This is a genomic window from Rhodococcus sp. UNC23MFCrub1.1, assembly GCF_000686025.1.
GTDB lineage: Bacteria > Actinomycetota > Actinomycetes > Mycobacteriales > Mycobacteriaceae > Rhodococcoides.
In genome coordinates, this window is record NZ_JMLQ01000002.1 from 461374 (window position 1) to 519044 (window position 57671).

Annotated in this window: 48 protein-coding genes and 1 pseudogene (2 of these 49 only partly in view); 25 read left to right on the forward strand and 24 right to left on the reverse strand. The window is 64.7% G+C overall.

The window, feature by feature from the left end:
• From BR07_RS0107050 to BR07_RS26200, 3 genes are all read left to right on the forward strand, one after another.
• A protein-coding gene (locus BR07_RS0107050; RefSeq protein WP_027504827.1) for a DUF262 domain-containing protein crosses the window boundary here: on the forward strand, positions 1 to 735 show its 3' portion. 1134 nt of this gene lie to the left of the window's left edge; 735 of the gene's 1869 nt are visible here — the last part of the coding sequence; its start codon lies off the left edge, out of view; its stop codon occupies positions 733 to 735.
• A 336-nt stretch (positions 736 to 1071) separates the two neighbouring features.
• Positions 1072 to 5856, forward strand: coding sequence for a DEAD/DEAH box helicase (locus BR07_RS0107055; protein WP_027504828.1), 4785 nt, complete (start codon positions 1072 to 1074; stop codon positions 5854 to 5856).
• Between the two features lie 60 nt (positions 5857 to 5916).
• Positions 5917 to 6873, forward strand: a complete 957-nt coding sequence (locus tag BR07_RS26200) for a hypothetical protein (protein ID WP_027504829.1) — start codon at positions 5917 to 5919, stop codon at positions 6871 to 6873.
• Positions 6874 to 7594: 721 nt separating this feature from the next.
• Here the strand turns inward: BR07_RS26200 and BR07_RS26540 are convergent.
• From BR07_RS26540 to BR07_RS0107110, 6 genes are all read right to left on the reverse strand, one after another.
• A complete protein-coding gene (locus tag BR07_RS26540; RefSeq protein ID WP_231476231.1) occupies positions 7595 to 8314 on the reverse strand; it encodes an ATP-binding cassette domain-containing protein in 720 nt (239 codons plus the stop codon).
• A gap of 219 nt (positions 8315 to 8533) precedes the next feature.
• The gene (locus tag BR07_RS23700) at positions 8534 to 10435 is read right to left on the reverse strand and encodes a DUF2075 domain-containing protein (protein ID WP_037184834.1); all 1902 of its coding nucleotides are present in this window, start codon (positions 10433 to 10435) and stop codon (positions 8534 to 8536) included.
• 317 nt (positions 10436 to 10752) lie between these two features.
• Complete coding sequence (locus tag BR07_RS0107095; RefSeq protein ID WP_027504833.1) at positions 10753 to 11562, reverse strand: ABC transporter ATP-binding protein; 810 nt, start codon at positions 11560 to 11562, stop codon at positions 10753 to 10755.
• A gap of 8 nt (positions 11563 to 11570) precedes the next feature.
• Positions 11571 to 12596: an ABC transporter substrate-binding protein gene (locus tag BR07_RS0107100; RefSeq protein WP_027504834.1), complete on the reverse strand. Its 1026-nt coding sequence runs from the start codon at positions 12594 to 12596 to the stop codon at positions 11571 to 11573.
• 41 nt (positions 12597 to 12637) lie between these two features.
• Complete coding sequence (locus tag BR07_RS0107105) at positions 12638 to 13507, reverse strand: ABC transporter permease (protein WP_027504835.1); 870 nt, start codon at positions 13505 to 13507, stop codon at positions 12638 to 12640.
• A gap of 116 nt (positions 13508 to 13623) precedes the next feature.
• The gene (locus tag BR07_RS0107110) at positions 13624 to 14655 is read right to left on the reverse strand and encodes a LacI family DNA-binding transcriptional regulator (protein WP_027504836.1); all 1032 of its coding nucleotides are present in this window, start codon (positions 14653 to 14655) and stop codon (positions 13624 to 13626) included.
• Positions 14656 to 14869: 214 nt separating this feature from the next.
• On the opposite strand from BR07_RS0107110, the gene BR07_RS0107115 reads away from it, so the two are divergent.
• The 3 genes from BR07_RS0107115 to BR07_RS0107125 are packed head-to-tail and all read left to right on the forward strand — an operon-like array spanning position 14870 to position 18017.
• Positions 14870 to 16027, forward strand: a complete 1158-nt coding sequence (locus BR07_RS0107115; RefSeq protein ID WP_027504837.1) for a Gfo/Idh/MocA family protein — start codon at positions 14870 to 14872, stop codon at positions 16025 to 16027.
• Positions 16024 to 17205, forward strand: coding sequence for a dihydrodipicolinate synthase family protein (locus tag BR07_RS0107120; protein ID WP_027504838.1), 1182 nt, complete (start codon positions 16024 to 16026; stop codon positions 17203 to 17205). Before BR07_RS0107115 ends, BR07_RS0107120 begins: the two co-directional genes overlap by 4 nt.
• The gene (locus tag BR07_RS0107125; RefSeq protein ID WP_027504839.1) at positions 17202 to 18017 is read left to right on the forward strand and encodes a sugar phosphate isomerase/epimerase family protein; all 816 of its coding nucleotides are present in this window, start codon (positions 17202 to 17204) and stop codon (positions 18015 to 18017) included. Before BR07_RS0107120 ends, BR07_RS0107125 begins: the two co-directional genes overlap by 4 nt.
• 373 nt (positions 18018 to 18390) lie before the next feature.
• Here the strand turns inward: BR07_RS0107125 and BR07_RS23705 are convergent, their stop codons facing one another.
• Together BR07_RS23705 and BR07_RS0107135 are read right to left on the reverse strand one after the other, a co-directional pair.
• Positions 18391 to 18636 (reverse strand): DUF2834 domain-containing protein, encoded by a 246-nt coding sequence (locus BR07_RS23705; RefSeq protein WP_331280444.1) that lies wholly within the window; start codon positions 18634 to 18636, stop codon positions 18391 to 18393.
• 22 nt (positions 18637 to 18658) lie between these two features.
• On the reverse strand, positions 18659 to 19255 hold the full coding sequence (locus BR07_RS0107135; protein WP_051613136.1) for a TetR family transcriptional regulator: 597 nt from the start codon (positions 19253 to 19255) through the stop codon (positions 18659 to 18661).
• 118 nt (positions 19256 to 19373) lie between these two features.
• Here BR07_RS0107135 and BR07_RS0107140 point away from each other — a divergent pair, with 118 nt between their 5' ends.
• Together BR07_RS0107140 and BR07_RS0107145 are read left to right on the forward strand one after the other, a co-directional pair.
• Entirely contained in the window at positions 19374 to 20963 is a 1590-nt protein-coding gene (locus tag BR07_RS0107140) for an MFS transporter (protein WP_027504841.1), read from the forward strand.
• Positions 20964 to 21044: 81 nt separating this feature from the next.
• Positions 21045 to 21353 (forward strand): hypothetical protein, encoded by a 309-nt coding sequence (locus BR07_RS0107145; RefSeq protein WP_027504842.1) that lies wholly within the window; start codon positions 21045 to 21047, stop codon positions 21351 to 21353.
• Positions 21354 to 21415: 62 nt separating this feature from the next.
• On the opposite strand, the gene BR07_RS27845 is transcribed toward BR07_RS0107145, so the two are convergent.
• From BR07_RS27845 to BR07_RS0107180, 7 genes are read right to left on the reverse strand one after another with little or no spacing between them, the layout of a single operon-like run.
• Positions 21416 to 22114, reverse strand: coding sequence for a hypothetical protein (locus BR07_RS27845; RefSeq protein ID WP_331280445.1), 699 nt, complete (start codon positions 22112 to 22114; stop codon positions 21416 to 21418).
• 7 nt (positions 22115 to 22121) lie between these two features.
• Positions 22122 to 23402 carry a competence/damage-inducible protein A gene (locus tag BR07_RS0107155; RefSeq protein ID WP_027504844.1) on the reverse strand — a complete coding sequence of 427 codons (1281 nt, stop codon included), beginning with the start codon at positions 23400 to 23402 and terminating at the stop codon, positions 22122 to 22124.
• Between the two features lie 9 nt (positions 23403 to 23411).
• Positions 23412 to 24719 carry an MFS transporter gene (locus BR07_RS0107160; protein WP_081821142.1) on the reverse strand — a complete coding sequence of 436 codons (1308 nt, stop codon included), beginning with the start codon at positions 24717 to 24719 and terminating at the stop codon, positions 23412 to 23414.
• 55 nt (positions 24720 to 24774) lie between these two features.
• Positions 24775 to 26169, reverse strand: a complete 1395-nt coding sequence (gene hydA, locus BR07_RS0107165) for a dihydropyrimidinase (RefSeq protein ID WP_027504846.1) — start codon at positions 26167 to 26169, stop codon at positions 24775 to 24777.
• Positions 26166 to 26552 carry an allophanate hydrolase-related protein gene (locus BR07_RS0107170; RefSeq protein ID WP_027504847.1) on the reverse strand — a complete coding sequence of 129 codons (387 nt, stop codon included), beginning with the start codon at positions 26550 to 26552 and terminating at the stop codon, positions 26166 to 26168. The genes hydA and BR07_RS0107170 overlap by 4 nt, the downstream gene beginning before the upstream one ends.
• Before the next feature lie 6 nt (positions 26553 to 26558).
• A complete protein-coding gene (locus tag BR07_RS0107175) occupies positions 26559 to 27713 on the reverse strand; it encodes an NAD(P)/FAD-dependent oxidoreductase (RefSeq protein WP_231476232.1) in 1155 nt (384 codons plus the stop codon).
• Positions 27703 to 28665 carry a dihydrodipicolinate synthase family protein gene (locus tag BR07_RS0107180; protein WP_027504849.1) on the reverse strand — a complete coding sequence of 321 codons (963 nt, stop codon included), beginning with the start codon at positions 28663 to 28665 and terminating at the stop codon, positions 27703 to 27705. Before BR07_RS0107180 ends, BR07_RS0107175 begins: the two co-directional genes overlap by 11 nt.
• Before the next feature lie 169 nt (positions 28666 to 28834).
• On the opposite strand from BR07_RS0107180, the gene BR07_RS0107185 reads away from it, so the two are divergent.
• The 5 genes from BR07_RS0107185 to BR07_RS0107205 all read left to right on the forward strand — a co-directional run bounded on the left by BR07_RS0107185 (position 28835) and on the right by BR07_RS0107205 (position 34863).
• On the forward strand, positions 28835 to 29848 hold the full coding sequence (locus tag BR07_RS0107185; RefSeq protein ID WP_027504850.1) for a LacI family DNA-binding transcriptional regulator: 1014 nt from the start codon (positions 28835 to 28837) through the stop codon (positions 29846 to 29848).
• Positions 29849 to 30017: 169 nt separating this feature from the next.
• Positions 30018 to 30878, forward strand: coding sequence for an ABC transporter substrate-binding protein (locus tag BR07_RS0107190; protein ID WP_027504851.1), 861 nt, complete (start codon positions 30018 to 30020; stop codon positions 30876 to 30878).
• 11 nt (positions 30879 to 30889) lie between these two features.
• Complete coding sequence (locus tag BR07_RS0107195; RefSeq protein WP_027504852.1) at positions 30890 to 31630, forward strand: amino acid ABC transporter permease; 741 nt, start codon at positions 30890 to 30892, stop codon at positions 31628 to 31630.
• Between the two features lie 26 nt (positions 31631 to 31656).
• Positions 31657 to 32406, forward strand: coding sequence for an amino acid ABC transporter ATP-binding protein (locus BR07_RS0107200; protein WP_037185131.1), 750 nt, complete (start codon positions 31657 to 31659; stop codon positions 32404 to 32406).
• Between the two features lie 222 nt (positions 32407 to 32628).
• A complete protein-coding gene (locus BR07_RS0107205; protein WP_027504854.1) occupies positions 32629 to 34863 on the forward strand; it encodes an NADP-dependent isocitrate dehydrogenase in 2235 nt (744 codons plus the stop codon).
• Between the two features lie 93 nt (positions 34864 to 34956).
• Here the strand turns inward: BR07_RS0107205 and BR07_RS0107210 are convergent, their stop codons facing one another.
• A complete protein-coding gene (locus tag BR07_RS0107210) occupies positions 34957 to 36123 on the reverse strand; it encodes a hypothetical protein (protein ID WP_155956959.1) in 1167 nt (388 codons plus the stop codon).
• A gap of 12 nt (positions 36124 to 36135) precedes the next feature.
• Between BR07_RS0107210 and BR07_RS23710 the strand changes: the two genes are divergently transcribed.
• Positions 36136 to 36525, forward strand: a complete 390-nt coding sequence (locus BR07_RS23710; RefSeq protein ID WP_197027745.1) for a nuclear transport factor 2 family protein — start codon at positions 36136 to 36138, stop codon at positions 36523 to 36525.
• A 378-nt stretch (positions 36526 to 36903) separates the two neighbouring features.
• On the opposite strand, the gene BR07_RS0107220 is transcribed toward BR07_RS23710, so the two are convergent.
• The gene (locus tag BR07_RS0107220) at positions 36904 to 37845 is read right to left on the reverse strand and encodes a GlxA family transcriptional regulator (RefSeq protein ID WP_027504856.1); all 942 of its coding nucleotides are present in this window, start codon (positions 37843 to 37845) and stop codon (positions 36904 to 36906) included.
• 107 nt (positions 37846 to 37952) lie between these two features.
• Between BR07_RS0107220 and BR07_RS0107225 the strand changes: the two genes are divergently transcribed.
• The 4 genes and pseudogenes from BR07_RS0107225 to BR07_RS0107240 all read left to right on the forward strand — a co-directional run bounded on the left by BR07_RS0107225 (position 37953) and on the right by BR07_RS0107240 (position 41020).
• A complete protein-coding gene (locus tag BR07_RS0107225) occupies positions 37953 to 38264 on the forward strand; it encodes a putative quinol monooxygenase (protein ID WP_006247389.1) in 312 nt (103 codons plus the stop codon).
• A gap of 94 nt (positions 38265 to 38358) precedes the next feature.
• Positions 38359 to 38958 (forward strand): annotated as a pseudogene (locus tag BR07_RS23715) (transposase); the annotation flags it as partial.
• Positions 38959 to 39028: 70 nt separating this feature from the next.
• Positions 39029 to 39538, forward strand: coding sequence for a hypothetical protein (locus BR07_RS0107235; RefSeq protein ID WP_051613178.1), 510 nt, complete (start codon positions 39029 to 39031; stop codon positions 39536 to 39538).
• Positions 39539 to 39649: 111 nt separating this feature from the next.
• Positions 39650 to 41020, forward strand: a complete 1371-nt coding sequence (locus BR07_RS0107240) for a cytochrome P450 (RefSeq protein WP_027504858.1) — start codon at positions 39650 to 39652, stop codon at positions 41018 to 41020.
• A gap of 4 nt (positions 41021 to 41024) precedes the next feature.
• On the opposite strand, the gene BR07_RS0107245 is transcribed toward BR07_RS0107240, so the two are convergent.
• The 5 genes from BR07_RS0107245 to BR07_RS23720 form a co-directional block, all read right to left on the reverse strand.
• The gene (locus BR07_RS0107245; protein WP_027504859.1) at positions 41025 to 41600 is read right to left on the reverse strand and encodes a zeta toxin family protein; all 576 of its coding nucleotides are present in this window, start codon (positions 41598 to 41600) and stop codon (positions 41025 to 41027) included.
• Positions 41601 to 41604: 4 nt separating this feature from the next.
• A complete protein-coding gene (locus BR07_RS26550) occupies positions 41605 to 41955 on the reverse strand; it encodes a TA system antitoxin ParD family protein (RefSeq protein WP_052493090.1) in 351 nt (116 codons plus the stop codon).
• Between the two features lie 69 nt (positions 41956 to 42024).
• The gene (locus BR07_RS0107255) at positions 42025 to 43914 is read right to left on the reverse strand and encodes a helicase-related protein (protein WP_231476233.1); all 1890 of its coding nucleotides are present in this window, start codon (positions 43912 to 43914) and stop codon (positions 42025 to 42027) included.
• Positions 43915 to 44113: 199 nt separating this feature from the next.
• A complete protein-coding gene (locus BR07_RS0107260; RefSeq protein WP_155956960.1) occupies positions 44114 to 45184 on the reverse strand; it encodes an outer membrane protein assembly factor BamB family protein in 1071 nt (356 codons plus the stop codon).
• A 299-nt stretch (positions 45185 to 45483) separates the two neighbouring features.
• A complete protein-coding gene (locus tag BR07_RS23720) occupies positions 45484 to 46692 on the reverse strand; it encodes a hypothetical protein (RefSeq protein ID WP_051613137.1) in 1209 nt (402 codons plus the stop codon).
• Between the two features lie 256 nt (positions 46693 to 46948).
• Between BR07_RS23720 and BR07_RS0107270 the strand changes: the two genes are divergently transcribed.
• Together BR07_RS0107270 and BR07_RS27330 are read left to right on the forward strand one after the other, a co-directional pair.
• Positions 46949 to 47419: a 5' nucleotidase, NT5C type gene (locus BR07_RS0107270; protein WP_027504862.1), complete on the forward strand. Its 471-nt coding sequence runs from the start codon at positions 46949 to 46951 to the stop codon at positions 47417 to 47419.
• Between the two features lie 86 nt (positions 47420 to 47505).
• The gene (locus BR07_RS27330; protein ID WP_197027746.1) at positions 47506 to 48156 is read left to right on the forward strand and encodes a hypothetical protein; all 651 of its coding nucleotides are present in this window, start codon (positions 47506 to 47508) and stop codon (positions 48154 to 48156) included.
• An 8-nt stretch (positions 48157 to 48164) separates the two neighbouring features.
• Here BR07_RS27330 and BR07_RS0107280 read toward each other — a convergent pair whose 3' ends face one another.
• A complete protein-coding gene (locus tag BR07_RS0107280; RefSeq protein WP_027504863.1) occupies positions 48165 to 49790 on the reverse strand; it encodes a long-chain fatty acid--CoA ligase in 1626 nt (541 codons plus the stop codon).
• An 87-nt stretch (positions 49791 to 49877) separates the two neighbouring features.
• Positions 49878 to 50684, reverse strand: a complete 807-nt coding sequence (locus BR07_RS0107285) for an acyl-CoA thioesterase (RefSeq protein ID WP_027504864.1) — start codon at positions 50682 to 50684, stop codon at positions 49878 to 49880.
• A gap of 258 nt (positions 50685 to 50942) precedes the next feature.
• On the opposite strand from BR07_RS0107285, the gene chvE reads away from it, so the two are divergent.
• The 5 genes from chvE to BR07_RS0107310 form a co-directional block, all read left to right on the forward strand.
• A complete protein-coding gene (gene chvE, locus BR07_RS0107290; protein WP_027504865.1) occupies positions 50943 to 52079 on the forward strand; it encodes a multiple monosaccharide ABC transporter substrate-binding protein in 1137 nt (378 codons plus the stop codon).
• Between the two features lie 8 nt (positions 52080 to 52087).
• Positions 52088 to 53626: a multiple monosaccharide ABC transporter ATP-binding protein gene (gene mmsA, locus BR07_RS0107295; protein ID WP_027504866.1), complete on the forward strand. Its 1539-nt coding sequence runs from the start codon at positions 52088 to 52090 to the stop codon at positions 53624 to 53626.
• The gene (gene mmsB / locus BR07_RS0107300) at positions 53623 to 54957 is read left to right on the forward strand and encodes a multiple monosaccharide ABC transporter permease (RefSeq protein WP_027504867.1); all 1335 of its coding nucleotides are present in this window, start codon (positions 53623 to 53625) and stop codon (positions 54955 to 54957) included. The genes mmsA and mmsB overlap by 4 nt, the downstream gene beginning before the upstream one ends.
• Before the next feature lie 61 nt (positions 54958 to 55018).
• Complete coding sequence (locus BR07_RS0107305) at positions 55019 to 56029, forward strand: LacI family DNA-binding transcriptional regulator (RefSeq protein WP_197027747.1); 1011 nt, start codon at positions 55019 to 55021, stop codon at positions 56027 to 56029.
• A 61-nt stretch (positions 56030 to 56090) separates the two neighbouring features.
• Positions 56091 to 57671: the 5' portion of a TerD family protein gene (locus BR07_RS0107310; protein WP_027504869.1), read on the forward strand. 165 nt of this gene lie beyond the right edge of the window; 1581 of the gene's 1746 nt are visible here — the first part of the coding sequence; it begins with the start codon at positions 56091 to 56093; the stop codon falls past the right edge of the window.

Consider the following 57671-nt stretch of genomic DNA (forward strand, 5'->3'; position numbering starts at 1 on the left):
CTCAAGAAGCTCGACGCAGTAGCAACGTATATCGACATATGGTTGATGCGGCGAACAGTTAACTATATTCGCGTGGGCTATTCAAGCGTCAGCTATTCAATGTGGCGCTTATGTTCCGATATAAGAAATATGTCTATTGACGATTTGATAGATACACTCAAGCAGAAGCTTGCGGACGACGATGTGAGTTTTGATGGTGCGAAGTCGCGGGGCAGACTGGGCGTAACCGATCTCAGATTGAACCAGTTCAGCCGGCGCTACATATTTCACTTCCTTGCGCGCGTGACTTCCTTCGTGGACGTGCAGTCGGGGCGACCAGACATCTTCGATAGGTACACCGACCGAAGCACTCGGAACCCGTTCGATATCGAACACATTTGGGCCGACAAGTATCGGCGCTATTCTTCCGATTTCTCATCGGAGGCTGACTTCGATTCGGCGCGTGACAACGTAGGGGGGTTGCTCCTGCTGCCGGCCGACGTCAACAGGAGCTACCAAGATCGTCCGTTCGACGAAAAATCGCCACACTACGCAAAGCAGAATCTGTTGGCATCCAGCCTCACATCGGCGGCGTATCGCCATCAGCCACAATTTTCCCAGTTCATGGAGCGGGAGGGTCTGAAGTTCAGGCCCTACGACGTTTTCGGTCGGAGTGAGCAGCTCGAGCGTCGAGAACTGATGTCGCAGCTAGCGCAACGGGTGTGGGATCCGCAGCGGTTGGAACGGTACCGGTAGGTGAGTTGACTGGTCGACAGGCAAGCATCCCAATTTCTGCGCGACACGCACTGATTTGCCGAGCCTGCGGGAGACACTGGCACCGACGCAATCGTTCAACAGAGTCAAGAAGGTGGGTGACCCCACCGGATCGTGCGGTTCGGACCTCCGGTTCAGAGTCGGCAGTTGCCCATGCACTGTTCGCAAGTCGGTGTCTTGCGCGGTTGCGGAAGCTGAATTCATGGGTTCGAACCACAATTTTGCGTCGGGCACAGCTGTCGCCTAGTAGACATGAGGTGTAAGCCAGGTTTGGACGGTGGTCGGGATCGTCTTTCCTTGATCTCGGGAGGTTGACTCTTGTCTGACACACCATCGAGCGAAGTGCTCGCCGCCGTGGTTCGACTGTCCGAACTCGCACTGGGTACATACGCCTACAACCCTGGCCGGGTCGAAGAGGACGCGAACGGGGAGCGTCGTATCCACCAAGGTGGATATGGCGACAGGCAGGTCTTCGAACTGGTCCAGAATGCCGCCGACGAGCTGCGTGAACCGAACCATTCCGGCGGTCGCATTCAGGTGGTGCTCACCGACACCGCGCTGTACTGCGCCAATGAAGGAGCTGCGATCACCGCTGATGGAGCCGACACCATCTTGCGAATGGGGGTGTCGAAAAAGCGATCGGGACAGATCGGCAGGTTCGGCGTGGGAGTGAAGTCGGTGCTCTCCATCAGCACCGCGCCGCAGTTCTTCAGCGTGACCGGGTCGTTCGGTTTCGATGGTGAGTGGGCACGCGATGAGATCAACCTCGCGGTGAAAAAAGGTCAACAAGAGCGCGGAGAGCAGCCTGTCGGCATTGTCGGCGACACCCCGGTGCTGCGTCTGGCTCGGCCGCTGGACTGGACGCGAGAGTGCGCCCGTGATGCGGTGCTGTCCGACCTCGCAAAGTGGGCGACCACCGTTGTTCGACTGCCTTTGAAAGAAAACTCGGCAGACGTGTTGGCCGGTGACATCGACAGGTCTGGCACGCCGTCGAGTTCGAACCGCGAATTCCCATATCTCTTCTTGCTGTTCTCACCTCATGTCGGTCAGGTGGTCCTCGAGGACCGCAGGCTCATGCCCGTAATGCGGCGAACGATGACGAGCGAAGTGCGCGGTCGTGGCGAGGTCGTCGTTCATCAGACGCGAACTGGAGACCGCGCAGCTGAAGACGCCTATCGCGTGTTCGTTCGAGCGCACGAGGTGTCTGACCGAGTCCGATCGCTAGCAGGTGAACTGCACGACCGGGCCACTATCGACGTGTCGTGGGGCGTGCCGTCATACTCGATCGACAAATCGACCGGTCGCGACGTTTACACGGTCCCTGTCGGGCGAGGCACCTTCTGGTCGTACTTCCCGACGAAGTACCCCACGACACTCAGTGGAGTCGTCAACGCAGCATGGAAGACCAACGAGGACCGACAGAACCTACTCGACAGCAGTGAACTCAACCGTGAATTGCTATCTGTCGCAGCAGAACTTGTCGTAGCGTCGCTTACAGATCTCGTTGCGGACGATGATCCCGCAGCGTACTTGCAGCTCTTACCGGGCCGGACGCAAGAGTCGCCCAACTGGGCATGCAAAGAACTGACGGGCTCGATTTGGAGGTTGATGGCCGACGCTCCGTCGCTGCCTGACCAGAGTGGGACCCTGCGGCGACCATCAGATCTTCGTATCCGGCCGGACGGCTTGCCATACTCAGCGCTCGAGATGTGGTCGGCTTTCGATGGTGCACCGATCGATTGGGTTCACCGGAGCGTTGATCTGACGAAGCTTCGTCGCGGCAAGATGTCGCACATCCTCGATGCCAGTCCAAACCGCGAGCCCGAGACCGTCACCACCTGGCTGGAAGCGCTGGTGACGGGAAGGACAGCAGAATCTTCCCGTGCTGCGCTGGCGCTATTGTCTCACCTGCTCAAAGGCGCTGCTCTGGATGACAAACAGAGGTCGGCGGCACTGCAAGCCCGGGTTGTCATGGTGGAGGGCGGGGCGTTCGTGTCAGCCACGCCGGGGCAAGTTTACCGACGATCCTCCAACGACGGCCTCGTTGACGACCTCATCTACGTCCATGGTTTGCTCTCCGGCGACAGCGCGACGGTTCAGTTGCTTGAGGGCTTGGGAATCCGCGAGGCTGACGCGGAGGGACGTTTCAGAGGCGTACTGGATCAAGGTTTCGACGACTACACGCCCGAGTCATGGGCACGCTTTTGGGAGCTGCTGCGTGCGTCCGGAGGGGCCGTTCAAACCTCGTTGATACAACGCGCGGTGCCGGACTATGCTTCGATGCTGCGGTTGAGGTCGGTACAAGGATCCTGGGTCACCTTCACTGGCGGCCTTCTGCCCGGCCCTGTTGTCCCCGCCGACGGGTCTCGAGATCCCGGGATTGCAGTCGACACTGTCTTCCACGCTGACGACCTGTCTGTGCTGAGGGCGCTTGGTGTATCGGACCGGCCAGAGAAGAACACCAAGCCCGTGCGGGATCAGTGGTTCGTCGACTATCAGACAGCGATGTACGAGGACTACTGCGCCGGACTGGACCGGACGGAGCGGCGAGTCAATTTCGGAACTCTTAAGTACGATGGTGCTCCCATGGCGGGGAGACTCGACGTGTTCGTCCGCCTGAGCCCGGAGGGCCGAGCCGGGTTCCTGGACACGTTGGGCCCGGATGACGTTCCGAGGTCCTGGACTCGACAAATCGGCAGCCAGGGAAACACCAGGGTTCACGTTCAGTCGCCGATTTGCTGGCTGATCCGAGATCGTGGCGCAGTAAGAACATCTCGTGGCGTACTGCCGGTCGCCGATGCGGTAGGCCCGCAACTGGGCGAATTCGCGGACTACCTGCCTGTTGCACAGCTATCGAATCCATTGGCTGTGCGACTTGAGATTCCGGGGGCAATTGGGGACGTGCCGGCCGCCAAGTGGGCCGATCTTTTGTCCGCCGTCGAGGCGAGCGAGGATGACTCGTTCGTGGGCCGAACGTACGCCCTGCTCATCAGAGTTGCGGCCGACATCGTGAATGTCGCGGACACCGTTCGGTGCCGTGTCGGTGGAGTTTGGGAAATGAGACCGGACAGCGACATCGCGATAGCACGCACCATGGCCGATTACGAGGAGCTCATTCGAGAGAAGCATCCGGCGCTGCTCGTGGATCGCGCCGAGGATCAGCAACAGGCGGACTACATGGTCACCGAATGGGGGATGTACGAAAAGGCAGATGTCATTGCCCGCGAGCTGCGCCACGTACCAGCGGGCTCGCCCGCCGACCTGCTGTCCTTGCATCCAGAACTCCGAGTGAGGTTCGGTGCAACCGTCAGCGGATACCAGGTGCAGCGGTGTCAGCAGATCGACGAAGTGTCCCGAACGCCCAACGGCACGAGCGCCGAGTCATTGCACAGTGCCTGTGACGGGTCTCTCCTGCTGGTGCCGGAGGGGTTGGACAATCTCGCGGAACTAATCCTGGTGGACTACGAGCTCGGACTCGACCTGGGTAAGTCGGGATGCGAGCGCGTGGTGGCGGAGCACCGTCAACAAATGGTGGATCGTGAGGTTCGCGGCCGGATGGACAGTGTGCGCCAAGCTGATTCAGTGACCAGGAAGTTGGCACGCCTGATCGGCCGTACCGAATTGATGCATGGGTTACCTCCCGGGTTGAACGGCCATGATACCGACTCGTCGGACGACGTCTCTGCCGAACGGGCCGCCGAGATGGCGTACAACTCATACGACGACCGAGTGTTGCGCGAGTATTTGACAGTCATCAGATCCGTCGTACCCGATGCGCCCCAGCGATTAGATGGAAGCCACGCTGCCCTCCGTTTCGTGACGCGTATGGGGTTCCCTGACACGTTCGCCGGTGCACGGGTAAAGGCGCCCCCTGCACGTATTGCAGTTTCCGGACCAACCGACTATCCCGCATTGCATTCGTACCAGGAGTCGATCGCTGAGCGATTCGTCAATTTGTTGCAAGAACGGCCTGCTGGACGTGCCATGCTGAGTTTGCCCACGGGCGCTGGAAAGACACGGGTTGCTGCGGAGGGCGTGATCCGTTGGGTCAGGCAGAACGGCTCCCCGCGCGGGCCGATCGTATGGATCGCACAGACTGCCGAATTGTGTGAACAGGCCGTACAGTCTTGGAAATTCGTGTGGGAGAAAGTCGGAGCCGAAGAGGATCTCGTAATCGACCGATTGTGGTCGTCGAACAGAGCAACGCCCTCTGCCGGACGAAACCAATTGGTCGTGGCAACCGATGCGAAGCTCGCTTCGTGTCTGGGCTCGGAGGAGTACGAGTGGCTTCGCGACGCGTCTCTCGTAATCGTGGACGAAGCGCACGTCGCTATCTCGAAGGAGTACACCGGGATTCTGGAGCTGTTCGGATTGACACACCGGGTCACAGGTCGACCTTTGATCGGGCTTACGGCGACGCCGTTTCGGAACGATTCCGAGCTGACGCGCAGATTGGTGCAGCGCTTCGGAGATCGCCGGCTCGACAAGGGCCTCCTCGGTGACGATCCGATCGAGTCGTTGCAGGCCATGGGCGTTCTTTCGCGCGTCGAGCACAGGCAGATGAGCGGCACGCGCATGTCGTTGTATCCCGATGAGCTCAGACAGGCCGAGCAGATGAACGGAATGCTGCCACGGAGTGCTGAGCAGCGACTGGCGCGTGACGAAGGGCGAAACTCAGATCTCCTGAAAGAAATTGAGGCTTTGGATCCGAGCTGGCCGGTGCTCGTGTTCGCGACGTCTGTCGATCACGCCAAGGTCCTCGCGGCTCGCCTGAACGAACGACGCATACGGTCAGTGGCGATCGATTCCGGTACCACCGCGGGGGATCGACGCCAAAGCATCGAGAAGTTCCGGCGCGGCGAGGTGCGGGTGATCACGAATTACGGTGTGTTGTCGCAGGGATTTGATGCTCCCGCGACTCGTGTTGTGATCGTTGCCCGTCCCGTGTACAGCGCAAACATATACCAGCAAATGGTCGGTCGAGGACTCCGTGGCACTCGAAACGGAGGCAAAGAAACATGCCTCATCCTCGACGTTGCCGACAACATCACCAACTTCGATCAGAAGCTGGCATTCACCAAATTCGAGCATCTGTGGGGTTGATACGCCGTTTGAGCGCGTTCTGCCGCAACACAGGCTTTCAACTACGATGATTGGATTGCGGTGACGACTGCAGATCACAGGAGCTTCTTCGTTCTGTGGAACGGTAGCGAAGAGGGTATGCCGAGGACCGACCGCTTGTCTCTGATTGCATCCACCGCGGCAGGCTTGGTGGAACCGGGGCGATGGAGTTTCGGCGGAGGATACGGCGATCCGGTGCGAGGCGACCGCATCTACCTTCTCCGCACTGGTAGCAACCGGGGACTCATTGGCAGTGCGACCATCGCGGAGGACGGTGTCCACGCCGACAATCATTGGGTGGGTGAAGGCACCGCGTACTACATCGATGTGATTTGGGATGTGATGCTCGATGACGATGATCGTATCCCGACAGAAGCGCTAGATGCCTCCTTGCCTGATCAGCACTTCCCGGTTCAGGCGTCCGGGACGAGAATCAAGGAACCGTCCGCGTCCGAGCTCGCAGAACTGTGGGCCAAGCACTTGGCGGACTTGGCGCAACGAGAAGGAAACCCATGGATCGGTGGTCGCAGTACGTCGGCTGAACGGCGATCAGGTCCGATTCCGCTCCAGCGGGATCATGTGCGTCATTACGACGTGAGCAGTTTCGCCGGGAAAACGGCTACGCGCGCTGAGGCCGAACTGGTTGGTCAGCTGGCGCGGTACCTGACGAAACGCGGTTCCGAGGTGAGTAGCTACCGGATGGTGCCTGGGCCGAGTAGCGCGCCCATTCTGGCAGATCTTTACGACCGGACAAACAACGTCCTCTACGAAGCAAAGGCGGCGGCGTCCCGCGAGGCAGTGCGAATGGCTCTAGGACAGCTGCAGGATTACCGGCGTTTCGTCGTCGAGGAGCCCGAGCTGGCGGTTCTACTTCCGGCTCCCCCAGTTGCTGATTTAATCAGATTGCTTGCGGACTTCGGAGTGCGGTGCGTCGTACCTGATGAATCCGACGGCTTCACAGTCGCCGAGGCATCGCCACCGACGGCTCGAATCTTATGAGCTCCGCGTACGCAAGCCATGCATGCGACGGACAGAACGTCACACCGGAAAAGCTGCAGGCTGGTGTCGCGGCTGCCGTGCAATGCGTGCGAGCGCCGCTCTCTTACAACACGCGATCTTGCGCCGTGCGTCGGGTCACGCCGTGGTAGACCACACAGCATGGGGGCGGCACGAGTGAGGACTGATGGCCGGAGGACGGCACGTTGCCGGTGACAAGTTCAACAGACGCCGACATGATCCAGGCGGGACGTCTGCTGAGTGCGTACGCCTCGCGGGGTCGCATCGACGGCGCACCTCGGCTCGAAGACGCCCTTTCGCTGCTGGTTCGCCGCAGTGTCCGGCATCTTGAGTCGAAGGTCGCCGGCGACTCGACTACCTCTCCCGTCACCGAACGAGCTGTGGTCCTCAACGGTGGGCGGGCGTTCGCATCCACCCGGCTGTATCTGCACATAGCGCACGCACGTCACATGGTTGGCGCATTCTCGCGTGACCCTTCTGGCGGGAACATCCGTTTGTACGTTTACGGGGCGAACGGTCAATCCCACGAATCGGAGTTCGTTTTCAGGCACCTCCAAGCCGCCATGTTCGAATTTGCGGAGTCGGAGTTCAAGAAGAACAGTCATGGCATCTCGAGTTTTCGCCGGTACATGCGTCATTACGCGACAGGATTCGGCGGCGAGATTGCGCAGCGGATTCGTTCAGTCGAGGCGCAGGTCATCGATCAGTCTGTTGCAAGCGACGAGCTGAGAACGCGGCTGCACGAAGACGAGCGACGAGCCCTGTCGGGGCTCAGAAGTCGTTGGCCTCGCGCTGCGGACAGGTGGTACCACGTCGAACAACGAGCACTTGTCGAGACAACGACTGACGGTGCCACAGCCGTAGACAGATAAAGGTGGATCACAAAGAGAACGGGTCGTGGTCGCAACAGCCTCCTCAGATCAACGCCGATTCTCGTACAAAGCAGCCTGACACGTGCGGTATAGCATACAAGCGCGTTCCTTCGGTCCGCTCCTAACCAGGCAGCGCGAGTATGGGATGTCCTCCAACGACTAGATCTCAATCCGTCCCCCCTCGGAACCCCGCGCATATCCCTGACCGTGTTGACCACGCTGATGAACTCCGGCCTGGGGCTCATGCCCACCACGCGGTTGGCGAGGTAGACGGCCTCGGCGACGGAGTGGGTGTCCAGCATGACCGTCGTTCCGGTCTCTTTCCAGATGCGGTGCAGTTCGACGTTCATCTTTTCGCGGGTGAGGGCGTCGAGGGCGCCGAAGGGCTTGTCCATCAGCAGCACCTCGGGCCCGTGCAGTAGCGCCCGGCACAGGGAGACGCGTTGCTGTATGCCGCCGGACAGCTCGTGGGGGAGTGCGCCCTCGATGCCCGTCAGGCCGGTCATCTCGATCAGATGGTCGGCCTTCGCCGCGGCAGCTTTCTTGTTCATCCCGCGCATCTCACCTTGGAGCAGGATGTTCTTGCGGAAGGTGTGCTACTACAGCATCGAGGCGCTTTGGAAGCCCTAGCCGATTTTGCGCTGGGGTCTACTCACCCCGCGACCGGCCAGTTTCACGCATCAATACAAATCTTTATCTATCCGTGTACCGACGAGGGTAGCTAACGGGCTGGTGCATTCTGCACTGTTCTCAGCATGAGGTGCGCTCGATCACTCAATTCCAGCCGCTGGCTTTCTCGCCTCGCCGACGATGTCGCGCAGCATGCGTCTGGTCTCCTCGTCTGTCGAGTAGATAATCGTGCCCACCATTCCACGCGTCATCAAGACCTTGTAGACGTTTCTCACCAGTAGGTCGAAGCGGGCATCTGTAATTCTAGTCCGGTTCTTGAAATCTGGATCACGGTTTGCGTCGCGATTAGTACGGAAGGCGCCGTCTCTCCACACGAGATCCTGGCCAAGTATGACCCCATTCCAGTCGTATTCGAAGCCCTGCGCAGTGTAGACGCACCCCACCTGCTCGAAACCGCCGTCTTCGGTTGCCCACAATGGCGCTGGTGGTATGTCTCCGATTCGACGATCACTTTTGCTATTCCAGGGACGCGACCAGCTTGCGATCTCCACATCATCTACGAGGGTTCCGTCCGCCCGTGCGTTGCTCCAGGGCCAGCAATAACCCGCTGTCATTCTTGCCCCGTAGCCGTCCTCAAGCCGGCGGCGCAGCAGGTCTTCCATCTCTTCTGGGCTGTCCGCAACGCGCACATCGAACTGAGGGTCGGGTACCCACTTGATCGGCCCGCCCTCGTCGAGTCCGAGCAGTCGTTTGACCCAGAGAACATACCTCTCGCTACCGCCGCATCGAAATTGTTCGTCGAGTTGTACGTGCTGTACCTCGAATCCGAGTCCAGCGACATGGCGCTCGATCTGTTCGAGAGATCCCATCTCCCCTGGGCGCACAATCTGGTTCTCGTCGAGAAGGAAGACCGGAACGCGGGCTGCCGCTATCAATTCGTCGATCTGGGGACGTTCCGAACGGAGTTCTGCTCTGGTGTACCGGTCGACTGAAGTTTCGCGGATGCGGTGTGCTTCGTCGAGAATCAGCACGTCGAGACTGTTCCGCTCAGCGGTCATGAATTGATTGAAGTACTTGAACATTTTCTGCACCCGCGGGGCGCGATGTCCCGCCACTTTGCGGAGTGTCTGCGTAAACGATCTTGAGCCTGTGGCGTGAAGGACGGTCCGTCCGCGGCGTGCGAGTTCGCCAAGAAGTGAGAGCGCGATTACGCTTTTGCCGCTACCGGGGCCTCCGCTGACAACAACGACTTTCTTGGTGTCACCCGCCCGGGCTTGTTCGACGCTATGCAGCACCAGGTCGACGGCAAGCTGCTGGTTCCCGAGGAGATGGAATTGTGGTCTGTCGCGGACCTCGTTTGCCGCAACTTTGAGTAGTTGTTGCGACGGTGCTACCGCAGTGCGCATCAGGGTGTCTGCGGCTGCTCCACTTCGAATCGATGGAGAGAGCCGGGAGCGAAGAAATGCGACCATTTCGGCATGGTCAGCCGCGGTGAAAAGCCGACTGGTCATGGACACGGGGTAGGCACGGAGGTCGCTCACGCTGGACGGATCGCTAGCATTATGGAGGTAGGCCATTCCAGCGAGCGCGTCGGGCTGATGCTCGATCGCTTTGGCGAAGTCTGCCAAGTACTCGCAATAATTCCGTACCTGGGCGGCGGGATGGAGCTTCGGTCCACCCGGCATTCCGGGCACTTCGAATAGGTCGTGAGAACCCTCGTACTTGTGAGCGGACGACCATTGCTTCAACTCGACAACCACGTAGGACGGGTGCCCTGACTGCGGATGCACACCGGCAAGGACGACATCGGCACGCTGCGACGTCAGAGGCAAGTGGTACTCGACGAGCATGTCGACCTCACCGAGACCCGCCCCGACTAGATCGCGCGCCAAGACGGGCAGACTTCGCCCCCACGATCGTTGTTCTGCCGCACTTGCGCGGCGCCCGGTCGCGAACAGCATCTGTTCGAGCAGCTTTTCGATGAGTGAGTCGGAATCCGCGTCACTTAAGATGCGGGCGGCAGTAGTCCGTAGCAGTGTCACGTTGAAGTCCCCAAGGCAGCACGAATAAACGTGCGGGTGGGGGCATATCCTGGGCTGCCAAGTGCAGCGGAAGTCCGTCGGGCCGCGGATCGACAGTATCCGACCATTGGGTCCTCGAACGGGACCTAGCTAGCGCGTCGCAGGCGTGCCAACTATCACGTCATCGTTCATCGGGGGCTAGCGATATAGGGGGGCTCTCGTCCAAGGATCGCATCACGGAGGACGTTGCATCCTCGGCGGGGCCGCCTGTGTCCGATGCGCTGGCTCTACGTCAGTAGGCCCGATGATCCTGTCATCGGGCCTTCTGGCGGCCTGTTTCAGTCCGCCCCCGTCGTAGCCCCCAACAGGTCCCTCACCGTGTTGGCCACGGAGATGAACTCCGGCTCCTCCATTGTCGCGCTGTACTCCCGGTGCGCCGGCAGGTCCACGTCGAGGATGTCCACTATCCGTCCCGGCCTCGGGCTCATGACGACCACTCGGTTGGCGAGGTAGACGGCCTCGGCGACGGAGTGGGTGACCAGCATGACCGTCGTCCCGGTCTCCCGCCAGATGCGGTGGAGTTCGACGTTCATCTTCTCGCGGGTGAGGGCGTCGAGAGCGCCGAAGGGCTCGTCCATCAGCAGTACCTCGGGCTCGTGCAGCAGAGCCCGGCACAGGGAGACGCGTTGCTGCATGCCGCCGGACAGCTCGTGGGGGAGTGCTCCCTCGAAGCCCGTCAGGCCCGTCATCTCGATCAGTTGGTCGGCCTTCGCCGCGGCGGCCTTCTTGTTCATGCCGCGCATCTCGCCCTGGAGCAGGATGTTCTTGCGGACCGTGCGCCATTCCAGCAACGCGGCGCGCTGGAAGACGTAGCCGATATTGCGCTGCGGTCCCTTCACTTCGCGACCGGCGAGTTCGACAGAGCCGCGGGAGGCGCCGGTCAGACCGGCGACCACCTTGAGCAATGTGGACTTGCCGCAACCCGACGGGCCGGCGATGGAGACGAACTCGCCCTTACCGACCTTGAGGTCGACGTCGGACAACGCGGTGACGTCGCCACGCTTGGAGGAGAACTGGACGGTGAGGTTGTCGACCGAGACGGCGGTGTCGGTGACGGTGGTGGGCCGTTCGTGGGTGATGGCGCTCATGTCGTCGCTCATTCCTTGCTGGAGGTGAAGGAGGAGTCCCAGTACTTCGACGGCTCGGCCCCGACCTCCGTCAGCCCGGCGTCACCGAGGATGGAGATGGTGTTGGTCCAGTCCTCCTCGGCGTTGACGCCCGGTGCCTGGCCCTCGGTGTTGGCGGTGGTGAGCAGCGGGATGGTCTCCTGCCACTGCTGCAGCAGCACCGACTCCGGCGGGGTCTGCGGGTCCTTGCCCACCATGGCCTTCACGGCTTCTTCGGGGTTGGCGATGGCGGCCTCGAAGGACTCGGTGGTGGCGTCGACCATGGCCTGCACCAGTTCCGGGGAGCTCTCGATGGTGGAGGTGTTGGCGATCAGGCCGTTGCTGAAGAAGTTCAGGCCCTCGTCGGAGTAGCGGAGGTAGCGCATCTCGCGGCCCGACTTGTTCGCGATGTTGGGTCCCTGGTCGTGTGCGAAGCCGATGAGGCCGTCGACCTGACCGGACAGCATCGCGGCGATCTTGCCCGCGGAGTCGAGGCTCTGCTGCTGCACCTGGTCCTCGGGGACGCCGGCGCGGTCGAGGAAGATCGGGAACGTCGTGGTGGGTGCGTCACCGGCGGAGACCGCGATGGTCTTGCCGGCGAGGTCCGCGGTGGTCTGGATGGGACCGTCCGCGTAGACCTGGACGGCCGACGGCGTCGTCTGTAGGAATACGCCCAGGCTCTTCACCTTCACGCCCTTGTCGATGTTCGACATGACGGCGGCGGAGTCGGCCCAGCCGAAGTCGGTCTGGTTGGAGCCTGCGGCCTGCGCGGTCTTGGTCGAGCCCTGGCCGGCGGTGATGGTGAGGTCGATGCCGTGCTTGGCGAAGATCCCTTCCTGCACGCCGTAGTAGAACGGTGCGTGCTCGCCGTAGGGGTACCAGTTGAGCATCAGCGACGTCGCGGTGGTCTCGCCGTCGGCGCCGGGAGCCTTCTCCGCACCGCCACCGCCGCCGCCACATCCGGCGAGAGCGAGCGACGCGGCTACCGCAGCCACGAGGGCAGTCTTGAGCTTCATGGAAGTCTTCTTTCGAGGAGGTGGAGGGTGAGGCAGCGGGGTCACACTGCGCCGACGGACGCAGTGGAGCGGCGCGATGCGTGCCAGGGGATGAGGAACTTCTCGGCGATCTCGATGACGAGAAACAGCAGGATGCCGAGCAGAGACATGATGATGAGGGCGGCGAACAGCATTGCGGTGTCGATGTTTCCGTTCGCCTGGAGGATCACGTAGCCGAGTCCTTCGTTGGCGCCGACGAACTCACCGACCACCGCACCTGTCACCGCGAGCGTCGCCGCGATCTTGAGGCCGGACATGAGCTGCGGGAGAGAGGCGGGAAAGCGCACCTTGCAGAACGTCTTCCACTTGCTCGCACCCATCGTGGACGTCAGTTCGAGGATCTCCGGGTCGACGGACCGCAGGCCAGCCATGCCGGCGATGACGATGGGGAAGAAGGCCATGAGGACAGCGACCAGAATCTTGGGGCTGGCGCCGAAACCGAGCCACACGACGAACAGTGGCGCGATGGCGATCTTCGGGATGACCTGAGCGAAGAGGATCAGCGGGTACATCGTCTTCTCGATCGACGATGAGTAGATCATCACCACTGCGACGGCGATGCCGACCAGGCCGGCGATGACGAAGCCCGCGATGGTCTCGTAGGTGGTCACCCAGGTGTGGCCGGCGAGGTAGGACGCGTTGTCCACCATCGTCGACCAGGTGTCACCGGGGGACGGAAGGATGTAGGGCGCAACCAGTTCGGTGGTCGTGACCGCCCACCACGCGACGACGAGCGCAGCCACGAGAGCAAGGGGCCGCCACAAGCCGGACCAGGTGTTGCGGAACGAGGGAAACCGTCGACGACGCGTCGGCGCGGGATGCGGTGCCGACGGTGCAGCGAGTGGGGCCTCGACCGACGTTGTTACCGCCATGAGGAGTCCTAAGGCTAGTAGTGGTGCGGGTCCGACTACTCCCGCTGGAATGCGCTTTCCGAAGCTGCGGCCGAATCTAATGTGATCGCGCCCACAGTGTCAAGGAAAACGGACAACTACCTGCTCAGGGCGCTGCTCGCGCGCAGGACGACCGTTCCCGGCGCGTACTCGTGCGCGTCGAGGGCGCGGTCCGATGGGTCGAGCGCTAGCTGGACGGCACGCTCGCCGATGTCGACGAGAGACAGCGCGACCGTCGACAAGCTCGGGACATGGTCTCGCAGGGTGGGAATGTCGTCGAAACCCGCGACGCAGACGTCGGCAGGAACGCTCAGGCCCAGCTCACGCAACGCGGCGATGGCTCCGATGGCCATGACGTCGGTGACGGCGAAGACGCACGGGGGAGTGCCGTGTCCGGGCGTGAGTTCCAAGGCTGCCGCGAGGCGTCGGGCTGCGCTGTATCCACCGTCGCGGGAGAAGTCGCCGGCCACCTCGATCTCCGGGGTGATGCCGTGGCAGCACAGCGCTTCGACGAATCCGTTGCGACGGTCTGCAGACGTGCGGATGTTGCCCGGGCCGCCGATGATCGCGAACCGCCGGTGGCCGTGCTCGTACAGTGCTTCGGCCAATGCGGCTGATGCAGAATGGTTCTCGGGTTCGACGGCCGCTCCGAACGGCATGGGCTGGCCGATGACGACGACGCGTCCACCGTTGTCCCGATACGCTTCGAACTCGCGTTCCAGGGCGCGATCGAGGTCGCCGCTCTGCCGCGATCCGGCCAGGATGATGGCGTCGGCACGGTGGGAGATGAACGTGCTCACCGACTGCCGCTCGATGGCGAAGTCGCGCTCGGTGCTTGCGAGCAGCACGAGTTTGCCGGCGTCGCGTGCCTCGTTCTGCACGCCGCGGACGATGGAGGAGAAGTACGGGTCGGCGACGTCGTGCACGACGAGGCCGATCAGCCCCGTCGACGAACGCGCCAAAGCCTGGGCCTGGGCATTCGCGATGTAGCCGAGATCGGCTGCGGCAGCGCGGACTCGGTCGGCGACGCCCTCGCCGGGTACCCGCGACGATCCGTTGAGTACCCGTGATGCCGTGGCCTGGGAGACGCCGGCCGCTGCTGCCACGTCACGCAATCGCACTGCCGCCATGCTCGCCACCCCCACGAAATCGTTGCGGTCTGCCGGTGCCTGTTGACCGATCGACTTCGACAGCATAGCTTGGAAAGCGCATTCCGAAGCTGACTTGCCCCTCGACGCGTGCAGGACTTTCCGCCGCACCGTCTCCCGAGGCCCTCGCGCGCCTCGACTCCCTCGGTCGTGCACTCTTCAGACCTGGCTGCCGAGCAGTCAGAAAGGCCATTCGATGTCTCACCCCACCCGAACCCTGCGCATCGCCATGAACGGCGTCACCGGTCGCATGGGCTACCGTCAGCATCTTCTGCGCTCCATCCTCCCGATCCGCGACGCCGGCGGGTTGCTCCTCGCGGACGGTTCGCGCGTCCAGGTCGAGCCGGTGCTCGTCGGTCGCAACGAGGCGAAGCTGCAGGAACTTTGCGCTCAGCACGGCATCGCCGAGTACACCACCGACGCCCAGTCGGTCATCGACGATGCGTCGATCGACATCTACTTCGACGCCCAGGTGACCTCGCGTCGCGCGGACGCACTGTCGTCAGCGATGAAGGCCGGCAAGCACATCTTCACCGAGAAGCCGACGGCCGAGACGCTGACGCAGGCCATCGAACTGGCGCGCATCGGACAGAACGCGGGCGTCACGGCCGGCGTCGTCCACGACAAGCTCTACCTGCCCGGACTGGTGAAGCTGAAGCGACTAGTCGACGAGGGCTTCTTCGGACGCATCCTCTCCCTGCGTGGCGAGTTCGGCTACTGGGTCTTCGAGGGCGACGGCCAGCCCGCGCAGCGGCCCAGCTGGAACTACCGCGCCGAGGACGGCGGCGGCATCGTCGTCGATATGTTCTGTCACTGGAATTACGTGCTCGAGGGCATCCTCGGCAAGGTCGAGACCGTCACCGCCAAGGCCACCACCCACATCCCGACGCGGTGGGACGAGCAGGGCAACGAGTACGCCGCCACCGCCGACGACGCCGCGTACGGCATCTTCGAGATGCAGAACGGTGTTGTTGCGCAGATCAACTCGTCGTGGGCCGTGCGGGTGTTCCGCGACGAACTGGTCGAGTTCCAGGTGGACGGCACCCACGGCTCCGCGGTGGCGGGTCTGCGCAACTGCGTCGCCCAGCACCGCTCGCACACCCCCAAGCCGGTGTGGAACCCCGACCTGCCCGTCACCGAACCCTTCCGCGACCAGTGGCTCGACGTCCCGGCCAACGCCGATCTGGACAACGGTTTCAAGCTGCAGTGGGAGGAGTTCCTGCGCGACGTGATCGCCGAGCGCCCCCACCGCTACGGCCTGTTGTCCGCCGCGCGCGGTGTCCAGCTGGCCGAACTCGGCCTGCGTAGTTCCGCCGAGGGTCGCCGCCTCGACGTGCCGGAGATCTCGCTGTGACCGCCGTCGACTCGCGCCTGACTATCGCGCTGCCGGGCCACGGCGCGTATCAGCTGGGGGAGCCCGGTGAGTGGACGAAGCCCACCTCCCCAATCGCCTCGCGCATCGCCTACGCAGCGGCACATGTCATTCCGCGTGCGACGGGCGACAACACGCCGGGCGCACCGGCCGACATCGACTGGGACGCCACCCTCGCCTATCGGCACGAGCTGTGGTCCTACGGCCTCGGTGTCGCCGATGCGATGGACACCGCGCAGCGCGGCATGGGCCTCGACTGGGCCGCGACCGCGGAGTTGATCCGACGATCGGGAGCCGAGGCCGCACGGGTCGGCGGCCTGCTTGCCTGCGGGGCCGGGACGGACCAGCTCGACCTGACGACGCTGCCGTCGGGTCGGGAGGGTCTCGCCCGTGTCCTTGACGCCTACCGCGAGCAGATCGCCGTAGTGCGGGAGTCGGGCGCGAAGGTCATCATCATGGCCTCGCGTGCGCTGGCGCGGGTGGCGTCGTCACCCGACGACTACCTGTCCGTCTACTCGACGCTGCTCGACGAAGTCGACGAGCCCGTCGTGTTGCACTGGCTCGGAACGATGTTCGACCCTGCGCTCGAGGGCTATTGGGGGAGCGCGTCCGCGGACGAGGCGACCGCAACGTTCCGTGGACTGATCGACGCACACGCTGCGAAGGTCGACGGTGTGAAGGTGTCGCTGCTGGACGCTCAGCACGAGATCGCCCTGCGCGCAGCCCTGCCCGACGGAGTGCGTCTGTACACGGGGGACGACTTCAACTACCCGGAGCTCATCATGGGCGACGGTGAGCACCACTCCGATGCGCTGCTCGGTATCTTCGCCGGTATCTACCCCGCGGCGTCCACGGCGTTGCAGGAGCTCGATCATGGCAACACGGCTCGGGCAGAGGAGATCCTGCGGTCGACGCAGGAACTGGGCCGACACATCTTCGCGGCACCCACCTACTACTACAAGACGGGCATCGCGTTCCTGTCGTGGTTGAACGGGAAGCAACCCGGCTTCTCGATGGTCGGCGGGTTGGCGTCGGGCCGCAGTGTGGAGCATCTGACGCAGTTGTTCGTCTTGGCGGATCGTGCTGGGCTGCTGGCAGACCCGGCCTTGGCCGTGCACCGGATGGGCGTGTACCTGGAGCTGAACGGGGTGTCGGCATGAGTCTCGAGCGCCTGTCTCTCAACACTAAGACGGTGAACAACTGGACCTTGAAGGAGGCCGTCGAGGGTGCTGCGCGGGCGGGACTCGGTGCTATCGGGCCGTGGCGTGACCGCGTGCAGGAAGCCGGGGTCACGAAGTCGGCGAAGATGATCTCCGATGCCGGACTGCGGGTGTCGACCCTCTGCCGCGGTGGATTTCTCACGGCCATCGACGACGACGGGCTCGACGACAACCGTCGCGCACTCGACGAGGCGGCCGAGCTCGGGGCTCCCGAGCTTGTGATGGTGATGGGCGGGATCCCGGATCGCGACCTCATCGGTGCGCGGGCACGGGTGTCCGAGCGGCTCGCCGCGTTGGTGCCCTACGCGTTGGAGCTAGGTGTGCGGATCGCGTTGGAGCCGTTGCACCCGATGTTCGTTGCCGATCGAGCGGTGATCTCGACGCTGGGTCAGGCACTGGCCATGGCGCAGCCGCATCCGGTGGAGGCGGTGGGCGTTGTCGTCGACACGTTCCATGTGTGGTGGGACCCCGACCTCGAGGCGCAGATCAAGACGGCGGGGGAGCGAGGACGCATTAGCTCGTACCAGGTATGCGACTGGTTGGTGCCGATGGAAGCCGACCCCCTCCTGTCCCGCGGGATGATGGGCGACGGGGTGATCGACTTCGCCACCATCGGGCGGTGGGTCGAAGAGGCCGGCTACCGCGGTGACGTGGAGGTGGAGATCTTCAACGCGGCGATCTGGGCGGCAGATGGGGATCAGGTGATCGGGATGATGGTGGAGAGGTACCGGGATCTCGTGGCGATGGGGTGAACGTGGTTGTGCAGCAAGGAGTCGACCACCCGTCACTGCCTGCTCTCGTGCGGAGTCGCGGGCGCGCGACGGGGACAACCTGCAGCAGCTTGCCCAGTCGGATGTAGTCGTCGGGGTTGGTTATGTACAGCGGCAACCCCGCGGCAAGGGCGGTCGAGGCGATCATCAGGCACCCGTCGGTGCAGTCGTCGATACGCGCGTCGTTGGTGTCGTCTGTCGAGAACAAGTTTCTACGCGGAATGCTGTGCAGCGGGGCACGGCTACCTGCGCGGGAACCCCGTCAGGTCGCCAGTCGCAACGCCCGAGCCCGTGCAGCGAGGAAGAAGGGGATCGCGGTGCCTATCCCCACGGTGAAGGTCATGAATAGCGTTGCTCACCACCATCGGCGGATCCCGAGTCGACCCGACTCGGGCAGCGCCCACGCGTGGAACGCGACGACGACGAGAATCAGATCGACCATCGCGAACTTTCCGGGCACCGTCGAATAGATCTTGCCGACGAAGAAGTCTGCCACCGAGCGAGTGCCGTGCTCTCGGACGTAGGGGATCGCGATGGCGTTTTGAGCGACGCCGGCCACTGCGGCAATAGCTATCAGGCGGCGTTCCTCGGACACGGTCACGGGGCTCCTTCGATCGGGGTGATCACCGTTCTACCCGCGGCTCGGCCAATCGCCTGACCGCCTCGCCGACGACGAGACGATGCCGCGCGATCTCGTCGTCGTCCCACCGCCGATGGGCTCGCTGGTCGAGGTCCGGTGTGGTGAACCAGCTGAACAGCACACCGAAAATCAACGTCATCAGATCGGCTGCACTCCAATGGGAGTCGACGTATCCGTCGCGCTGAGCCTGCTCGACCTCGCGAACACGCTCACTCATCACCTCGGCGTGTTCGCTCGCGGGGAGATGGCCCTGCAACTGCGCCCAGAGCAGCATCCGGTGCTCGTCCTTCTCACTCGCGAGGCGGGTGAAGGCATCCATGGAGTACCCGGGTAGATCGCGTGGGGTGAAGTGCACGGACTCGACGAACCGCCGGAAACCAAGGTCCAGTACCGCGCCGAACAGCCGCTCCTTGTCGCCGTAGTACGCGTACAGGCGCTCTTTGCTGGAGCGAGACGCCAGTGCGATCCGGTCGACGCGAGCGCCGGCGAGGCCGTGCTCGGCGAACTCGCGGCGTGCGGCATCGAGGATTCGTTCACGCGTGTCAGGGGCGGCGGGGGAGATGGGGGTGTCCGACTTCACAGGCCGAATCCTACGCCAACCAACTAGTTCGTTTGACCGTGTCGGACCGCGACGGTACATTTTCGAATCGTCGAACAGACATTCCACCGCTTACCTTTCCCAGGACCGAGGCACGCCCGTGACCAGCACGCCCGACATCGTGTCGTCAGAGAACGACGCCAATCCGAACTACGAGCGTCGTTGGCTCGTGCTGTGCATCGTCGCCATCACTCAGCTGACGATCGTGCTGGACGCGACCATCGTCAACATCGCTCTGCCGCAGGCGCAGGAAGACCTGGGCATCAGCGACAGCAGCCGCGCGTGGGTCATCACCGCCTACGCGCTCGCGTTCGGTGCGTTGCTGTTGCTCGGTGGCCGCATCGCTGACTACTGGGGCCGCAAGCGGTCCTTCCTTGTCGGCATGGCGGGATTCGCGATCGCCTCGGCCATCGGTGGCCTGGCGCAGGAGGGCTACCAGCTCTTCATCGCCCGTGCCGGCCAGGGCGTCTTCGCCGCCCTGCTCGCCCCCGCTGCGCTGGCCATCCTGACCACCACGTTCACCGACGAGAAGGAACGAGCCAAGGCGTTCGGTGTCTTCGGTGCCATCGCCGGTGGTGGCGCTGCCGTAGGCCTGCTGCTCGGCGGCGTGCTCACAGAGTACGCCAACTGGCGCTGGTGCCTGCTGGTCAATGTTCCCGTCGCGATCTTCGCGGCCGCCGCCGCCATCCCGTTGGTCAAGGAGAGCAAGGCTGAGGGCGACACGCGGTACGACGTTCCCGGCGCGATCCTGGTCGCCCTCGGGCTCGGCTCACTGGTTTACGGGTTCACCGAGGCTGAAGACGGCTGGTCCAACGTCTCAACTCTCAGCTTCATCGCGCTGGGCATCGTTCTACTGGCCGCGTTCGTCGTCGTCGAGTCCCGCTCGGCCAATCCGCTTCTGCCGCTTGGCGTCCTGCTGGATCGAGACCGTGGGTCCGCCTACCTCGGTTCGGCCATCATCGGCGCCGCCCTTCTCGGCGGCACCTTGTACCTGACCTTCTACTTCCAGATCGTGCTCGGATTCAGCCCCGTCGTGGCCGGAGTCGCCTCCCTCCCCATGACCGGCGGCATCATGATCACCGCTGCCGCAGCGTCCGCATTGATGCCTCGCGTGGGACCGAAGCCGCTGATGGCTGCCGGGCCCGTCATCTCGGCCGTCGGTCTGGTCCTCCTCACGCAGATCGGCGTCGACACCTCGTACTGGACGCACGTGCTTCCCGGAGTGATGCTCCTCGGGCTCGGGCTGGGTCTGCTCATGGTGCCGATGCAGAACGTGGCCCTCATCGGGGTCGCTGATCACGACGCCGGCGCTGCTAGCGCACTCGTCAACGCGGCCCTGCAGATCGGTGGCGCCTTGGGAACCGCCGTCTTCACCACGATCTACACGTCCGCCAAGTCGTCCTACCTGTCGTCGAACATCGCGCCCGTGACGCCCGCCGGAGTGCCCCCGGAGGCCCTGGCGTCGCAGACCCTGCCGTCCGATTCCGAGCTCGCTGCCCTGCCGGAACCGATCCGCAATTTCATCAACTCCACCATCGACTACATGTTCTCCGCGGAGGTCTCCGGATACGCGCACGCGTTCGCGGCAGCGGCGATCATGGTCATCCTGATCACGCCGATCGTGCTGGTGTTGGTTCGTGCCCGCAAGACGGACCTGCCGGCCGGCGACACCCCGGTTCACATGGGCTGACTCAGGCCGTTCCTACCGTCGAGGTACGACCGCTGCGGCGTAGAGAAGCCGCGCACGGCGTGACGCCGGTTAGGGTGCTGCGTGCGCATTCTCGTTCTGTGGGGCGCCCTTGCGGGCGTCGTGATCGGCTTGATATTCCTGGGTGTCGAGGGGTTCGCGCTTTATCGTGATCAGAGTGAGGTGATCTACGACGGCGCCTACGTGCCGTTGCGCGGTGTCGAGATGACGAGGAGCTACTCGACCACCCTGACGCTCGACCACGCCGGCTCTGGATGGTGGAACGCGCTTCCGGTTCCCTGGTGGAGTTATCCGGTGATCGGGGGAGCAGCCGGGGCCCTGGCGTCCGCTGCGGCTGGGTGGCGGGGACTGCGCATCACAGGACGTGGATGACTCGCGGTCAGCGTCAGGTCCTCGACTGCGCGCAGAGATGGATAGGCGTCGACCGCAGGGCATCATGCCTGTCGAGGTAGCTCGTCTGCGAAGTCGAACGAACACCCGAGCCGATCGGCGGCCTCCACGCCACCAGCGTCGCGCACCCAGGCAACGCATGCCCCGGCCGCGAGCGCGAGATCGCGGCTGAACAGGTACCCGTCGGTGCAGTCGTCGAAATGCCCGTCGTGGTGCCATCTGTCGAGAACCAGTCCCTGCACCGAATGGTCCGCGAACCGGAGCGTGTGCAGGATGCGGCGCGACCGGCGCACCATCACCACCCCGTCGTCGAGGCGGTGCAACTGCGCCGTGATGAGCTCGATGTCGTCGATCTCGTCGTCGGGGATGTCGGTGTTGGGTCCGAGATCGATGACGAGCCCGGCGGGTTCGTCCTGCATCGACTCGACGAGCCACGCGGTCATCGCATCCCACTGGTCGACCTCGAGCAGCACGCCCGTCGACGTTTCGAGACTGATCAGCAAAGCTGCGGCATCGATGACGGCGGCCCCCACCTGCGTCGGCCCGTCGTCGCGAAAGAACACTCGACCGGTGTCGTCGACAACGGCAGGGTGTCGGGTGAACGGCGCCGTGTCAGATGTGCCGTCTACGTGGTGGGTGTGGATGGACCAGCCGCGCATGTCCTCGTCGGTGACCACGACGTATCGCGTGAGGAGATCATCTGATGCGAACTGCCAGCGGGGGAGTGCAGGGGTGGTGTCCATCCAACGCTCAGGCGTCGCCGAGTGCGTCCGCGAGCATGTGCATCGCGACGGTGACCGAGAGCGCCCGGACACTCGCGCGGTCACCGGGTAGCCGCAACGTCCGCGTGACGGTCGGTCGGCCCGCAACAGCGATGCCGAAGCACACGGTGCCGACGGGCTTGCTCTCCGTACCGCCGCCCGGTCCCGCGACACCGCTGGTCGAGACGGCGACGTCGGCACCGACGCGGTGCAGCGCTCCTTCGGCCATGCGAGCGGCGACGGGTTCACTGACGGCGCCGTGCTCCTCGATCATGGCCGCAGGGACGTCGAGTGAGCCGATCTTGACCTCGTTCGCGTACGACACCACACCGCCGACCACGTAGGCCGACGAGCCGGCCCGATCGGTGAGCCGTGCGGCGATCATGCCGCCGGTGCATGATTCCGCCGTCGCGATGCGGCGGCCACCGGATCGAGTCGCCACGATGTCGTCGATGGTGGATCCGTCGGTCGAGAAGAGCTGCGCGCCATGATGTTCTTCGATGAGTGCGAGTACGTCGGAGTAGGCGGCGGCCGCGGAATCCTCGTAGCGGGTGACCATCTCGAGTTCACCGCGCGACAGGCAGGTCGTGATCGCTAGATCGCCGAACCCGGCAATCGAGCTCTCTGCGGTGCGCAAGGTCGCAGCGAGGTCGGCCTCCGACAGTCCGTAGGCCCGGATGGTGTCCTCGGTGACCGGCGTCCTCCGCGCGAGCACTGCGGCGACGGGTGCGCTTTCAATCGCTTCCGGCCACATCGACTGCAGTTCGGAAGGCGGTCCCGGAAGGATCAGGATCGTGGGGAGGGTCCTCGAATCGTCGGCCATTGCCACGCCCGGTGCCGTGCCCGTCGGCGAAATGGACTGTGCTCCGGCGGGAACCATCGCCTGCTTGCGTACGCCGGCTCGCAGTGGCTCGGAGTCGGCGACGCTGCCAAGCCGGCTGCGCCACCGTTCGACGATCGCGGTAATGCGGCCTTCGAGTTCGACGTCAAGGTGCATCTCGCGGCCGTACAGCGCGGCGACGGTCTCGACGGTGAGGTCGTCCGCGGTCGGGCCGAGGCCGCCGGTCGTGATGATGAGGTCGACGTGCTGGTCGGCGAGGAACTGGACCTGTGCCGTCAGGTCGGCCGGCCGATCACCGCAGACTGTCAGGTGGGCGACGTCGACTCCCATCTGCAGGAGTTGCCGAGCCACCCAGGGACCGTTGCGGTCGCTGACCCGCCCGGCCAGAACTTCGCTACCCGTGACCACCACACCCGCGCGCACCGCCATGGTTCGACACTACGGCTGCCGAGGTCGGGTCTGATCGGGGGCCACGACGCCCGACTCGCCCAACTGCACCGGTCCGATGCCCCTCTTCAGCGCCCAGAGCAGGAGCGCGCACCCCAGCCCGGACAGGACGAGTCCTGTCCCGAACATCGCGGCGTAGCCGATGGCCTGGCCCACCACGCCCGCAGCGAGTCCGGCGATGCCCTGGGAGAAGACGACGGCGCACGCGAGAAGGGTGTAATCGGTTCCGGCGTAGACGCGTTCGGAGGCGTCCATCATGAGGGCGAAGAGTACGACGGTCGCGGCGCCGCCGAAGACGTGCTCGCTGACGCTGGCGGTCACCACGAGCGCAATCCCGCCGATGTCGAGTGCCGCGGCAACATAGAAGCCGAGCGCCAGGGTTTGCGTGATGCCGGCGACGAGCAACGCACGCCGTCTGCCGAAGCGCGTGGCGTACCACGCGCCCAGTGCAGCACCGGCGAGCGCGGAGCCCGAGGCGACTCCGCCTTCGAGGAGCGCGATCTGTCCGAGGGAGAGCCCGAGGTCGGAGAGGAACGGACCGACGAGCGCCGACCCCATCGAGTTGCCGAACTTGTAGGCGGCGATCAGGCCGATGAACGCTAGGACACCCGGTCGGCGCAGTCGAACCCACCAGGTCCCTGCGAGGCGGACGGCGGTCGTCGACTCCACCGGCCGCACATCCGCCCTGTCGAGTTGGGTGCGGAGCAGGAGGACCGGGATCGTGGACGCGACGATCAACACGGCCATCGCGACGAACAGGGCTCGCCATCCCGCGAACGAGAACAGCCAGAGCAGAACGCCGCCGCCGACGATCATTCCGATGCGGTACGCCCCGAGTTGGATTCCGTTGCCCACACCTCGGTGGCGTGCGTCGAGTAGCCGGACGGCGAGCCCATCGGTGACGACGTCCTGCGTCGCGGACAGAACGTTCACCACCGCGATGCCGACGAACAGCCATTGCAGGCCGGAGGTGAGGTCGAGGCAGGCCAGGATCAACGCCACTGCCGCCGCGCCGAGTTGGAGGGAGAGGAGCCACCGTCGTCGACTTCCGTACCTGTCGACATAGGGCGCCCAGAGGAATTTCAGTGCCCATGGCGCGAACAGCACTCCGCTCGCGCTGATCGCGACCAGGGAGTAGCCGGACCGCCGCAACACCACGGGCAGTGCCTGGGTGAAGAAGCCGAAGGGCAACCCCTGCGCGAAGTAGAGGGCGCCGAGCAAGGCGAACGTGCCGCCGACGATGCCGGAACGGGGGACGCGTGCTTTGTCGGTCGTCGACACGGTGGAAGTCTGGCGCATTCCCCGGCGTCTTGCTTCCTCACCCCACTGCGCCGGGGACATCGAGACCGGGAAGTCAGACCTGCGTCCGCCGCCCGCCCTCGAAGTCGAGCGGGGCAGCCTGCAGGTGCCGACCCCTCGGCGTCCCGTCGACCAGCTCCCCGTCCTGGACGACGATGGTTCCTCCGACGAGCACGGTGACGGGCTTCCCTCGAAGCGTCATGTCCTGATACGGCGTGTAGTCGGTGGCCATGTGGAGAGCATCGACGTCGACGGTCCATTCGACGTCCGGGTCCCACAGTGCGATGTCCGCGTCGGCGCCGGGCATCAGCGTTCCCTTGCGGGGGAAGAGCCCGTTGGTCTTGGCGGGATTCGTCGACGAGAGCTCGACGAACCTGCTGGCGGTCAGGTTCGAGTCGCGCACGTAGCGCGAGAAGATGACCGGCAGCCTGGTCTCCACTCCCGGTAGCCCGTTGGGCATGTGGCGGACATCGTGGCTGTGGACCTCCTTCTGCGCCGTGTCGTAGCAGCAGTGGTCGGATCCGATGGTGGTGATGTGGCCTGTGAACAGGTGCTGCCCCAGTTCCTCGACTGCGTCTGCCGACCTGAGCGGTGGGCAGCACACGAACCGTTCGGGGTTCTCGCCGCCGTAAGCGCTGTCGTCCAGAATCAGGTGGTGCGCCACCGACTCCGTGAAGGCGACGAGTCCTCGGGTGCGCGCATCCGCCACCAGCTCGACTGCCGCCGCCGAGGACTGGTGCACGAAGTAGACGGGCGCGTCCTGAGACTCCGCGATCGCCAAAATGGCGGCGACGGCTGCCGTCTCGGCGATCTCGGGTCGCGTCATCGACATGTGGGCCGCGTCGATGCCCGCGGTGGCGGCCGCCGTCGTCTGCGAATCCGTGACGATGGCGTCCGACTCGCAATGGATGATGACCATTCCGCCCAGATCGCGAGTGGTCTGCATGGTCTTGAGGATGGTGTGCTCGTTCGCCATGGTCTCGCCGGCGTATGTCGTGAACATCTTCACAGTGCGGATGCCGTCCTGCGCCATCGTGGCCAGCTGGTCCGCGGTCGTGTCGTCCCAGTCGACGACGCACGCGTGCAGGGCCGAGTCGCACAGGCCGTCGGTCGCCTTCTGCCGCTGCTGCTCCGCGGCATCGAGCGGGGACTGACCGGGCCGCGGGATCGCGAAATCGACGATCGTCGTGGTGCCGCCGAACACAGCCGCCGTCGTGCACTCGCGGTACGAGTCGAGCGACGTGAACTCGCCCGACGTGAAGCCGACGTGGCAGTGCGGGTCGACGCCGCCGGGCATGACCAACTTTCCGGTGGCGTCGACGACCTCCGCTGCTGGGTCCACGTCGGCGCCGGGAGCAAGAACGGCCATGATCGTGCCGTCGTCGATGAGAAGATCGGCAGGCCCGTGCCAGTTCGACTCGACGAGGGTTCCTCCTCTGATCACCTTCATCGCAGCGTCGCCCGGTATGCGAGCCACCCGCCGAGCTCACTGATGTCGGTGACATCCGAGCGGTCGAGCGCCTCACATCGCATGCGCATCGAGAGGGATCCACCCCCGTCGGCGAGCTCGATGACGCCGAGTTCCAGCTCCTCGGGTTCGCGAGGAAGGAGTTCTTCTCGGAGAACGTCGTACTCCACCTCGTACAGCTCACCGGGTACGGCGTGACCGCCGGAGGCCACGGGGTGCAGTCCGGGGAATTCGTCTCGCACGGAAAAGAACTGGTACTTCGGTGCGGTGACCGCCGGGCCGAGCAGTCGCGCTCGGTGAAGGGCGTCGTTGAGCGTTCCTCCGGACATCGCCTGTCCGTTGACGAACATCGTGACCAGTGCCATGGGTGCCTACCTTCCGTGTTCCGCGAACGAGGTGAGTCGAGCCGGTGAGAATTCGCTGACGTCGATGTCCGGCACTCGTCCGTGCACCATCGAGGTGAGCAGTTGCGCCCAGAGCGGCGCGAATGTGAACGAATAGGTGCCGCCGGCGACGTAGAACCCCGGTGCGCCGTCGACGGCACCGATGACCGGCATCTCGTCGGGCGTCGTCAGTACCGGGCCGGTCCACGTGTCGACGAGGGGGAGCGCCGCGAGGGAGGGGAGCAGTCGCTCGACCTGTGCGAGATTTCCGGTGGTGCTCTCGGGCAGGGACGACGCAGCGTCGGTGTCGTGGAACGTGCCGGCCGGCCACCCACCGCCGAGCACGAGGCGACCCCGCCTGTCCTGCTTGATCGACATGCCCTCACCGACGTGCTGCACGAGGACGTCGAGGGTGTGCGGGGGTGCGGCGAGTGCGTGCATCTGCAGTGACGTCGGCCGAAGGTCCAACGAGATGCCGGCCATCGACGCGATACCGGCCATCCACGGACCGGCGACGTCGATCACGGTGGGTGCGACCCACGTGGAGTCGGGAGTCGTCACCGTCCACAGGTCGCCGATTCGTTCCACACCCGTGACGGGAGAGTGCGACCGCAGGACGGCACCCTCGGCCTCGGCCTGACGTAGTGTTGCGGGCCCCGCGAGGTCAGGCTCCGCGAATCCGTCGAGGGGACACCAGGTCGCCGCTTGAATGCTGGGTCCCAGAGCCGGCAACAACCGGCGTGCCTCGGATCCGGTCAGCACCTCGGTGGGAATTCCCGCTATGCGTTCCCAGTCGTGTTTGGTCTCGAGTGCCTGTACCTGCTCGTCCGTCTCGGCGACCATGTATCCACCGCAGCGGTTGAGGCCGAGACCGGGAACGCTGTCGGCAAGGTCGTTCCACAGCGAGCTGGTGCGGTGCTGCAGCGGGAGGAGTCGTCGGACATCCACGGCCGCACCCTGGCCGGGACGTCGAGTGTGAATCGTTTGGATGTGGAGGTTGCCCGCGGTTGTCCCGGAGCCACCGGTGTTGGGTGCGGACCGGTCGAGCACGACGACGCGAGCGCCGGACCTCGTCAGTGCCAGGGCCGTCGCAGCGCCGACGATGCCGGCTCCGACGACGACCACGTCGACGTCAGACTGCACTGCCCACTCCTGCTGTCCGGGATGCCTCGGCGATTCCCGAGTCCTCGACGATCCGCGCCAGGTGGTCCAGCGTCGTCGGGTCCGTCACGGGCAACAGCGGTTCGCGCACGCTGCCGCCGGGCTGTTCGAGCAAGTTCATGACGGCCTTGAGCTGGGGAATTGGAGAGGCGTAGACGCCGCTGTAGTCGGGGTTGATCAGACGTCCGGACAGCGCGCGGTACCTGTCGGCCCAGGACCGCGCGGCGACCGCGTCGCGCGCAGCGACGGCACGGTAGAACGGCACGGCGAAGGGTGCGCCCACTCCGCCGCCGTCGATGTTCCCGTCGCCACCCAGATCCAGCAACGCTGCGAGTCCGCGGTGGTGAAGGAAGCTGCCGAAGACTCGGACCGTGCCCGCCACCGCTTCGACGGTGTCGAGCATGGAGAGCCAATTGCCGGTGCTGTCCTTGACGGCCACCACGTTGTCGAGGGCTGCGAGCTCGGTGAACAGCCCGGGCAGAGTGCCCATGTCGACAGCGACTCCACGCGGCCAGTTGTAGACCATGAACGGCAATGCCGTTGCGGTGCTGACGGATCGGTAGAAGGCGAGCAGTTCGTCCTTCGACGGATGAACGTAGGGCGGAGGTGTGGCCAGCACGCCGTCGGCGCCTGACGACTCGGCATGCCGCGCGAGTGCTGCGGAGTTGCGTGCGGTGTAGGCGCTGACGCCGATGACGACGGGGAAGCGTCCGCGGACCGCGTCAATGGCGACATCGGCGACGGTGCGCCGCTCGGCGTCACTCTGGCTGAACCACTCGCCGGTGCTGCCGTTGACGAGAACGCCGTCCACCTCGTGGTCGGCGTACAGGTTCATGAGAGAGGCCAGGGCATCCGTGTCGACTGCGCCGCCGGCGGTGAACGGGGTGGGTGCTGCGGGCCAGTAGCCGGACCAGGCGACGTCATCGCGGTTCATGAATACCTTTCGTGCGGCGTGGAAGCCGGACTGGGTCGAATCGGTGGGATCGATTGCATAGACTGCCGTCGGTGAAGACACATCGTCAAGCCGGAAACGCACTTGTAACGAGCGAGGCTCGGCGTGGGAGAGTCTGTGCACGATCGGCGACGAGGGGAGGTGAGGGTCGATGACGGTCACTCTGGCTGACGTGGCTGCTGCCGCAGGAGTCTCGCGCAGCACGGCTTCCCGGGCCTTGAGCGGGTCGACGCTGATCTCGGCCGATACCCGACGGACCGTCGAGGAGGCGGCCCGAACGCTGGGGTACCGGCCCAACAGGGCCGCGAGTGCGCTGCGCTCCAACAAGTCGCATCTGGTCGGTCTCGTGATGAACAACCTCCTCAATGCGACGTTCCACACCGTGGCCGAAGTCGTCCACAAGAGGTGCTCGGACAACGGCTTTCAGGTTCTGCTGTGCATCACCGATGCGGACCCGGCCCGCGAGCGAGACGTGCTCGCGATGCTCGGAGACCACGGAGTCGATGGGACCATCGTCATCGGGAGTGGTCGCAGCGCAGTCGAATCCAATGCTCTGCTGGCCCAGGGCCGGGCTGTGGTGAACGTGATCAGGTCTGTCCGTGGGAGCGCCGCACCCACCGTCCTTGCCGACGACCTGGACGGCGCGCGCGATGCGACGGCGCATCTCCTCGACCTGGGTCACCGACGCATCGGCTACATCGGCGGTCTCGAGGACGCCACCTCCGGCCGGGAGCGGTTCGAGGGCTACCGCTCGGCACTGGCGGACCACGGCATCGAGGTCGACCCGTCGCTGGTCCGGAAAGGGCCGTTCACCACGGAATTCGGTGTCGCAGCGGTCGATTCGCTGCTCGACGAGCCGTCCGGCATGACCGCGCTCTACGCGGCGAACCACGAGGCCGTGTTTGGGATTCTGCCGACACTCGTCGGACGAGGCGTGTCGGTGCCCAGCGACCTGTCGCTGATCTGCCATGAGGACATGCCGTGGCTCTCGTTGTGGCACCCGGCCGTGACCGTCGTCGACAACGGTGCCTCACAGCTCGCCAACGTCGCGATGGATCTCCTGTTCCAGCAGATGAGCGAGCCGTCGAAGCCGGACGGCCGCACGTACCGGATCGGCGCCCGATTGGTCGAGCGCGCGTCGTGTGCGCCTGTCGTGAACTCGTGATTCACGAGGGCCGACGTTAACTTTCGTTGAAACACGTGTCGTCCGTGTTAACCACGTTGACGTGTTCGAGGGAACTCTGCGATGGTTCATGCAATCGATCCCATCGAGGTCGATCATCCCGATCCAGACAGTCGCTGCGAACAGCAGTCGACACCGAAAGGTCTCTCCTATGCGCACGCTCATCGGAATTGCCGCCGCCGGCGTCCTGACCCTCGGCCTCGTCGGGTGCGGCTCCTCGTCGGAGCAGGATGCCGCGCCGACGGACTGCACGCCGACTCTCGGCGCAGCCGATCTCGCCGAGGAGGGCTCGCTGACCATGGCCACGAATGCCACCCTCCCGCCCATGCAGTACGTCGACGCCGACGGAGAAGTGATCGGCATGCGGGTCGACCTCGGCAAAGAAATCGCCAAGCGACTCTGCCTGACGCCGAAGTTCGTCAACATCGAGTTCGAGGCTCAGATCCCCGGGGTGCAGAGTGGTCGGTGGGACATGATCGACACCGGCATGTTCTACACACCCGAGCGCGCCGAGACCATCGATCTGGTGCCGTACGAGGTTCAGGCCGTGTCGATCTCGGTTCCGTCGGGCAATCCCGAGGGCATCAGCACGGTGGACGATCTCGCCGGCAAGACGGTCGGTGTGGAAGCGCCCGGATACGAATTCGACACTCTCACCGCGCTGTCCGAACAGTTCGCGACAGAGGGCAAGGCACCGCTGACCGTGCAGACGTTCAAGACGAATGCCGATGCCTATCAAGCACTCTCGGCAGGACAGCTCGACGGAACGTCGATCGTCGAGTCGGTCACCTCGTTCTACCAGGAGGACGGCCGCTTCGAGACCGCCATCGGTGGCATCAACGAGGCGCCCCTCGCCATGGGCTTCGCGAAGGGCAGCAAGTCCGCCGGTGAGGTCGCTCGCGTCCTGTCCGAGATGCGCGACGACGGCTACCTGCCGGACCTGTTCGAGCAGTACGACGTCAGCGGGTACGAGGGTGACATCGCCGTCAGCACCGGCCTGCTCGAGAGCTGAGAGGCTCCGACATGTGGTCGTGGGACGCGTTCTTCTCCATCCTCACCAGTACGCAGCTGCTGGAGGGCGCCTGGGTGACCATCTGGCTCACCGTGGTCAGCATGATCCTGGGGCTGGTGTTGGCGGTGGTCGTCGCGGTCGCCCGGTCGTCGAAGTTCCTGCCGTTTCGTGCGGTATCGGGGTTCTATGTCTGGCTGATGCGAGGGACCCCGCTGCTCGTGCAACTCGTCATCATCTACACCGGGCTGCCCCAGGTCGGCATCAAGCTCGGAGTCATCGAGGCGGCGCTGCTCGGACTGGTGCTGAACGAAGCTGCCTACCTGTCCGAGATCGTGCGATCCGGACTGCTGTCCGTCCCGACGGGACAGACGGAAGCGGCACGTGCGCTGGGGATGTCGCCGACCAAGGTGTTCCGCGTCGTCGTGCTGCCCCAGGCGCTGCGCGTCATGATCCCTCCGCTCGGCAACAGCTTCAACGGCCTGCTGAAGACGACGACGCTCGTCTCGGTGATCTCTGTCCAGGAGTTGTTGCGCCGCACGCAGTTCCTGGTCCAGGTGAACTTCAGGGTGCTCGAGGGGCTGTGCGCAGCAGCGCTCTACTTCCTCCTGCTGACCACGCTCTGGGGTCTGATCCAGAAGCGCCTGGAAGTACGAGCCGGACGTGGATACGACAGGAACTACCGCCGCAAAGGGAGAACCGACATGGCAGCGCTCGACGACAGTGTCATCGACGCGGAGGCGGTGAACAGATGACCGATCAGGCGATCGCGAACCTGACGATGATCGACGTTCAGGACATGACCAAGGCGTTCAACGATCTCGTGGTGCTCGACGGCATCGACTTCCGCGTCGCCAAGGGCGAGGTGGTGCTTCTCCTCGGGCCGTCGGGAAGCGGGAAGAGCACGTTGCTCCGCACACTCAACTGCCTCGAGACAATCGAGTCGGGGACGGTCCGGGTGTGCGGGGAACTGATGGGGTTCTCCGACGACGGCAAGCGGACACCGCTGTCCGAGGCGAACATCGCCCGGCAGCGCCACTACACGGGGATGGTGTTCCAGAACTTCAACCTGTTCCCGATGATGACGGCGCTCGACAACGTGGCCGCCGGCCCACGGCACGTGCTCGGAACCCCCAAGGACAAGGCGCGAGCGCAGGCTCAGGAGCTGCTCACACTCGTCGGACTTGGTGACAAGAGTGAGAACTACCCGTCTCAGCTCTCCGGCGGTCAACAGCAGCGGGTGGCCATCGCGCGAGCGCTCGCGATGAAGCCCGAGGTCATGCTGTTCGACGAGCCGACCTCGGCGCTGGATCCCGAGATGGTCAAGGAGGTCCTCGACGTCATGCTGCGACTGCGCGACGAGGGGATGACCATGGTCGTGGTGAGTCACGAGATGGGGTTCGCGCGAGCAGCTGCCGATCGCGTGGTCTTCATGAGCGACGGGCGCATCGTCGAGGATGCGGAGCCGAGTGAGTTCTTCGACAATCCGCGCAACGAACGCACGAAGCAGTTCCTGAGTCGAATGCTGTGAGTCACCGGCGCCCGACCTCCGCCGCCGGTCACGGTAGGTTACTCACCGGTAGCCTCCCGGACCTCCGGTGGAAGATCGTCGGCGCAGGTCAGGTTATGTCTCGAGACACATCGAGCCCGCTGGACCGGGGTCGCCACAACACAGCCCTGCACGACTAAAGTTGTCTCCGAGCCCACAAGGACAGACGACGTCGAGCAGACGGAAAACGAGGCAAGACCTGCAATGACTGAGAAAAAGCCGACCATCATCTACACCCTGACCGACGAGGCGCCCATGCTGGCGACTCACGCGTTCCTGCCGGTCATCCGCACTTTCGCCAGCGCAGCCGGGATCGAGGTGGAGTCGAGCGACATCTCCGTTGCCAGTCGCATCCTCGCCGAGTTCCCTGACTACCTGGACGAGGATCAGCGGGTGCCGGACAACTTGGCCGAGCTGGGCAAGCTGACCCAGCTGCCCGACACGAACATCATCAAGCTCCCCAACATCAGTGCCTCGGTACCGCAGCTGCACGCCGCGATCAAGGAACTGCAGGACAAGGGCTACAAGATCCCCGACTTCCCGGGCAACCCGAAGACGGACGAGGAGCGGGAGATCCGCGACCGCTACACCAAGTGCCTAGGTAGCGCCGTCAACCCGGTTCTCCGTGAGGGCAACTCCGACCGCCGCGCGCCGAAGGCCGTGAAGGAGTACGCGCGCAAGCACCCGCACAGCATGACCGAGTGGTCGCCGGCGTCGCGCACGCATGTCGCGCACATGCGCGAGGGCGATTTCTACCACGGTGAGAAGTCGATGACCGTCGAGGGCGACCGCGACGTGCGGATGGAGCTCGAGACGAAGAGCGGCAAGACCGTCGTCCTGAAGCCGAAGGTCTCGCTGACCGACGGCGACGTCATCGACAGCATGTTCATGAGCGCCAAGGCGCTGGACAAGTTCTACGAAGAGCAGATGCAGGACGCCTACGAGACCGGCGTCATGTTCTCCCTGCACGTCAAGGCCACGATGATGCGGGTCTCGCACCCCATCGTCTTCGGTCACGCGGTGCGCGTCTTCTACAAGGATGCCTTCGCCAAGCACAACGAGCTGTTCGAAGAGCTCGGCGTCAACGTCAACAACGGCCTCTCCGATCTCTACAGTAAGATCGACACCCTCCCGGCGTCGAAGCGCGACGAGATCGTCGAGGATCTGCACAAGTGCCACGAGCACCGGCCCGAGCTGGCCATGGTCGACTCGGCACGCGGCATCTCGAACTTCCACTCGCCCAGCGACGTCATCGTCGACGCCTCCATGCCCGCGATGATTCGCGCCGGCGGCAAGATGTGGGGAGCCGACGGTCGTCCCAAGGACACCAAGGCCGTCAACCCGGAGTCGACCTTCTCCCGCATCTACCAGGAGATGGTGAACTTCTGTAAGACGAACGGCCAGTTCGACCCGACGACCATGGGCACCGTTCCCAATGTCGGCCTCATGGCGCAGAAGGCCGAGGAGTACGGCTCCCACGACAAGACGTTCGAGATCGAAGAGGACGCCGTCGCGAACATCGTCGACGTGGCGACCGGCGAGGTCATGCTCACGCAGAACGTGGAGAAGGGCGACATCTGGCGCCTCTGCATCGTCAAGGATGCGCCGATCCAGGACTGGGTCAAGCTCGCCGTGAACCGTGCGCGTGACTCCGGGATGCCGGTGCTCTTCTGGCTCGACCCGTACCGCCCCCACGAGAACGAGCTGATCAAGAAGGTGCGCACGTACCTGAAGGATCACGACACCGAGGGCCTCGACATCCAGATCATGTCGCAGGTCCGCGCGATGCGGTACACGCTCGAGCGCGTCGTCCGCGGTCTGGACACCATCTCCGCGACCGGCAACATCCTCCGCGACTACCTCACGGACCTGTTCCCGATCCTCGAGCTCGGCACCAGCGCCAAGATGCTCTCCATCGTTCCCTTGATGGCTGGCGGCGGACTGTACGAGACGGGTGCCGGCGGTTCCGCGCCGAAGCATGTCAAGCAGCTCATCGAGGAGAACCACCTCCGCTGGGACTCGCTCGGTGAGTTCCTCGCGCTGGCCGTGAGCCTCGAAGACCTGGGCAAGAAGACCGGCGGCAAGGCGAACGTCCTGGGCAAGGCCCTCGACGCCGCGACCGGCAAGCTGCTCGAGGAGAACAAGGGCCCGTCGCGCACCACCGGCGAGCTCGACAACCGCGGCAGCCAGTTCTACCTGGCCAAGTTCTGGGCGCAGGAGCTGGCGAACCAGACCGAGGACGAGGAGCTGGCGAAGCACTTCGCGCCGCTCGCCAAGACGCTGGCCGATCAGGAAGAGGCCATCGTCAAGGAGCTCGGCGACGCGCAGGGTGAGCCCGTCGACATCGGCGGGTACTACTACCCGGATCCCGAGAAGGCGACCTCGATCATGCGTCCGAGCAAGACGTTCAACGATGCGTTGGAGTCTGCGACCACGTAGTTCTCGACCATCTGGCCCATGCACGCGCGTCGTGCATGGGCCAGAGTTGTCTGTGGACTTTGGGCCCCGGAATCCGGGGTCTGATGTCCACGATCAGGATCGACGCTCGAGATCCGCCGGCGTCGACGTGTCGAGACGACGACGATCGAGCGCCTCGATAAGTGCCGGCGCGTGAGAGTCCGGAACACAGAACTGTCCGTTCACCGGGACGATCAGTCCGAGGTCGACCATGGTTGCCAGTCGCACGAACACCCACGCGCTGACTTTCTCGATGTCGGTGTCGATGCCCGCGTCGAAAGCTTCGCCGTCATGGGCTGGGTCGTCGACCAGGGAGCGGACGAGGATGAACCACAGCGCCGCGCAGGCTGCGGCTATCTCCCGCTGCGGCGAGGCGTTCAGTGCGACAACGGGTTCCAAGCACGCGATGTAAGCCTCGATGAGACTTCGGCGTCGCCACTCCTCGCTCGGTGCCGAGAGCCAGTGATCGAACGCGTCTCCTGCTCGAAGTGTTCGATCCTCGTTGCGCAGGACGCCCACTCCCAACGCGGTCGCGATAACCACCTGGTACGTCACCGTCGACAGCAGTTCGCTGAGGGTGTCGCCTTCACCGGTCGGGCCGAGGGCGTCTCGAAGCTGCCTGCTCGAGCGCGGGTGTGCGAAGCAGGGGTCGGGAACGCTGCCGTTGTCTTCGCACCAGGCAGCAACCCGCCGGACGTGAGACGTCAGGGTGGTCGGACCGAGGGGTGCCGGGCGACGTCGCGGGACCGGTGCCATGCGTGGCGGGGAAACCCCGACCATCTCCGCGAGGTCGTTTGTCTGGGTCGTCGAAACACGTTCTTCTACAAAGAATCTCGCGAAGAGATCGAGCGCATCGACAGTGTCGTCGGGTGACCACGGTGTGTGTCCGCAGTCGTCGGCGTACACGTCTGTGTCGAACAACTCCAGTGGTATGTCGGATCCCGCGACCAGGATGTCGTGTTCGCGCCTGGATCGGTCGACTGCCATCGCCGTCGAATATGCCGCCAACGGGTCTGTGGTGCAGCCCGAGTTCACCAACCATTCGGCGAAACGTTTCAGCACGTCGTGCCAGCACAATGCCGGCCGTCTTTGCGCGGTGCGCTTTTCGGCCTTGGCCCTACGTTGGCTCTTACTCATCAGGTCCCCCCCAGGATCGTGTGCTCGGAGAGTACGGCCGGCGTACGACAGGACCTGATAGTGGAATCCAGCCCCCGGAAACCGGGGTCGATAGTCCACGATCATGTGATGAGAGACATGGCGATCGAGCACGTGATCGGTCTGGAGAAGGCACTACTCGATCCGGCGACGCGCTCATCGCAAACTGAACTCGACCGACTGCTTGACCCGTCGTTCGAGGAGATCGGCGCGTCGGGTCGGCTGTGGACGCGGCGCGAGATGATTGCGGCGCTGATCGACGCGCCCGAGTCCGAGCCCATCAAGAGCGCGAACTTCAACGGCCGGAGGATCGCCGACGACATAGTTCACGTGACCTACGAGACCTGGCATGAGGGTCGGCATGCGCGCCGGAGTTCGTTGTGGCGCAGGGTAGATGCTGGGTGGACGCTGCTGTTTCATCAGGGAACTCCAATCCAAGCAGTCGCCCGCAAGCGGTCGGCAGACATCAAGACGGCTCTTCCCAGATGACGGTGTAGGTCGGCCGGGCGCGTCGGTCCGCAGATAGACGTCGAGGTCTCCCGACGATGGAGGTTCCTAAGCCATCCATCCGAAAGACCTCGACGTGTCCGACGCTACCCCGCCGGCCGGCTTCGGCCGCCCTGACCTGACCGCCTTCGCGGCTCATCCCAATCGACCCTGATCGGGTCTGCTGACCCCCTCGACGAGAACGCAGCGACATCACAGCCACCCAACCCCGACCGTCCGGGAAGCCGGGGCACGTCACATGGCCTGTGCTGCGGGCGTGTCGAGTGGGTCGTCCAGGGGCGACGCAGGAGCGTCGACGCGACGTGCTGAGAGGTGGTTCCAACCGAGCGCTAGGACACCGGCTACAGGCATGGCGATAGGTCAGGAACGGCGTCGCTCCCTGCGCAGGAGGGAGCGCAGAGTCTCGGCGTTCGCGTAGCCGACCCGTAGCGCGATCTCGGCGGAGGTGAGGTCCGTGGTTGCTGAGAGGTGCCGAGCTCGTTCGATGCGAAGCCGTTGGACGAAGCCGAGCGGAGTGAGGTTGAGCGCCGCACGGACTCGTCGTTCGAGGGTGCGCCGGCTGGTGCCGAGCGACTGCGCGACGAAGGCGACGTTGAACGGTTCGTCCAGGCGGGCGCGCACGAAGCGTTCGAACTCGACGACGATCGGGTCCTCGTGCCGGAGATGTTCGTAGGCGACGAAGGCCGCCTGCGACGGACGCTCGTCGATTATGAGGAGCTTGGCGACATGTTGGGCCAGGTCGGGGCTGATCGATCGCACGAGTGAGAGCGCGAGGTCGATGTGGGCGAACGCGGCGCCGGCGGTGACGAGGTTCCCGTCGACCACGACCATGGTGTCGAGATCGAGGGCGACGGTCGGATAGCGCTTCAGGAACTCCGGCCCCAAGAACCAGCTGGTCGTCGCCCGCCGATGATGCATCCGTCCAGTCTCAGCGACGGCGAACACGCCGGTGCACGCCGCGGCGATCCGGGTGGTCGCGTCGTCGAGGCGCCCGAGTGAGGCGATGACCGAACGTGCATCTCGGCTCTGGAGGGCGTCGTTGGTAGCGGCGGCCGTGAGGGTTCCAAGCGCAGGGACGACGACCACGTCGAACTCTCCGGACTCCGACAGCGGGTGGTCTACCGACAGGGTCATCGATGCCGTCGTGGTCACTCGCCGTTTCGGTCCGAGGATGGCGAGTTCGATCGGGTCGATCCGCGGGTCGACATCGCCGCGGGCTCCGTCGGCCACCCGCACGATGTCGATGACCGACGCGACAGCCGAACCGAAGCAGCCGTCGATCGCGATCAGTCCGATACGCATGGCGCGAACAATAGCAATACTGTCGTATACGCCACTCCCCACCGGCCCTCGCTCGTCATACGCTGAACTCGCCCCACGAAGAACCCCGACTTCAAGGAGAACCCCTCATGTCCACACCCGCATCACTTCCGTATGCCTTCGTCGCCAAGATCGTCGCGGCCGATGGACAGCACGACGCGCTCGCCGATCTGCTCGCCGGCGCTGTCGCACTCGCCAACGAAGAAGTAGGAACGATTGTCTGGTTCGCGGCTAGGACCCACGCCGACACCTTCTGGATCTTCGATGCATTCCCCGACGAGGCCGCTCGCGACGCCCACGCCAACGGCGCCATCGTCGCAGCCCTGATGGCCAACCAGCACCTCCTCGGCGCAGCACCCGAGATCCTGGCGGCCGACGTCCTCGCGTCCAAGCTCCCGTAGTCCGCCAACACACGAGACGATCGCGCCCCGCCGAGCCGTCGGACCCGATCGCCTCGACACCCGCACCACGTTGACGATCCCCGACGGGCCGATCACGAGGAGGCCAGAGGAGATCCCGGACGCGGTCACGATGATGGATCCCTTCCACGTCGTGCGCCTGGCCGGTGACGCCCTCGACAGGTGTCGGCGCCGGGTCCAACTCGCGATCCACGGGCACCGTGGGTTCAGGGACGACCCGCTCTACAAGTCGCGGCGCACGCTGCACACCGGCGCGGACCTGCTTGCCGACACGCAGAGCGACAGGCTACGCGCGCTGTTCGTTGATGACGCTCACGTCGAGGTCGAGGCGACCTGGGGTGTCTACCAGCGCATGATCGCCGCCTATCGCCACGAGGACCGGCAACGTGGCCGCGAGCTCATGGAGAAGCTGATCACCGACCTCAGCGCCGGCGTCCCCAAGGTGCTCACCGAGCTCACCACCCTGGGCCGGACCCTGAAGAAACAAGCCGCCGACGTGCTCGCCTACTTCGAACGACCCGGCACCAGCAACGGGCCGACCGATTCGCTCAACGGACGGCTCGAACACCTGCGCGGCTCCGCACTCGGGTTCCGCAACCTGACCAACTACATCGCCCGAAGCCTGCTCGAGACCGGCGGCTTCAGACCCCATCTCGTACACCCCCTATTGGGATGAGCCATCAAGACTCGGTAACAGTCACAAAACGATCGGTCTTTTTCTGCCTGACGGTGCCAGAGTGATGATCATGCGACAGACAACGCGTCGAGCGGCAGTGGCCTTGGCACTCGCGATCCCGGTGTTACTGGGGGTGGGCGCGGGAACGGCATCCGCTGCACCCCAGACGTCGATCTTGCAGGTGCCCGTCGTGACGGGTCTGGAGATCGGCCCGGTCAGCGTGCCCGGCGGGCTCATCCAGACCACGCCGATCAAGGCGACGGTGGGGGAGAGACCGGGCTCGGTCCGGTTCTCCGCCGCCGACATCAAGCCGTACTACTACCAGTACAACTACCGGTGGATGACGGTGCAGTGGCGCAATCTCTCGACGGGAGCGGCCGGCGCCGTCGACTTCCGCCACTGGGCCTCCGAGGATCTCTCGGCTGTCGATCCGAATGCCGGCGCCCGAGGGCTCCCGCTCGACGTCGTTGTAGATACCGGACCCGGTCAGGTCGCCGTTGTGGTGACGCAGAGCCGCCAGTTCCCGGCGCCGTTCTCCGAGACATTGTTTCCGGGACTGGGCCTTCTGACAGTCCCGTGAGGTTGACCGTCACTCGTTGTGAACCATCCCAAGCGCAGTGACCTGCTGGGTACTACTGTCACGCTGAGTCCGGTTCGTGGCAGAGCCGGCCCTGTCGAGGAGCGTGGTGGCGTGGCGTCGGTGTTCGCTCAGCGCGCCAGCTACCAACGGCAGGGAATCCGTTTCATTGGCGGACCGTTGCCGTTGTCGTCGGAACAGAAAGTGTCCGACGCGTTCGGCAAGAAACTCTCGCGCGACTACCTGTTCGTCGACGATCGAGAGTCCGACTTCATCGGTACCTGGCGTGGCAGTCGAGTGCAGCTGTACGCGGTGTCGCGCCGGGCCATCGAAGCGATCGTCAACCCGAAGATCGCCGGTGTGCATATCGATCGTGACACCGCCGCGCAGTATTCGTTCGGACAGCTGAGCCCCGAAGCGCTGACCTTCTCCTCTGCGCAACAGCCCCGTTTCCGCGACCGCAAACGCAACATGATCGTGGCGACGAGCGCCGGGTCCGCCCGTGCAGCGATGACGCGCGCACTGCCGACGCATGTTCGTGCGGACGACGACAGCATCGACCTGCGGCCGATCGTCACCGAGTGCGTCCGGACCGCTGTGGCGGAAGCAGTGTGGGGTGACGCGGCGACGACGGTGATCGACTACGTCGACGAGAGCGGCGCCCATGGGGCGCTGCCGTTTGCGGATGCGATGTACGACAACTTCTTACGGCTCCGACGCTGTGCGAACACCTACGCCATGAGAGTCGAGCCACGGCTGCAACGGTGGACGTTCTCGCAGGAGCAACGGTGGATGCGGACCAACACTCGGACGCTTCTGCAGCACGCCTCGGCTCTGGCGGATACGCCGCTCGACGACACCATCGCCGGCCAGATCAGGCGGTTGCACGGCATCTCGGGGTTCTCGTCGACCATGGTCCGTGACGACACCACGACGTCCTTCATCGCCGGCGTCGACACGACGCGCACGGCCATTCTCGCCACGCTGAAGCATCTGCTCGATCCCGCCAACACGCAGTGGAATGACGCCTTCTCGGCTGTCCCCGTCGAGTCGTTGGGCGATTCTGCAGTGGTCCGCGCGTGCGTGATAGAAGCGTTGCGCATCGACACCCCGGGGTCCGTGTTCAACGGGCGGGTGATCGACGACTGCCGCATCGCGCTCGGTGACGGCAGTGTCGATCTGCACCGTAATACGCTGGTGATGCCGAACATTCATGCCGCGCACGCGGTTCACGGTCCGACATTCGATCCGAACCGGATACTGAACGCCCACGCGACGGATCACGTCGCCCCGCTGGTGATCCCCTTCGGCAAGGGTCCGAGATCGTGCCCTGGCAAGTCGTTCGCGTCGTCGATGATCGCGGTGTTCGTGCACGACTTCCTTCAGGCGTACCCGGACGCCGCGGTGGACACGACGCACCCGGACAACGCCTATCCGATCCACACGTCATCCGAGCATGGTCTGCATATGTCGCTGCGTGGCTGAGGTGTCAGGTCGTCAGTGCGGCGGGAGCCCACGACGGCCATGACGGGTCCCCAACCAGTCGACCATGGTCGTAACGAGCGATAACGCGAAAGGGGTTGCTTGCGTTGGTATTGTCGTAGACGCGGGCATTCTCGACGACATCGATCGCGGATCGAACCAAGGGCCACAGGCGCACGTATCGCTGACGGACCTTTGCCTCGGGCACGGAATGACCGCCGATCTCGACGCGGTTGACGACGCGGGCTACGGCCAGGTCGACCGGAATGGCGACGATATGAAGTGTGACGAGGTACCCGGCCTCGTTCGCCGTCTCGATCAGATCGAGCTTCGACGGATGCGAGAAGACTGTCTCGGTGACGAACGACGCGGCCTGTGCGAGTAAGGCCACCCGCTGTTCGGCGGCCAACCTCGATGCGTCGTACGCGTGCGCTTGTTCGTCACCGGGCCAGTTCTCGGTAGCGATCTCGTCGGCGTTGACGAAGGGAAGATGAGTGACGGGTGCCAGCACCCGAGCAAAGAAGGTGCTCTTGCCGGCGCCGTTCGGGCCGGCAAGTAGGTGCAGGACCGGGTCGCGGGTCATTCCGTCAGGGACGATGCTCGATCACAGCGCCGTCTTCGTCGCATTCGACGAAGGCCCGTCCTTCTGCCTCGAATTCGCTGCGCAGATCCAGGCCTTCTGACATCGCGTCGATTCGCTCGGACCATTCCGCGCGTACGACTGCCTGCTCTCGCGGGGTGAGCGCGTCGTAGTTCTGCCGACCTGCCAATACCCCGGCGATGTCGCGTGAGGCTATGTGATGTGAGGCCTCGATCTCACGCCCGACCAGTGCCCAGTGTGCAATTTGTTGGGCTGCGCTCCGGCTCGACGCACTGCCGACCAGCTTCGCCGATGCATACAGTTCATCGTCGACCCGTAGCGATGACGTCGTACCCATGAGCTGCTCCGTTCGTTGTCGTGCACCTAGTGTAGCAATCTGCCACAGCTATGTACTGCCGGATGATGACTAGCTGTCAGCAGTAACCCGAGCCGCCAGGAACGCTTCCGGATCGATCAGATCGGCCTGACCGACGATCGATCCCAGGTCGGCGATTCGCTCCACTCCGGTCAGCACCATCTCCTCCTCGACGGTCCCCTCGGCGTAGCCGTAGTAGCAGGTGGACGTCGTGTGGTTGTGGTCCTTGTCGATGCGGTTGGCGCGGCCCTCGATCTGGCGGATATCGATGGGTGTCCACCGAGGGTCGTGGATCAGCGTCACCCGCGGCGCGAGCGTGGACGTCGTGCCTTCGGGCAGCAGCATCTCGTTGGTGTGCAGGTTGATGGCGCTCGTTGTGGTCGACACGATGACGGTCGCGTCCCCGGTTTGGAAGCGCCGGATCTCGGCCTCCTGCTCCGGACTGCTCATGCTTCCGTCGACCACCGCAACGGCAAGCCCGCTCTCGCGCAAGTCGTCGGCGAGAGCGGCGACGGACTCGCGGTAGAACATCGACACGAACACCTGGTTGCCGGCCTTCACCCACGTGCGCACTTGGTCGGCGGACGCGGGAATGCGGAGGTACGAACACTTCTGGCGGAACCGCAGCGTTGCAGCGCGAACACTCGGATTCTTCTGCAGCACCCGTTTGCCGCCGGACACCTTCCACATCGGCAGACCGACCTCCTTGCGATAGTCGACCCATGCGGAGTTGTACAGCCGCTTCTGCGCGGCGGTCAGTTCTTGCCCGAGCGGTTCACGTGGTGTGGGCGGGGACGGTCGCGAGATCGACCACGGCACAGCACCTCCCGACAACCACCCGTGCACGGCGGCGATATCGCGCTCGCGACGGGCAGCATCCTCCGGCTCCCAGCGCCACGTGGCCAGCCCTGTCGACGCCTTGCCGGCCTTGATCGCGAAGCCGGACTCTTCGAGGAAGTTGGCCCACTTCACGGTGAGGGCGTAACCGAGCTGGTCGTCGTCGCCCACGATTTCGACGCCGCGTGACTGCTCGATCGCGCGCGCCATGTAGGCGAAGTGCAGCGGTTGATAGCCGGGCGTGGCAGACATCCACACGACCGACCGAGCGGCCTCCTGGTACCGCCACAGAATCTGCGACTGCTGGGACTCGATGTTCATCAGCGCATGGCACTCGTCGGCGATGACGACGTCGATCTCGAACCGGAGTTCACCGAGCGCGATGGTCCGCTTGTTCTGTGTCCGTTTGCGTTTACCCAGATCGGTCTCGGGCGGCACCGAGAGCAGCTTCTTCGTCGACTGGTACGTGATGAGGAGCCACCGTTTACGGTCGGACGGCTCGACGTCGGCCTCACTGTCCGCGATGGTGCGCCGCCACCCCGGCAGCGCACCCTTCGGCGCGACGACCAGCACGGTGCCGATCTCGGCAGCCGACATCTGCCGCACCGCTTCGCAGACGGACAGTGTCTTGCCCAGACCCGTCGAGTCCATCTGCGCGAAGTAGGGGAAGCCCTCATCGAGGGCGGTGAGCTGGCGGCGCACCGACTCGAGCTGCGTCTCCCGTGGCTGCATCGACCGGGGCCGGACAGTCTCCGGTCGCCACGTCTCGTTCGCGTCGTCCTCGAGCCACCGCTGCAGGCTGTACGGGGTGGACTCGTACGGCTGCAGGTACTCGGGCAACTCGGTGCCGTAGTACGCGAACACTCGTGGGCCGGGGTACCAGCGCGCTCCCGCAGCACTCGCTGCGGAGCGTTCCTCGAAGGGAACGTCCAGCACCCACACGCGCTCGCCGGCGTCGGGCACGCGGAGGTCGGGAGCTGCGGTCTTCTTCGCGGGTGCGCGGCGCTTGGTCGGCTTCTTCGCGGTGCCGGCGAACTTCCGGGCTGCGCTGCTCTGCCCGGCCCTCACAGTGCGAGTCGTGGTGGAGCGTCTACGTGGTGGCATCGGGAACATCCTCTCCGATCGCAACTGGTGGTCACGACAAGGGTCGTCGGCGGGAGTGGGGTCCTGTGCCGTGGGAACCAGGCACTGCCGAGAGTGGCATCGACGTCCGACACCGTCGACAAGGTTGGATACGACCGGGCCATATCCAACCTTGTGACCGTAAGGTGGGATATGGCCGAATCGCTACCGGCGAGCCGAGTCAGCTCGGAAGAGGGGCCAGACTGACGATCTCCGATCCTGACTGCAGGATTTGAGCGCCGCCCTCTCCACCGATCATAGTTTCAGGGCTGAGACGCTCGCCCTCCCTGAAATTCTCCAGAGGGGCGGTCCACACCACATCGCCGGAGTGCAGATCGACGGCCACGAGATCGCTTTCGCGCACTGCGATCATCACGTCACCGTCCGTTCCGACCGGCGAGAATGACTCTGCTTCCCACAGCTCTTCACCCGTGATCATGTCGAGTCCGATCATGGACGACTCGCCGGACAGGATCCCGACATCACCGATCACCGACTGCAACGCGCCGTACGTGCTCGCTTCGTTGTAGTCATCCGCGGGACGATCGACGATCAGCTTGTCGTTGCTCCAACGCTTCTCGCCGGTCGTGCGGTCATAGGCGGCGTCACCGAGAACGAAGGGCACGGATTCGTCCGTCGGCTCGTCGATGGTCAGGTACGTCGGCACCTGGTTCGCCGACTCGACGAGTACGTCTCCTGTGCGTGAGTAGGCGATGCCGCCCACCGGCTCGTAGGAATCGCAGTCCAGCCGTGAGCCGATAACGACGTCGCCGAGCGTTCTGTAGCCGCCGGAGAAGCAATCGTCCAGTACGTCGGAGGCCCAGATCTGCTCGCCCGTCTCAGGATCGAATGTCGAGAAGCCGCCGCCGACATCGAAGCGCCCAGTGCCGTCGGCGACTGCGAGCTGATCCGCATACTGGTCCTCCCAGCCGGCCCACGCCTGCAGGGGAGCCGTCCAGTCGGCGGACAGATCGTCCACAGTTCCGCGATGTAAGGTGACGTCCGCGTCTTCCAGGTTGCCGCTGGTCGTATAGATGTGTCCGTTCGAGACTGTCATGGCGAACGTATCCGACGTATCCCCGTGCGTCGCGGACTCGCCGGTCGTGAGATCGAAGGTGCGAAGCGTCGCGTCTTCGGCGTAACTCGGTGTGATGCAGACCAACTGGTTATCGATGGGCTGTTCCGCACACGACTGCAGGTCCGTCGCCGGCACCGACCACTCGAGTGCGCCCGACACGATGTCGATCGACATCAGTCGCGCCTCCGTCGAGGGTCCTTCCGAGTCCACGACGGCGGCGATGGTCAGGAGGTGGTCATCGATTCGGATCGACCCCGCTGCGTAGGGATACATCGACCCCGCTCGCGGGTCGGCGAAACGGGCGCCGTCGAGTCCGCTGTCCGCCGCGTCCAGGGTCCACGCAACCCCCGGTGCCGAGGCAGACGCGTCGGTGATGCGCTTGACGGTCGTCGTTCGGTCCTGAGTGACCACGACGACGGCAGCTGCGACAGAGACGGCAGCGACGGTTCCCGCGACGATCAGACGTGTGTGCATCATTGGGAGATCAACTCCGGGGTGCGGGCGATGCGCTCGAGCTCCGCGGTGTCCCAGGGGTTCTCGGTGGCGAGTGTGATGCCCAGGCCCGACGCGGTGGTGATCGACACCACCGTGCCGGTCTCGATCGGTATGGGACTGAGCACCTGCGGTTCTTCCTGCAGTAGCTCCGGCCGCACCGGGCTCCCGACAGTGACGGTCAGTCGGCCGGCAGCGCTGTTCACGACCTGACAGACTCCGTCACCGTACGGGCTGGAATGTAATGCTCCCAAGGGTGGAACCGGGGCGAGAGCTCCGGTGTCCGCCCGGCCCAGCGCCGCGTTCAGGGAATCCACGACGGGCGCGGTGAAGTCGGTTGCGACTCCGTCGGTGCCCGGGTACGACGTGCATTCGGAGATGTTGCCCGGCGTCCCCGGGGGCGCAGGTGTGGACGTCACGAACGCTGGGTCGGTCGCGATGCGGACCAACGAGTCGATCGAGATCGGCAAGGCGTCCTCAGTACCTGGCGCCGACGCGTAGGCATGGATCCACGATCCGTCCGTGCGGTAGACGCTGGCGCTCCGCATGGAGGTCCGAGCACCGTCGACTTCCTGCCACGTGTCCCGGGTGTCCACCACGGTGCCATCGCTGAGCGACTCACGTTTGTCCAACGCGCCCGCGACGCATGGAGGGATGCCCTCGGTTCGGCGAGAAACGCCGACGCCGATGTATCCGGACCGGTCTCCCTGCACGACATCGAGCAGTGCCGAGGTGGTATCGAACTGCTCTTCTTCGGGCACGTTCTCGTACACCGGGATCGGTTCGAAGTAGGGAAGCCTGCTCTGGCCGATACTGAGATCCGCCGGCAGAGCTTTGAGAAGCGCCTTCGACATGAGGTGCGCTTTCGGACCGGAGAACCATGGCGCTGCCGGATTGTCGTAGGACGACTCTCCTCCGCTCACCACGCTGAAATAGCGCGCGTCCACAGGGGGATCCACCGTGTCGCAGCCCGGAATGGTCGTCGGGTACTCGACGTCGGGCGTCACCAGATCGACATCGGGCACCACTGGGGGAGCAGTCGTCTCGACCGGAGTCACCGGCTGCACCGTCAGCTCCGGTTCCTCCGGCGGGGTTGTCACACCGGCAACGACGATGCCGACCGCGACGATGGACACGACGACGAACGTAGACATCAGCGTGTCGTGGCGTGGCGGTGTCTTCTCGTCCATGGCTCGCTTCTCGCTCGGCTGTGTGAGGACGCCCCTTCATACCACTCGTACTGTTTATGACGCTCGGCGACGAGTCCATGCATGCCTTCAGAGCTCGGACCTCACTTTTTCGGCGCGTGAAACTCGATGCAATTACGCAATCAGTCACAGGTGAATCCACCTGCTCTCGTGGAACATGGGTTGTCGGTGCCCACTGCTATGTTGATGTTGCCTCCACTCGGACGGCAACCCCCTCATTTTTCTCACCGGGAGACGCATGCCTGAAAAGAAGAAGATTCTGTACGTCGACCTCGACAACACGCTCGTCGATTTCCAATCCGGGATCGACCGGTTGCATCCGTCGGAGATCGTGGGTTTCGAGAACGACCTGGACGAGGTTCCGCGCATCTTCTCGCTGATGGATCCGATCAAGGGCGCGTTGGACGCATACGCCCTGCTCGCCGAACATTTCGACACCTACATCCTGTCCACTGCACCATGGAAGAACGCCCAGGCGTGGCACGACAAGGTCAAGTGGGTGCAGTGGCACCTGGGCTACGAGTCGGGGTCGGTGGCCTACAAGCGCCTCATCCTCTCCCACCACAAGAACCTCAACCGGGGAGATTTCCTGGTGGATGATCGACGTGCCAACGGTGCAGAGACATTCGAGGGTGAGCTGATCCCGTTCGGTACCGAGAAATTCGCCACCTGGGACGACGTGACCAACTATCTTCTCCCGCTGGCTTGACCGGCGAGGACGGCCTGTTCGCCACTGCGGCACTTCTCAGCAGGACGGGCGACCTGGATGAGTCGAGCGCACCCACCCCGTGGCTGGTGAGGCAAGTCCTTGCATCGCAGCACGATGTCGAGCAGTTGGCCCACTGGACGTCGTCGACGGTGATCGACGACAACGTGCAGGCACCGGTGTTCGACGAGGCGACCTTCGCCTGGCTCCACAGAGGGCTGACCGATGTCTACGACTTCCCCATCGGCCATGCGGGACTGATGCACACGTACGGCTACCTGCTGTCGACAGTGGTCACCCCGTACGGACTGAAACGTCAGAGGTGGCTCACGAGCGACCTGGCCGTCGCCTTTGGCAAGGAGCCCACTTGCCTTCAGCCGACGGCATCCGAGACCCCTCTGATGGAGCGCGTCGCATCCACGGTCCTGCCGGCGCTCAGCGATCCGGTCGGAACCACACGAGTCGTCCTCGCCTTCGACGAGGTGGTCGACACCGCCAACGCGATGCGCACCGTCTACGTCGCCGATCCCCTAAGCGGTTCGACCGCAGTCGTGTACGGACTGGTGACGAGTTCGACGGCCCAGATCGTCTCGACCTTCCCCGTCCAGCCCCTGACAGAAGAGTGGGCGCGGACTCGACTGAGTGAGCCGACCCGGTACCGCTTCAACTACGCCCCACCCGCAGCTCCACCGGGGAGTGCCTTCGAGGGGTCCACGGACCTCCTGGTCTCCCGCGTCTGACGTTCGCGTCAGCCGACCTCGACGACCTCCAGCGCACCGTCCGCATGCGACCCGCGCAGCCGCTTCTTGTCGAACTTGCCGACACTCGTCTTCGGCACCTCGTCGATGAAGGTCCAGCGTTCCGGCAACTGCCAGTGCGCAACTCGGCCGTCGAGGAAGTCGCGGAGCTCCTCCGCGGTCACGGTCTGACCCTCGCGCACGACGACGGCGACGAGTGGTCGCTCGTCCCACTTCTCGTCGGGCACACCGATGACCGCGGCCTCGCGCACAGCGGAATGCTCCATGACGTGGTTCTCGAGCTCGACGGACGAGATCCATTCCCCACCGGACTTGATGATGTCCTTCGACCGGTCCGTCAGCGTCAGGTATCCGCCCTCGGAGATGGTGCCGACATCGCCGGTCCGCAGCCACCCGTCGTCGAACTTGTCGGACGCGTCGCTGCGGTAGTAGCTGCCCGTGATCCACGGCCCGCGCACCTCGAGTTCGCCGACGTGCGTGCCGTCCCACGGCAGGACGGTGCCCGAATCGTCGACCAGGCGAGCGCGGACAGCGGACACGAAACGTCCCTGAGTGCAACGCAAGTCGAACTCGTCCTCCGGAGACAGTCCGACGTCGGGGCGCCCGGACGTGCCGAGCGGCGACGTCTCCGTCATGCCCCACGCCTGGGAGATGGGTACGCCGTACTTCTCGTGGAACGCCCGCATCAGGCTGGGCGGGCAGGCGCTGCCGCCCACGGTGACGTCGCGCAGGCTCGACAGGTCCGCCGGGTGGTCCTCGAGGTGGGCGAGCAGTGCCTGCCAGATGGTGGGGACAGCGGCGGCTGCGGTGGGTCGCAGCGTCGTCATCATCTCTGCCAGAGGCGCCGGTTGCAGGAAGCGATCCGGCATGATGAGCGACGCCCCCACCATCAGCGCGGCGTACGGCAGTCCCCAGGACATGGCGTGGAACATCGGCACGATGGCGAGCACGGTGTCCGACTGCGCGAGCGCCATGGCATCGGTCATGCAGACCTGCATCGAGTGCAGCCAAATCGATCGGTGCGAGTAGACGACGCCTTTCGGGTCACCGGTGGTGCCCGAGGTGTAACACATTGCTGCAGCGGATCGTTCGTCGAGCTCGGGCCAGTCGTACTCGTCGGGGTGGCCTGCGAGCACGTCCTCGTAGCCGAGCACCTCGATGTGGTCCGGTGCCTGCACCTGTGCGGGGTCGGCGCCCACGACGACGAGGTGCCGCACGGTCGTCATGGTCGGCAGGAGCGGCGTCAGCAGGGGGAGCAGACTGGCGTCGGCGATGATGACGCTGTCCTCGGCGTGCTCGACGATGTACGTGAGCTGCTCGGGGAACAGGCGGATGTTCAGCGTGTGCAGCACGGCACCCATGGCCGGCACGGCCATGTAGGCCTCCATGTGCTGCGAGTTGTTCCACATGAAGGTTGCGACGCGCTGGTCCCCGTCGATCCCGAGCGCTCGAAGACCGTGGGCGAGTCTGGCGGCGCGTCGACCGAGCTCGGCGAACGTGATGTTCGACGGCCCCGCCTCGCTCCACGTGGTGATCGTCGCCGATGCGTGCATCGACGTGCCGTATCGAACGAGCTGGCCGATGGACAACGGGGTGTCCTGCATGGTGCTCTTCATGACTCTCCTGCTGGTCGATCCGCGAGGCGCACGACCTACGTGCCCTGTGTCACATTGTGCACACTGCGGCTCGGCAGGGACCCGATATCAGTCCTTGTAGTAGACGACCTGGTGTCCGGTGGCGAGGAGAGTGCCGCTGGTGCTCCACAGCTCGGCGGTCTGGTCGAAGTAGCCCTGATGGAATCGTCGTGCGTGCGCGGTCCCGAGGACGTACCCGTCGGACTGCGCCGCCAGATCCTCCGCCGTCGCGAAGTAGTGCACGGTGAGCGAGATGGTTCCGGCGGCGACGTACTTCCCGCGCCGCTGGAAGACCCGCGGGTAGAAGATATCGCTCATCGACGTCAGGGACGCGAAGTCCATCGGGCGCGGGGGAGAGTCCCGGACCCACAGCGTCGCAACGGAATCGGCGGACTCTGTCTCGGTCAATGCGCCGGCGGTGAACCGCATCTCGTAGTTGTTCGCCCAGGCGATGAACTCGGGGAAGTCGATCGTGTCGACGTCCGCGGGGTCGGGCATCGCGGGCGGCGACGACTCGAGGGCGTCCCAGGTGGTGCGGCGCGTACCGAAGACCGCGGTCGCGGTGGTGGCGACCGTGCCGTCCTGGCTCAGTTCCAGGTACCAGTGCTGGTTGCTGCGATTCGTCCGCACGGCGCGAGTGGAGATCTCGAACTCGCCCTCGGCGATGGGCCCCGCGAAGTTCACGGTCAGCGTCACCGGGTCGCCCAGTCGGTCGGGATGAAGCTCGACGGCCCGGACCAGCGTCGCGGCGGTGAGCCCGCCGAAGGGGCCGACCATGTTGTTGTACGGCGCGGAGGTCCGGCCGCGGTAGCGACCGTCGCCCAGAGGCTCGAGGGTGAGGCCGTCGTCGAAGGCGTGCGATCCGGGGTGAGTCATGAGTCGTCCTGATTCGGTAGTTGTATGCACAGAAGCATAACGGTGGTCTGAGCGGGGTGGTGACACCGCGGATCGACTCGCGGACTCTGTTAGCGCTAACACATCGCAAAGTCCAGTTCGGAGGACCCGTTGACATCGTCGATGTTATCGCTCACACTCGCTGGGCGGTGTGATTCACACCACTCGACAGCAGCATGATCCGCAGCACGGCGAATCGAATGCCGGCCCTGCCGACCAGCCACCACCCGAGGAGACACGATGAAGTTCCGACACCTACCGGTGGCTGCGGCCGCGGTGGCGATAGCGATCACGGTGACCGCGTGCGGGTCCAGCACGAAGACTGCCGACGTCGCCCCCTCGGCGGGAGGCGACACGGCCGGCGCCCTGATCGGCGTCACGATGCCGACGAAGTCGTCCGCCCGGTGGATCGCCGACGGCGACAACCTCAAGAGCGCGCTGGAGTCGAAGGGCTACAAGGTCGATCTGCAGTACGCGGAGAACGACATTCCCACCCAGGTCAACCAGATCGAGAACCAGATCACCCAGGGCGCGAAGCTGCTGATCGTGGCGTCCGTCGACGGCACCGCCATCACCACGCAGCTGCAGGAAGCCAAGGACAACGGCATCGGCGTCATCGCGTACGACCGCTTGATCCGCAACTCGCCGAACGTCGACTACTACGCCACCTTCGACAACTACAAGGTCGGCGTCGACCAGGCAACGTCGCTGCTGGTCGGCCTGGGCCTGAAGAACGAGGACGGCACCGACAAGGCCGACGCCCCCGCCGGACCGTTCAACATCGAGGTCTTCGCCGGTTCACCCGACGACAACAACGCCACCTTCTTCTTCGACGGTGCCATGGAGACCCTGAAGCCGTATCTGGACAAGGGAACCCTGAAGATCGGCAGCGGCGAGTCCGACTTCGAGACGGCCGCGACCCTTCGCTGGGACCCGGCCACCGCGCAGAAGCGCATGGAGGACCTGCTGACCAAGACGTACTCGTCGGGCCAGAAGGTGCAGGGCGTGCTGTCCCCGTACGACGGCCTGTCGATCGGAATTCTGTCCGCGCTGAAGAGCAACGGGTACGGAACTGCCGGTCAGCCCTACCCGATCGTCACCGGCCAGGACGCCGAGGTGCCGTCGGTGAAGTCCATCATCGCCGGTGAGCAGTACTCCACCATCTACAAGGACACGCGCGAGTTGGCTGCGGTCACGATCCAGATGGCGCAGGCGGTGCTCGACGGCCAGACGCCCGAGACCAACAACACGACCGACTACGACAACGGCGAGAAGGTCGTTCCCGCATACCTGCTGCAGCCCGAGATCGTCTACAAGGACAACTACGAGAAGCTTCTCGTCGAGGGCGGCTACTACACCCAGGATCAATTGAAGTGAGTTCGGTGATGACGAGCCAGATCTTGGAGATGCGCGGGATCACCAAGACGTTCCCGGGCGTGAAAGCACTGCAGGATGTCACCTTGACGGTGGAGCGCGGCGAAATACACGCGATCTGCGGCGAGAACGGCGCGGGAAAGTCCACGCTCATGAAGGTTCTGTCGGGTGTGTATCCCCATGACACATTCGACGGCGACATCGTGTTCGACGGTCAGGCCTGCGAGTTCTCCGACATCCGGAGCAGCGAAGCCAAGGGCATCGTCATCATCCACCAGGAACTCGCGCTCAGTCCGTATCTGTCGATCGCCGAGAACATCTTCCTCGGCAACGAGCGGTCCAAGCGTGGGTTCATCGACTGGAACCGCACCAACTCCGAGGCCGCAGCCCTACTGAACCGTGTAGGGCTGCGGGAGAACCCGGTCACCGTCGTCAACGACCTCGGTGTCGGAAAGCAGCAACTCGTGGAGATCGCGAAGGCACTGTCCAAGGACGTGACGCTGCTGATTCTCGACGAACCGACCGCAGCGCTGAACGACTCGGATTCCACCCATCTGCTCGAGCTGCTGCGCGGGCTGCGGGACGAGGGCATCACGTGCGTGATCATCTCGCACAAGCTCAACGAGATCGCGGCCATCGCCGACCGGACCACGATCATCCGTGACGGTCGGACCATCGAGACACTGGACATGCGTGACCCGGACGTCACCGAGGATCGCATCATCTCGCTCATGGTCGGCCGCGATCTCGAGCACCGCTTCCCGCCGCACGAATCGACGGTGGGGGAGGAGGTGCTGCGGATCGAGGACTGGACCGTGCACAGTCCCACCCAGCACGGCCGCATGGTCGTCGACAAGGCGAACCTCACGCTGCGACGCGGCGAGATAGTCGGCCTCGCCGGTCTGATGGGTGCCGGCCGTACGGAGCTGGCCATGAGCGTCTTCGGGCGCAGCTACGGCACGGACATCACCGGGCGGCTGTACAAGTACGGCACAGAGATCCACATCAAGTCGGTCAACGACGCGATCGACCACGGCCTCGCGTACGCGACCGAGGATCGCAAGCGCTACGGGCTCAACCTGATCGACGACATCAAGCGCAACATCTCCACCGCGGCCCTGGACAAGTTGGTCGCTCACGGATTCGTCGACGACAACCACGAGTACGAGGTTGCCGAGGGTTTCCGCAAGAGCATGAACATCAAGGCCCCCAACGTGGACGCCGTCGTCGGCAAGCTGTCCGGTGGCAACCAGCAGAAGGTCGTGTTGAGCAAGTGGATCTTCAGTGATCCGGACGTGCTCATTCTCGACGAGCCGACGCGAGGAATCGACGTCGGCGCCAAGTTCGAAATCTATTCGATCATCAACAGCCTCGCCGATGCAGGAAAGGCCGTTCTCGTGATCTCGTCCGAGCTGCCCGAACTGTTGGGGCTGTGCGATCGGATCTACGCGCTGTCCGCAGGCCGCATCACCGGTGAGGTGACTCGGGAGGACGCGACGCAGGAATCTCTCATGCATCTCATGACCCGTGGAACAGGAGTACTTCGATGAATCAGCTGTCGACCGTCCGGGGGCTGCTCACGCGAAACCTCCGCCAGAGCGGAATTTTCATCGCCTTCGCGTTGATCATCCTGCTCTTCACCGCGCTCACCGGTGGACAACTTCTGGTGCCGCAGAACATCAGCAACATGGTGGTGCAGAACTCCTACATCCTGATCCTGGCCATCGGCATGGTCGTGATCATCATCGCCGGCCACATCGACCTGTCGGTGGGATCGGTGGTCGCGGCCACCGGCGCCATCGCGGGTGTTCTCATGGTCCAACAGAACGTTCCGTGGCCGCTGGCGGTGCTGATCACGCTCGTCGTGGGCGGACTGATCGGAGCCTGGCAGGGCTACTGGGTCGCGTACTTCGGCATCCCCGCGTTCATCGTGACTCTGGCGGGCATGCTCGTCTTCCGCGCAGTCACCCTGATCGTGCTCGGCAATCAGGGCATCGGGCCGTTCCCCGGTCCGGTGCGGACACTCTCCAACGGCTTCCTTCCCGGATTCCTGGGCAACGTCGGCCTCGGACCCCTCGGCGGCGCCGACATCTTCACGCTGCTGGTCGCCATCGCCGCCATCGGCGGAATCGTGTTCAGCCAGTGGCGGACTCGAACCGGACGTCAGAAGTACGGCCAGGTCGTCGATGCACTGCCGCTGTTCCTGGCCAAGGTCACCTTCGCCGGACTGCTCGTGCTGGCGATCGCCGTGCAGCTGGCCCGCTTCAAGAACCTGCCGTACGTGTTGATCCTCCTCGCGGTACTGGTGATGGGGTACTCGACACTGGCGGGCAAGACCGTGTTCGGCCGGCACGTCTACGCCATCGGCGGCAACATCCACGCCGCATCGCTCTCCGGCATCAAGGTCAAGCCGGTCACGTTCTGGCTGTTCGTGAACATGGGTGTCCTGTCGGCCCTGGCGGGAATCATCTTCGCCGGCCGACTCAACCAGGCCGGCCCCACCGCAGGCAACGGATTCGAGCTCGACGCCATCGCGGCCGCGTTCATCGGTGGCGCAGCCGTGCAGGGTGGCGTCGGGCGCATCGTCGGTGCACTCACCGGCGGACTGATCATCGCCGTCATCAACAGCGGGATGTCGCTCATCGGATCACCCAGCGAGCGAGTCCAGTTGGTCAAGGGCCTCGTCCTTCTCGCGGCCGTCGCCTTCGACATCTGGACGAAGCGTCGAGCCGCCAGCGGACGCGGGGGTGGACCGGACAAGGCCGAGAAACCGGCGCCGTCCACTTACATGGGTCTCCCGGTTCCGGCCGAGATGTTGGGCGGTTCCACCGACACGAAAGCTGCCCCCGCAGCCACCGCGTCGCCGCCCGTGTCGAGGTAGATCGGCGCGGCGGGGCAGAACCTGCGATCCTGGACGACGGACGAGTGAACTGGGGGGAACTGTGACGCCGATTCGAGGGCCGGCCATGACGGACGTGGCCAAACTTGCCGGGGTGTCCCACCAGACCGTCTCGCGGGTGATCAACGGTCATCCCCACGTCACCGACGCGACCAGGGCGCGGGTCACGCAGGCCATCACCCAGCTGGGCTATCGGCCCAACACCGCGGCTCGGGCTCTGGTCACCGGAAGCAACCGCACCATCGGCATCGTCGCGACGGGAGTTGCTCTGCACGGACCGGTCTCGACGCTGTACAGCGTCGAGCGGGCCGCCCGGCAAGCCGGCTACTCGGTGCTGGTGGGGGTTCCGACCTCGCTGGAGGAGGACGCCATCAACGCGTGCGTTCGGAGTCTGCACAAGCAGGGTGTCGACGGGGTGGTCGTGGTCGCGCCACTGCGTACCGACAACGGCGACATCGCGGGGCTGGCCGGCGAACTGCCGCTCGTCGCGGTCGAGGGATCGCCCGCCGGAGATCTCGCGGTGGTGTCCGTCGACCAGGTCCTCGGAGCGAGGGACGCCACGTCGCATCTCCTGGAACTCGGGCACCGAGAGGTGTGGCACGTGGCCGGGCCTCTGGGGTGGTACGAGGCCGCGGACCGGGTGAGCGGGTGGCGGTCGGTGCACGAGGAGCGGGGGATCGATCCGCCGCCGATGATGAACGGGGACTGGACCGCCCGGTCGGGCTACGCGGCCGGCACCGTCCTCGCGCAGATCAAAGGTGTCACCGCCGTGTTCGCGGGAAACGACTCCATGGCGCTCGGAGTGCTGCGCGCACTCGACGCCCACGGGCGACGGGTTCCCGAGGACATCAGCCTGGTCGGTTTCGACGATGTCCCCGACGCCGAGTTCTACTCACCGCCGCTCACCACGATCCGCCAGGAATTCAGCGAGGTGGGCGTCCGGAGCGTCGAGATCCTGCTCGAGCAGATCGAGTCCGGTAAGTCGAGCACCCGACGCTTCAGCATCGCCCCCAGCCTGGTCACCCGAGCGAGCACGGCTGCGCCGGCCGACTGAGATGTCGTAGTCGTCGTGCATAGTGACCGGGCAGTCTGTTTCCTCGCGAAGGTGGATGTCCATGCGCAGTGCAACCTCGGTGCCCGACGACCGCTGGGTCGTGGTCGACGTCGAGACGTCAGGGCTGAAGGCGAACCGTGACCGGGTGCTGAGTGTTGCTGCCCTGACGCTGGACGATCACGGACGCGTCGCGAGTGAGATGTCGACTCTCGTCAACCCCGGGTGCGATCCCGGCCCGGTCCACATTCACAAGCTGACACCCGAGCGGTTGGCCGGCGCTCCGCGCTTCGAGGACATCGCGCCGCAGCTCATGTCGATGCTCGACGGACGCACGATGGTGGCGCACAACGCGAGCTTCGATCACGGATTTCTGAAGCTCGAATCCATGCGCGCCGGTCTGGACATGCCGACGCGTCAGCGGTTGTGCACGTTGGCTCTGTCCCGACGACTCCAGCCCGACCTCTCGAATCACAAGTTGTCCACCCTCGCCGCGCACTGGAAGGTGATGCAGTCGCGGGCGCACGACGCCTACGACGATGCCCACGTCCTGGCGCAGATCTTCACTCACAGCTCTCGGCTGGCACGCTCACTCGATCTGCCACTTCCGGTCGTCACCTGCAGTGACCGCCTGACGCTCTACCCGGACTCCATCCCTCGAACACAGTGCGCCTGGGAGAACCCCGGACGGCTCGACGTCGCACACGGGCTGGTTCAAGGAATGCGCGTCGTCATCAGCGGCGACACGCGCATCCCACGACTCCGTCTGGCCGAGCAGTTGACCGAGGCCGGCCTCGACGTCATGAACTCCGTCAGCAGGTACACCAGTGTCGTCGTCTGTACCGATCCCGCGTCGGAGAGCGTGAAAGTGACTCGGGCTCGCTCACAGGGCATTCCGGTGATCACGGAGCACGTGCTGCACGATCTGGTGCGCGTCGTTCGCCCCGGCACCCGGAAGGGCCCCCGGAAGCCCGTCGTGGCGACGATGCCTCTGCCCGCGCCGTCCGCCGCACCGTGGGCGACTCGCCGTGTCCTGGTGATGGGAGGTTCCCACGCGGAGTCGGTGCTCATGCGGTCGCGACTGATCCAGCTGGGAGCCACCCCCGCTGTCAATCTGAGTGCGGGCGTGACCGACGTACTCCTGCTCTCCCATGGCGACGGTGACCCGCGCATGCCACGCGTACGGGAACGACAGCTGACGACACTGTCCTCGATCGACGTGGACAGGGCTTTGAACCTCGACGAGGTGACGCCGCGCGCCGAGGTCATCACCCGGCCGTCGATGGCCCCGCTGGTTCCGCGCGGAGGCGTCGTCGATCTGCCGGAGAACACCACCGTGGTGACGGTGGACGCATCGTGGCGCGCCGCCGACACAGATCCCATCGCCGTCGACGTGGTCGCATTCCTGACGACAGCGGATGAGGTGGTGTCCAGCGACGAGGACTTCGTGTTCTACAACGCCCCGTCCACGTCCGACGGGGCCGTGGTGCTGTCCCTCGACGGGGACAGTGAGCAGGGCGTCCGCATCGACCTGAGTGTCGTGCCGGACGACATCGAGCGCATCGTGATCGCCGCAGCGATCGAGAACGAGCACACCTTCGGTGATGTTGGTGCCGTGTCGATCTCGCTCTCCACGCCTGAATCG

Excerpts from the sequence above, each read along its gene's own strand:
- BR07_RS26540 (WP_231476231.1), bottom strand. The coding sequence starts at position 8,314 with ATGAACAAGAAAGCTGCCGCGGCGAAGGCCGACCATCTGATCGAGATG.
- BR07_RS0107095 (WP_027504833.1), bottom strand. The coding sequence starts at position 11,562 with ATGAGCGCCATCACCCACGAACGGCCCACCACCGTCACCGACACCGCC.
- BR07_RS0107100 (WP_027504834.1), bottom strand. The coding sequence starts at position 12,596 with ATGAAGCTCAAGACTGCCCTCGTGGCTGCGGTAGCCGCGTCGCTCGCT.
- BR07_RS0107105 (WP_027504835.1), bottom strand. The coding sequence starts at position 13,507 with ATGGCGGTAACAACGTCGGTCGAGGCCCCACTCGCTGCACCGTCGGCA.
- BR07_RS0107110 (WP_027504836.1), bottom strand. The coding sequence starts at position 14,655 with ATGGCGGCAGTGCGATTGCGTGACGTGGCAGCAGCGGCCGGCGTCTCC.
- BR07_RS0107115 (WP_027504837.1), top strand. The coding sequence starts at position 14,870 with ATGTCTCACCCCACCCGAACCCTGCGCATCGCCATGAACGGCGTCACC.
- BR07_RS0107125 (WP_027504839.1), top strand. The coding sequence starts at position 17,202 with ATGAGTCTCGAGCGCCTGTCTCTCAACACTAAGACGGTGAACAACTGG.
- BR07_RS27845 (WP_331280445.1), bottom strand. The coding sequence starts at position 22,114 with ATGGACACCACCCCTGCACTCCCCCGCTGGCAGTTCGCATCAGATGAT.
- BR07_RS0107155 (WP_027504844.1), bottom strand. The coding sequence starts at position 23,402 with ATGGCGGTGCGCGCGGGTGTGGTGGTCACGGGTAGCGAAGTTCTGGCC.
- BR07_RS0107160 (WP_081821142.1), bottom strand. The coding sequence starts at position 24,719 with ATGCGCCAGACTTCCACCGTGTCGACGACCGACAAAGCACGCGTCCCC.
- hydA (WP_027504846.1), bottom strand. The coding sequence starts at position 26,169 with ATGAAGGTGATCAGAGGAGGAACCCTCGTCGAGTCGAACTGGCACGGG.
- BR07_RS0107170 (WP_027504847.1), bottom strand. The coding sequence starts at position 26,552 with ATGGCACTGGTCACGATGTTCGTCAACGGACAGGCGATGTCCGGAGGA.
- BR07_RS0107180 (WP_027504849.1), bottom strand. The coding sequence starts at position 28,665 with ATGAACCGCGATGACGTCGCCTGGTCCGGCTACTGGCCCGCAGCACCC.
- BR07_RS0107185 (WP_027504850.1), top strand. The coding sequence starts at position 28,835 with ATGACGGTCACTCTGGCTGACGTGGCTGCTGCCGCAGGAGTCTCGCGC.
- BR07_RS0107190 (WP_027504851.1), top strand. The coding sequence starts at position 30,018 with ATGCGCACGCTCATCGGAATTGCCGCCGCCGGCGTCCTGACCCTCGGC.
- BR07_RS0107195 (WP_027504852.1), top strand. The coding sequence starts at position 30,890 with ATGTGGTCGTGGGACGCGTTCTTCTCCATCCTCACCAGTACGCAGCTG.
- BR07_RS0107200 (WP_037185131.1), top strand. The coding sequence starts at position 31,657 with ATGATCGACGTTCAGGACATGACCAAGGCGTTCAACGATCTCGTGGTG.
- BR07_RS0107205 (WP_027504854.1), top strand. The coding sequence starts at position 32,629 with ATGACTGAGAAAAAGCCGACCATCATCTACACCCTGACCGACGAGGCG.
- BR07_RS0107210 (WP_155956959.1), bottom strand. The coding sequence starts at position 36,123 with ATGATCGTGGACTATCGACCCCGGTTTCCGGGGGCTGGATTCCACTAT.
- BR07_RS23710 (WP_197027745.1), top strand. The coding sequence starts at position 36,136 with ATGGCGATCGAGCACGTGATCGGTCTGGAGAAGGCACTACTCGATCCG.
- BR07_RS0107220 (WP_027504856.1), bottom strand. The coding sequence starts at position 37,845 with ATGCGTATCGGACTGATCGCGATCGACGGCTGCTTCGGTTCGGCTGTC.
- BR07_RS0107225 (WP_006247389.1), top strand. The coding sequence starts at position 37,953 with ATGTCCACACCCGCATCACTTCCGTATGCCTTCGTCGCCAAGATCGTC.
- BR07_RS0107235 (WP_051613178.1), top strand. The coding sequence starts at position 39,029 with ATGCGACAGACAACGCGTCGAGCGGCAGTGGCCTTGGCACTCGCGATC.
- BR07_RS0107245 (WP_027504859.1), bottom strand. The coding sequence starts at position 41,600 with ATGACCCGCGACCCGGTCCTGCACCTACTTGCCGGCCCGAACGGCGCC.
- BR07_RS26550 (WP_052493090.1), bottom strand. The coding sequence starts at position 41,955 with ATGGGTACGACGTCATCGCTACGGGTCGACGATGAACTGTATGCATCG.
- BR07_RS0107255 (WP_231476233.1), bottom strand. The coding sequence starts at position 43,914 with ATGCCACCACGTAGACGCTCCACCACGACTCGCACTGTGAGGGCCGGG.
- BR07_RS0107260 (WP_155956960.1), bottom strand. The coding sequence starts at position 45,184 with ATGTCGATCGACATCGTGTCGGGCGCACTCGAGTGGTCGGTGCCGGCG.
- BR07_RS23720 (WP_051613137.1), bottom strand. The coding sequence starts at position 46,692 with ATGGACGAGAAGACACCGCCACGCCACGACACGCTGATGTCTACGTTC.
- BR07_RS0107270 (WP_027504862.1), top strand. The coding sequence starts at position 46,949 with ATGCCTGAAAAGAAGAAGATTCTGTACGTCGACCTCGACAACACGCTC.
- BR07_RS0107280 (WP_027504863.1), bottom strand. The coding sequence starts at position 49,790 with ATGAAGAGCACCATGCAGGACACCCCGTTGTCCATCGGCCAGCTCGTT.
- BR07_RS0107285 (WP_027504864.1), bottom strand. The coding sequence starts at position 50,684 with ATGACTCACCCCGGATCGCACGCCTTCGACGACGGCCTCACCCTCGAG.
- chvE (WP_027504865.1), top strand. The coding sequence starts at position 50,943 with ATGAAGTTCCGACACCTACCGGTGGCTGCGGCCGCGGTGGCGATAGCG.
- mmsA (WP_027504866.1), top strand. The coding sequence starts at position 52,088 with ATGACGAGCCAGATCTTGGAGATGCGCGGGATCACCAAGACGTTCCCG.
- mmsB (WP_027504867.1), top strand. The coding sequence starts at position 53,623 with ATGAATCAGCTGTCGACCGTCCGGGGGCTGCTCACGCGAAACCTCCGC.